Genomic DNA, 57,105 nt, shown 5'->3' with positions numbered 1-57,105 from the left:
TATGACGGTCGGTGCCACAGTTAGGTATAGAGGTGGAGGGCAAACGAGTATCACACGGGTATCACCGCTTGACAGGTTTATGTCAGATTTTTGTCACGGAGCCTCATTTAGGCATGAAAAAACCCGTTCCCCCTAGCTCTGACTAGGTGAAACGGGTTTTTACCTGTGGCGGTGACGGAGGGATTTGAACCCTCGGTACGGGGTTACCGTACACAACATTTCGAGTGTTGCACCTTCGGCCGCTCGGACACGTCACCAAACTCTGGAAATTTTACCCTAGATACCCCGGTCACTCAACTCAACGAGGCTTGCGGGCGGGGTTCTAGCCCTGGATATACCCGTCGATAGTGAGCATGGCGAGCTCGGCTCCCTCTTCGGGGGTGCGTTCTGCGCCGTGGCGGGTTTCATCCATGGAGAGCATAAAAACAGCACCAAAGATAATGAGGGAAACCCCCTCAATGGAACGGTCTGTGCGCACGGTGTAGCGGGTAGCCAGACGGCTAATGAGCTCGCGGATAAAGCGCATAATATCGGCACGGATCAGGTCGGTAGTGGGCGACCAGTCCGCACCGGCCCGCCAGAGTTCAGAGACCCACAGGCGGGCGAAGCCGGGGTGCTCACTCAGATAGATAATGGCGGCGTGCAGGGCACTCCGCAGGGCTTCTCGCGGGTCGTCATGCTTACTGGCGACCGTGGTCATCTCGGCCAGCAGCAGCTTGGCACCGTACTGCAGGAGCTGGTCGATCATGGTCTTCTTCGACCCAAAGTTGTAGTAGACCGTGCCCTTTGAGACTCCGGCGCGTTCAGCAATGTCTTCTACGGTAGTCGCGGTGGGGCCGCCTTCGCTCATGATGTCCATGGCGGCCTCAAAGAGTTTGAGCTGGGTCTTATTTGTGCGCCCGGGGCGGCGTGTGCTCGCCTCAACCACCGGCGTTTGGTGCGCATAGACGACCGCTTCTACCTGTTGCGTGGTCACACCTTCCCCTTACCGTATTTGAAAAAATAATGTTTCTTTTTCAAAGATACATGATTGTGGGGCGGCTGTGCAGTTTTCTGCGGGGCGTTTTAGGGCAGCCCCTCCTCTACTAGCGATGTTTTCTAAAGAAAGTAGTCAGCAGCTCGGCGCATTCGCTCTCAAGCACCCCGGGGTAGACCTCTACCCAGTGGTTGACCTTGCGGTCACGCAGCACGTCGTAGACGCTCCCGGCAGCCCCTGTTTTTTCTTCCCAGGCCCCCATCACCACGGTGGGCAGGCGGGCCAGCAGGATAGCCCCGGCGCACATGAGGCAGGGTTCGAGGGTGACGACCAGGGTGCAGCTCTCTAGCCGCCAGCTCCCCAGGTGTTCGGCGGCCTGCCGAATGGCGATCACTTCGGCGTGGGCGGTGGGGTCGGCATCGGCCTCGCGCCGATTGTAGCCGCGCCCGATGACCTGCCCGCTGGCGTCCACAACCACCGCGCCAATGGGCACATCGTCGCTGGCTAGGGCCAGCTTTGCCTGGTCGATGGCCTGGCGCATGAGGGCTTCGTGCTGTAGGTTGCGCGGACGCGTGGGCAGGGCGGATCGGGGCATGGTTCCTTCGGCGCGTACTTAGTTGGTAAGGGCCAGGGCGTAGGGCAGGACGGCGGTCGCACCGGCTGCCCGCAAGGTACGGGCGGTGACGGTGGTTGACCAGCGAGAGTCAATTCTATCGGTGACGACGAGAACCGGGCCCGGGTTGGTCGCCAGATAGTCGGCCGCCGCCGGTGGTAGGCGGTAGGCGTTCAGCACCCCGGCACAGCGGAAGACGCTGTTACCGCCGAAGTGGGCGGGGGCGTCCGCTAACTCGAAGTCGCCTAGATTGACCAAGCGTCCGGCGGAGGCAATACCGCGAGCCAGCGACGAAGCGAGTTGCGGACGCACCGGCGAGGGTAGACCGATGACGGCAGCCGGGCGCTCTGCCCAGCCCCATTCGGCCAGTACCTGCAGGCTGGCCCTGCCCAGGTCGGTGGGGACGGGGCCGTCCACGGGCTGCCCGTCGGGTCCGGGGGCGAAAATCTCGCGCAGGCGGTTGCCCCAGCCCAGGTCGGTGAGGCGGGCGAGCGCTCTGCCCTCGCTAGCGCGTTCAGCCTCAGCGATCTTGCCGCGCAGGGGTTTGCCGGTGCCCGCGTGCACGGCGTGAGGTACCAACCGGTCGAGGCCCGTGGGCCACATGCCGCGCGGCTCAATGGGTACGCCCACGCGGGCGAGGGCTGAGCCGGCCTGCTCGGTGAGGGCCGGGTTGAAGCCGGTGGGGTACCAGGGGCCGGCGCACACGTCGCAGATGCCGCAGGGGCGGGCTGTGGTGTCGTCTAGTTCGCTGGCGAGGAAGACCATGCGGCAGGTGTTGGTGTGCTGGTAGGCCAGCATGGCGTCCTGTTCGCGCTGGCGGGCCTGGCGTACCCGGGCGTAGCGCGGGGCGTCATAGTGCCAAGGGTTACCGGTGGCTACCCAGCCGCGGGAGCCGCGTTCCACGGCACCTTCTACAGCCAGGACTTTGAGAAGCAAATCCAGCGAAGATCGCTTCACATCTACCCGGGTTTCAAGCGCGGGTACGGTGAGTTCTTGCCCTGCGGCGGTGGCCTCGGCCAGGGCTGCCAGGACAGCCCCGGTGTTCTCTTCGGTGGGCATGGAGGCGGTGGCGAAGTAGTCCCAGATTTCCCTATCTTCACTGCCGGGCAGCAGGAGCACATCGGCCTTGATAGCGCCACGACCGGCTCGGCCCACCTGCTGGTAGTAGGCTACAGCGCTGGAGGGCGCCCCAAGGTGCACCACAAACCCCAGGTCAGGCTTATCGAAGCCCATTCCCAGGGCGCTGGTAGCGACCAGGGCTTTAACCCGGTTTTCTTTCAGGGCGCTTTCGGCCTCGCGCCGTTCATCGGGGTCGGTTTTACCGGTGTAGGCCAGCACCTCGTAGCCAGAGGCCCGTAGGGCTGTGGCGGTGTCTTCGGCCGCCGAAACGGTCAGGGTGTAGACAATGCCAGAGCCCGGCAGGCTGCCAAGGTGGGTGGCTAGCCAGCCCAGGCGGTCGCTGGCGGTAGGTAGGGTAAGGACGCCCAGACGCAGCGAGTCGCGGGACAGCGGGCCCCGCAAAATAAAGACTTCATCAGCGGAGCCCGCACTACCCTGCTGCCGGGTGCCGAGCTGCTCGGCGACGTCCTGCACCACCCGCTCGTTAGCGGTTGCGGTGGTAGCCAGCACGGGGACGCCGGTGGGCAGGGCCGCAATCAGGTCGCGGATGCGGCGGTAGTCGGGGCGGAAGTCGTGGCCCCAGTCGGAGATGCAGTGAGCTTCGTCGATGACCAGCAGGCCACAGGTGCGTACCAGCTCGGGGAGCCAGTCTGAGCGGAAGGTCGGGTTGTTGAGCCGCTCAGGGCCCACCAACAGAACATCGAGCTCACCGGCAGCGAGCTGGGCGCGCACGGCGTCCCACTCGGTCACGTTCGATGAGTTGACCATAGCTGCCCGCACCCCGGCACGGGCAGCGGCCTCTACCTGGTCGCGCATGAGGGCCAGCAGGGGCGAGACGATGAGGGCGGGCCCGCTCCCCCGCCTGCGCAGGAGCAGGGCGGAGAGGAAGTAGACCGCCGACTTACCCCAGCCAGTTCGCTGGATTACCAGGGCCCGGCGGCGCTGCTGCACCAGGGCCTCAATGGCCTCAAACTGGCCGGGATGGAAGGCGGCGGCCGGGTTGCCGGTCAGGCGGGCAAGGAGCTCGGTAGCCTCGGCCCGCAGGCTCCCGGGCGAAAGGACGCCGCCCGCCACCGGGTCTGGCTGTTGGGGCAGGGGCACTAGCGCTGGCCCCGGTCAGCACCCAGGTAGGCCTGCTGCAGCTTCCACTGCTGGTAGGCCTTGATCTGACGCATGTAGGTTGAGACGGGGTTCTTCCAGACGAAGACCAAAAAGACGATAGCGAGAACACCCGCGAGCAGGTCTACCAGCATGGTCCAGTGGAAGATCAGAAGCAGGGTCAGTGCACCCATGAGCAGGTTGAGAATCTGGAAGCTCGCTACGACGGTCAGCACGATACGGGCCCAGTTGTGACCCTTGTTCATCATGATGGTGAAGAAGACGAGCAGGGCTGACCAGATCAGGCCAAAGACCAAGCCCACGATAAGCCCAGCGGTGGCAAAGCCGGTGTCTGCGGTCATTGCAATCTCGGCCTCTGCCGCTGCCAAGTCTTCTTCGCTCATGAGACCGCTGAAGAGGGAGAGGATGCTGTTGCTCGTTGCCTGCTGAATCTCCTGGTAGAAGATAGTGCCCAGAATAGACCCCAGAACGCCCAGTCCAATCATCACGTACATGATGAGGCTGGCAGTTTTGAGGGCCTGCGGGCGTTCGGGAGCGTCCATATGGGCGGGCAAGCCCTGACCGTAGGCCTGGGCGTAGCCCGCGTAGGCTCCCTGCTCGTTGTAGTGGCCGCCCTGCTGGGTTGCCGAATAGGACGGCGGCTGGGTCTGATTAGGGTAGGCAGGGGGCTGCTGGGGCTGGTAGTTGCCGGTGGTCTTGTCGTTGCCGGGGTGCTGGCTCACGGGGTCCTCCTGGTCAGTGGGTGGTAGGTACTTGCTTTAAGCCTACCGACCTATTGCCCGGCTCACCAGGGTTTACGCGATTTCGAAGATACCGCGGGCGCGGTCTTTCTTGACGGCTGAGGCGGGGAAGATACGGCCGCTCATTGAGATGTAGACGCCGGGGTCGAGCAGGTTGAGGGCGGCTATGGCTGCCCCCAGGTTGAAGCTGGCGTCGGACTTCCGCATAGACGCCGGCTGCATGGCCCCGGTGAGCACAACTACCTTGTTGCCGAGGGTGGCGTTGGCTTCGAGGTAGCGGGCGGTTTCGGGCATGGTGTCGGTGCCGTGGGTGATGATGATGCGGTCGTTCTGTACGGCGTTGAGGGCCTCGGTCAGCACGGCGCGGTCGGCATCAACCATGTCGAGGCTGTCGAGCTTGAGCACGCTTTGAACCTCAAAAGCGGTGTCGGTGAGTACGTAGCTGAGCAGCTCGGGTACTGAGGGTTCGCCGATTTCCAGTTCACCGGCGACGGAGTAGACCTTGTCGAAGGTGCCACCGGTGGTCAGGATAGTAACGGTTTCTGCGTTGTTGATGGGCATGGCTTCCTTGAGGGGTTGGGGTACTTGTTTCTAAGTCTAGTGGAGGGGCAAACGGACGCCGGGGGCCAGCTCAGTGGGCGAAACGGTAGCTCAGCACCCCACAACTTTCACCAATAGCGAACAGGGCCCGTGCGAGGGTGCCGCCCAGCCCCAAGCTCCGGTTGCCCGGCTAGTTGCGCCCCGGCGTCCTTGCCTTTGATACGGTAGGACGCCGGGGCGCAGCCTTTCACAGGTAGCTGCCACGTCAGTAGCATGGGAGGGTAACAACACCTCATTGAAAGGCTAATCATGCCCGAAACTTCCGCTCTTCACCTGCGCTTTCCCATCGTGGGAGCCCAGTGGCTCTCAGCTAACATCGCCGCCCCTAACCTGGTGATTCTGGACGCCTCAGTGGGCGAGTTCGCCGGGGCAAGCACGGGCATACCCGGTGCCCGCCGCTTCGATATTGACGGAGAGTTCAGCGCGCCCGAAGGGGTACACACCATGCTGGGTGCTGAGGACTTTGAAGCTCAGGTACGCGCCCTGGGTATCAGCAAGGACGCCGCCATCGTGGTCTACGACCGCCAGGGCATGTTTTCTGCCGCTCGCGGCTGGTTTATGTTTGTGGCCATGGGGCACGACAACGTGGCCGTCCTTGACGGTGGCCTGCCCGCCTGGGAGGCAGCCGGGTTCAGCCAGCTCCCTCTCAACGAGGGGCCCTTCGTGCCCGGCTCCTTTGTGGCTGAGGATCGCGGACTCTTTGTGGACGCCCTGACCACCAAGGCCTTAGCTGAACGCCCGGATGCCGCCGTCATTGACGCCCGCAGCGCCGAACGCTTTGCCGGCACTGCCCCCGAACCCCGCCCGGGTCTGCGGGCTGGCCATATTCCCGGCTCCGTCAACCTGCCCTTCACCTCCCTGCTCGATGAGCAGGGGCGCTTCCGCGCCCCCGAAGAAGTCAAGGCAGCCGTGGATGCGGTGGCAGGGGATGCTGAAACCCTGATTTTCTCCTGCGGCTCCGGCGTGACCGCCTGCATTGACGCCCTCGCAGCCTATGTATCGGGCTATACCGAGCTGGCTGTCTACGACGGCTCCTGGGCTGAATGGGGCGCAGAGGACCCTGCCGGTCTGCGCCCCGTTGAACGCTAACCGCATGGTCAACTGAATCCAACACTGAAAGCTGCCCGGGAGATCCTGTGTCAGGATCTCCCGGGCAGTTTGTGCAGAGGAGAGGGATTTGAGGTTACTGACCGAAGTTTTCAGTCCAGTAGTCGTTGGCGCCGGTGATGTTGCCGTCCTCGTCGTAGAGGTAGAAACCCTTGCGGTCGGCAACGCCACTGAAGCCAGCTTCGAGAGCTTCCTTGAGCTTGGCACCGAACTCGCGCACGGTCTCGTCGTCACTTGCTGAGGCAATATGGGAGGCGACGTTGAAGCCTACAGTGTCGTAGGCGGCGAAGGGACCGGACTTGGTACCGGTGGCGATGGTCCATGCCTTATCAATTTCCTCGGGGGTGCCTACGCCATTGACGTAGAGCTTTGCACCAGCATCGAGCCAGGGAATGAGCAGGGAGTTCAGCAGGTAGCCGGGCTGCTCCTTGCGGACGTGGACGGGAACCATGCCGGTTTCTTCGGCGTAGCGGATGGCGTCCTTGATGTTCTCTTCGTCGGTCTTGGCGGTGCCCATAATCTCTGCGGTGTTGCGGATCCAGACGCGGTTGGCGTAGTGGATAGCCAGGAAGCGGTCGGTGTGGCCGCTGGCGTCTGCAAAGTCAGAGGGCAGCAGGGACGAGGTGTTGGTGGCAAGCAGGGTGCGCTCGTCAGCCAGCTCCCCTACCTTAGCCCAGGTTTCGCGCTTGAGGTCGAGGTTTTCGGGCACAGCCTCGATGACGATATCAACGTCGCCGACCGCTTCTTTGAGGTCACTGGTGGGGACGATGCGGGCGATGGCTTCGTCGAATTTTTCGGGGGTGTAGTCAGGAAGGTCTTGTTCGTAGCCCTGGCGGATCCAGGCCCAGCGGTCGGTTAGTTTTTCGAGGGCTTCGGGGAAGGCGTCGTAGGCAAATACCTTCTTGCCGTGCCAGGCTGCCTGCATGATGATTTGAGACCCCAGGACGCCGGTACCCAGAACAGCTACGGTCTTGAATTCGCGTGACATGGTCATCTTCTCCTTCGAAGTTGCATTTCATTGATGTAATAAATACTACGCCTACTTATTCCGAAAGGGAAGCTTTACAGGGAAAATATTAAGAAGTGTGTCGGGCACTATCGAACACAGATTGCCACCAGCCCCACGGATGAAAAGTTTTCGCTTTGGTTGCCTCCAGAAACCTAAACAAGGATTCACTGCGCATGCTGGTTACTTTGCTAAAACAGTAACCCCGGCGATGTGCAAAGAGCAGGGATCGTTCCGGGGTTTTCACTCTTCAGTGTAATACTAGGAACCATGGGAGACACTTTTCTGCCTATAACCCTGTCAAACGATGGCTTCAGGAAAAAATAAAACCCCGCTAGTTCCTTGTAAACATAGGGAACCAACGGGGCTATACGATGTGCGCCCTGTGGGGCTCGAACCCACGACCCACGGAATGTAAGTTCTGCATTTCACCTAGTGACACCTATTACTCTCTAAAAACATTCTGACAAGGCAAAACAACGAGCCCAGCAACTTTTATTACCATCTGAATACCCTCTATTTACCGTTGAATTTCGAGAGTTTATCGAGACCTGTTAGCCCCACACCCCACACAGGACAGCAGGGAGAGGGACGCCGCCCGTATGCGCTCGCAGGGCACCACAACACCCCCGGGGCGCTGTGTGCTCTTCTGCGGGGCTGGAATAGGCGGGGCGACTCATTCTCCCGTAGGTGCTGTGTTCGGGGCTGTGGGGGTTAATTCTGGCTCATAGGCGGGGGCGCTGGGGCCAGTGCCGGGGTATGGGTAAAGTTGAGACATGGCAGGTGCTACCCTCTGCAACCTTGAAATAACAGGGCGGTCTCACACGAGGAGACCTAGAAGCAGCCGGAGGTGGGGCACCTGCTTTTTTGTTACCGGATTCCTGAAGTGATTGTGAGACACGATTAGAACCGCTGTGGCGTGCTGAGATGGCAACGCGAGACTGTGAGACGCGTTAGAAACCCCTGCGAGGGGAAGTGACTATACCCGAAGGGGGTCACACCCCTATGGGGGGGCACCTCCCCCGGGGTAGGGGTTTAGCGCTGGTGCTGTTGTACTGCTGGCAGGAGATAGAGCAGAACGGGGGCCGGGGCTGTCCTCTGCTAGGAGGTCAGCACAGACCGGGCAAGTATCAAGACGGGCAGCTGCAGGGGCGGCGACCGCGGCGCGGTCACTATCGGTCAGTTGGATAGCAGCAGGGGACTCTAGGACGTCCTAGCCCCTGCCTAACCCCTACCCCTTGGCGCTGTGCGCTCTTCTGCGGGGCTGGAATAGGCCAGGGTGCCCAATCACCACACAGGCCACACGCGGGGCTGTGGGGCACGCTCCCGGGGGCAGAGGGGGCACACCTAGCCCACCCCGGCGGGGTATCAACCGTTTCGATTTCCACCACAGTTGCCCAAAGGGCGCGAGCACGCCGGGACGCCGTCACACGCTGCAGGGTGGGAGGTGCAGGGACAGCAGAGGGGCGGACGCCGTGGGAGGGCGAGCAGGGCGCGGGGCTAGAGATCTAGGTTCATCAGCAGAGGACGCCACGGGGTAGGTAAATCGCTACCCGCTGGTGGTGCATGGGGTTGCCCGCTTTAAGGGTGGTGCATGGGGCTGGTGGGGGCGCTCGCTGGGGGTGGGGTGAACTGCCGGGGTAATCGCGGTGGTTGGTGGTGGGTGTTGGTCAGTTGCCGGGGTGATCCTGGCGGCTGGTGTGGTGGGGTTGGTCGAGGGTTTGGCAGTAGTGGCAGCAGTAGGGGGTGTTGGTGGTGGGGTCGCCGCAGGTTGTGCAGTCTGTGGGGTGGGTGCTGGTGTTCATGGGGTCAGGGTAGCAAGGGGGGCAGGTGGTTTTTTAGACAGGTTGGGTGGGGTGTTGCGGGCCCCGTGCAGCAGGGGCAGCAAAATGGGGGAGTGTAGGAAGTGACGCTAATTCTGAAAAAGAAGCTCCCATAGGGGTTTTAGGGGTGTTTATACCCCTTTTTTTCTTGAGGGGCGGTTTTTTCATTATTAACGTCACTCGCGTCACTTTTGTGTTCTGACTAGGCAAAAGTAGGGTGACGCAATTTCAAAACTGCGTCACCACTGCGTCACTTCCGTCACCTTTTGCCTACTATTTTTAGACATGCACAAAAGAAAGGGGGCTTACTGGGTGACGCAGTGTGACGGACTAGTGACGCAGTTTCAAAAGTGCGTCACCACCTGCGAGCGCATAAAAAAGAGCCGTTAGGCAGCTCTTCACACTACCTAACGGCTCACCCTAGAATAGACAGGCCACACGGCCCCTTATCTGCTCCCCTAGCTCTCGCCCGGGTAGCTCCACTGATGTTCTAGTAGAAGCTCCACCCCCTCATAAATGCGGGTGCTGTTCGTGCGCCCTAAGACGGCCCCGGCGCTCCTCAACCGGCGCGGATACTCCTGCCTGTGCCACCCCACACCAGAAAGCCCACTATTAGCACAAAACACCTCAAACGCCCGCGACACATCAGACGCCCCCGCACTCGCACCAGCCCTAAACACCAACGCACCAGCCATAAACGCCTCAAACGGGTCAGCAGCCAAAAGATAAGCCCTCGTCTCAGCAGCCACCGCCACCGGCGTCACCAAACGCCCAGCGCTCGCATACTTAACCGCCCCCTCAATAGCCCAAGCCAACACAGCACCACCATGCTCCAACAGCTTCTCCTTCAACAAAGGGTCTTGCTCCCCCGGCGGGATCTGCTCAGTAAAAGGCACCACCCGCATACGACGCCACATACTATGCCCACCACCAGAGGGCAAAGCCGGGCGGTGATTACCAGCCATAAACAAGGTGTGCTGCGGCCGCACCACCTGCCCATTACGGTACAAAGAACGAGTATGCAGCCTATCGCCACCGGTGAGCGTCTTGACCATAGCCTCATTAATCCGGTCGTCCATGTTCACCTCAGACATAACCACCAAACGATGATTAGCGAACTTGCCCAACTCTAGGGCCGTCTCACGCTCGTTACGCTTATGCATGATGGTCGCCGCGTCCACGGTCGTCGCATAGTCCCCCAACACCTCAATCAGCACATCAAAGAACACGCTCTTACCGTTCGCCCCCTGCCCGTAGGCAAAGATGAAAATGTGCTCAACCACCCGCCCTAGCAGGGCCACACCGGCCACCTGCTGCATGAACTCCCGCACCTGCTCGTCCGGTAGTATGCGGGTGATAAACCGCTCCCACTGCTCCCGCCCCGTCGTATCGGTGGGGTCTGCTGTAGTGATCTTAGAGTGCATGTGTGCCGGGTCGTGGGGCAGCACAGCGCCGGTGCGTAGGTTCACCATACCGCCGGGGGTGTTCAGCTCGTAGGGGCGGTTATCAAAGTCAGCGTCTGACACAAGCACCTCTGGCATGTGCGCGGCCATCTTCAACACCGCGTCCATGCTGCGAGCGCCCTGCCACTTACGTTTATCTTTCTTCACGTTGTCCTTATCGTTCTCTCTAATGGTCATGGTCTGCATGTAGCGGGCTCGTATGCCCCCAACGGCCCCGTGTACCCACCGGTTGCCCTCCCAGGTGTGCCAGATGTGCTTGTCGTCCTGATGGGTAGCTCTCACAGAATCGATGTGATGGGCGATGAATACGAGGGCCCCGGCCTGGTCTGTGCCGTCTGCGGTGCCCTGCGCTAGGGATAGGCGGGCTAGGTTGGCTTCTATGGCGCGTACGTCCACCTCTAGGGCCTCTCCGGGCTCCTTTGCGCTCGCGGGCCCCTGCCCCGGGTCAGCAAGACCCGGGGCAGGGGCGGTGCCAGGGGTCTGCTGGTGGTTCTCAAGCTTGCCAGGGGTGAAGAAGCTCAGGACGTCCACACCAGCCACCTGCCCGCCCTGCCCGTACCCGTCACGCCTCAGATCCTTAGCTAGGGCGCTCATAGTCGCCGGGGTGTCATTACCGTGCGACAACACCGCAGCAACCTGCGCCGTCGTGTACGACCTACCGGCCTCAAAGTCCGTGGAGGTGGTGAACACATGCAGCACCTGCGCGCCCTGGTCGCTATGTACCGTGGCGCTTCTACCCTCAATCGGTTTACGTCCGGGGCGGGTCAGCTCCACATGCTCACCTGCCCGGGTGCCACGGGTCAAAGACCACCCCGCCCCCAGCAGCAGCTCAATCATGTCAGTTTTGGCCGCGTAATCATCCAGCGGGCTCACCGAACCCTCACCGGCAGGGCCCGTAAGCGCCACAGGGTGCGAGCGCACAGGGGCCACCGACTCAGCTGGTGCCGGAGGTTCGGTACGGTCAGCATAAAGCCCGCACACAGGGCACACCCCGCGCCCTGTTTTATCTAGCACGTGAAAGAGGGTGCAGTGCAGCAGGGCACGGTCTTCGACGGTGAGCACCGGCGGGGCTGAGAGCCGCCCCACCTCCCTCACCCACGGGTTGCCCGTAGGGTGGTGCTCCCCACCAGTGGGAGCCACGATAGTATAGCCCCGCTCCCCTCTGGTCTCAGCAAGCACCTCATTACTCTCGTTGGCCGCTATCCTGGTGTTGCCCGGCACCGGTGCCCCGGTGAGCCGATAGAACCAGTGATACCCACCAGAGGGCGAGCGCTCAACACAGGTCAGGCGCTCCCACAAGCCCGGGGCAGCAGCTTCTAGAGCCTGTTTGATAAGGGGCAGGGAGGGCACAGCCTTACCCTCAATCTCAGTCATTTCTAGCCCGCCTGAGACGGCACCAGAGACGACAGCTAGACCGGTGAACTGCCCCGGTTTGAACCATGCCCCTAGCTTCGCGACGGTAGGTTGCTGCTGCATGTAGTCCTTCCAAGGCACGCTGGGAGCTTTTTCCCCGGTCTTGATGGGGATAACGGATAGCCCTGCGTGGTGGAGCTCAAAGGCGGTGACGAGGGGTGAGGTGCCGCCACCGGTGGGGGCGGGGGTGGTGTTCATAGGCTGGTCTTTCTTCTAGGGGTGTGGTGGTCTCTAGGGTGTTTTTTGTGTCTGACTTCTTGGTGCAGGTGAGCCGGGAACCGGGTTAAGCCCCGGGCGCCTTTTTTGGTGTCTCTCCCCGCCCAACCTGCTGTAGCCGCCAAGCAAGCGCAGGTGGCGGGGTTCTGCCCACACCCACCTGTTTCGGTCGCCAAACTGTTGCAGGTGGGCGGGGTTCTGCCCCACACCCACCTGCTAGATGTTTTAGCGACTCGTGCAGATAGGCGGGGGCACCCCCCAAAAGAGAGAGGGGAAAACTAACAGGGGAGGGCAGCAGGGCTAACCAGCCACACACCCCCATAACAAACTCAAGGACTCATTCCGTAGCACCCTTACCTAGATCAACAGACCCAGAGCCCTCACTGGCAGCGCTCGCACCCATACGAGCCCGGTTAAGAGCCTCCTGCTCTTCCCCGCGCTTCTTTGCAAACCGCTCGAAGTAAGGGGTCAAAAACTCACGGGTAGCGGCCGCAAGGTGCCGCTTCAACGCTAGAGCCAGTTCATCAGTGCTCGTAGAGTCGTCGAGGTTACTGATGGTCAGGTGAACCGTTGGCTTACCTGCGTTCATCACATACCCGTAGGTGGGCGGGTAGGTAGCCCCCCACTGTTCGCCCTTAACAGCCGTCCAGATTGCTTCTGCGTCGATGGTGCCAACTAGCACCGGCGGGAACTCGTTAGGGGTGCTCATTACTTACCTCCTTTGGTGCTGCGGGCAGGGTGAGCAGCTTATTTAGAGCGGCTACCTGGTGCCGCTGGTACGCCTCACGGCAGTTAGGGCAGATATCCCCCGCTGGTTTCACGGGGCCGGTGGGTAGCTCGTTGTTCTCTGGATCCCACCCGCAGAACCTGGCACCGGTGCCGGTCAGGTAGTGGGTGTACTCCCAGGGGTTAAGGCCCTCAATATGGGCGTACCGTTCCCCAGCGTGGACGCGGGTAAGCCAAGCCTGTAGTTCGTCCGCGAGCGCGACAGCTTCTTCTAGGGTGCCGTCGTGGAGGGAGGCGTCAAAGTAGATCTGTTCGTTCTCTTCGCCGGGGGTGTAGGTGAGTTGGGCGTCAAGGTGGGGCCCGCGCCACCGGTTGGCGTAGTAGAGGACGTCGTCGGGTTTGTCGCCGGTGAGCTTGTGCCAGTTCTCGAGGTTGAGGGGTGCCGGGCTCATACCTACGCCCCCTCTATGGTGGGCAGGGTAGCGTGGAGGGTCTGGCACGCGGGGCAGACGGTTGCGCCCTGGCTTGTGGCGGTGGCGTGGTGGGTGTCCCAGCCCTGCGCGGGGGCCCACTCGCCGCAGAGGGCGGGCCCTGTGGGGTTGTGTATCGGGTAGTAGTGCAGCAGGGGCGCGGTGGGGTCAAAATCTAGGGTTTGACCGGGTTCTAGGTGCCCTGGTGCGGGTGGGGTGCTGGTAGAATTGTGTGGTGAGCGAGGATGGCTCATGAGGAAACCTCGTTTTCTTTTTTCTTTGGTACCCGCCCCCTCTTTTCTTGGTGAGAAGAGAAGGGGGCGGGTGCTTTTTTATGCCCCGGTGGTGGGGTGGTCTGTGGGTAGCGGTGCGGCTTTGAGGGCTGCGCGTATGGGTTCTTCTGCGCTGGTGCCGTGTGCTGCGGTGAGGGTGGTTGCGAGCGCGGTGGTGAGGGCTTGGAGGTAGGCGTCTGTGGGGACGTGGGGGTTATCGGCTATGAGCCGGTTGATGTGGTGCTCTACGGCCTGTGTGGTGTGCCAGTTCATGGGGGTTAGCCCGGTGGTGAATCGGCGGGTGAAGTAGGCGGTGTAGAGGGCGGTTGTGGGGTCTGCTCTCATGCGCTTCTTGCTTGCCCTGCGGGGTTAGACTGCTGCGGTTGTGGTCTTGAAAGTTCCCATGCCGTAGACCTCGACCACTTCCAGGTGGTCGAGAACGAGGTACAGCCCTGCGGGGGCGCAGTTGGCTTTGTAGATGGTGACGTGGGGTGTCTTGGCGTCAGGCATTTGAAGTAGCTGGCAGTAGCGCAGGTCATCTTCTAGGCGGTCGCCGTCCTCGTTCGGTTTAGTCAGTCGGGCACTGAAGCAGGTTCCAAGGGGTAGGTCTGCAACTTGGGTGGTCATTGGTTGTTTTCCTTTCGGTAGGGGGTGGTTAGCGGCGCTCGCGGTGGGCTTCTTCCCAGGCTTCTATGTCTGAGAGTTTGTAGCGGATAAAGCCGCCGATTTTGATCGCTACGGGGTCTAGTCCTTTTGATCTCCAGTTGCGGACGGTGCGCCCTGAGACGCCTAGGCGTTTGGCGAGGTCGTCGATGGTGAAGACTTCTTCGTGTTCGCGTTCGGGGCGGGTGCGGGTTTTGGTGGGCATGTTTTCATTCCTTTGGTTCGTAAACCCCTACACAGGGGTGTGTATGGGTTTAGCATATAGTGATATAGAGAGATTTAGCAAGCCCATGTACTCAAATAGCTACAAAAGGGTACTAGGTGCGCTACCGTTAAGAACATGAGCACCAAAGAAAAAGAAAACACCGTAGGCCAAAACATGCAGCGACTACGCGAAGCCCGCGGCTGGTCACAAAACGAGCTTGCCCGCCGTCTTGTCCAGGCAGGGCTAAAAACCTACACCGCCACAGTCGTCGGGCGCACTGAAAAGGGCGGGCGAACCATGCGCCTAGATGAAGCGCTGGAGGTTGCTCATGCGCTAGGCGTTGACATAACCGCCCTAGTCCAAAAAGACTCAACCCAGGCAACAAATGAACTAGTCAGAACAGTATGCAGAGACCTTGAAGTGCAGTTTACAGAAACGGCTGAAAACATCGTGCCCTACCTGGAGAGCTACGAGCACCTATATCAACTAGGGAAAGACTACCGGGGGCAACATGAGGGGAGGGTGAAGGAAGCCCTCACGAATCTAACCCTATGGATGCTTTTATGCGAGAGCGTCCAGCTACTTGCCCTCAATAACCCTGACATTGAACAGGCAATAGAGGAACGCGGCATAGGCCCTGTGACCACCGAAGTCACCGGCCTACGCCCAGACCTCCACCTACCCCCAGAAAAGACAAACTAACCATGCCACGACCCCGCACACCCCTCGGCTCCCACGGCAAAATAAGCACCCGCACACTCCCCAACGGCACCATAGAAGCCAAAACATGGGTACGCGGCTACGACGGCAAAAACAGACCCGTCACCGCCCGCGACACCACCGCCCCCAAAGCCACCACCAAACTCCGCAACAAACTCGCACAAGCCACCCAACACCACACCAGCCACACCACCGGACAACTCACCCCACACAGCCGACTCACCACCCTGGCAGAACACTGGTGGGAAGACTACAAGAACACCGGCAAAGCCCCCAACACCCTCACCCGCTACCGGTACACCATAGACCGGTACATACTCCCCTACTGCGGCGAACTCACCATACAAGAAGCCACCCCCGGCGTCCTCACCGCCCGCCTAGCAGCCATACGCACCACACACGGACACGCGAGCGCAAAACTAGCCCGCTCCGTCCTCTCAGGCATGTTCAAAACAGCCGTAGCCAACGACTGCACCCACAGAAACCCCGTGCGTGACGTGATCCTACCGGCACAACCCAAAAAGCCCGTAGAAGCCCTCACAGCCACACAGGTCACCCAAATACGCGCCGCCCTCACCGGCGAAGTCGCCGCCGTCGTCGACCTACTCCTAGCCACCGGTTGCCGAATCGGCGAAGCGCTCGCCCTACGCTGGGAAGACGTAGACCTGACCCCCGGGCGTGAATCGGTAAACATCAACGGAACCGTTATCACCGTCCCCGGCGGGGCCGTGCGACAGCCACACACCAAAACCCGCGACAGTATGCGCCGGGTCTTTATCCCTGCTGCGCTGGCCCTGCAGCTGGAGCACCGGCGGGCGCACCACCTGCCAGCGCACGCAACGAGCACCGGGTGGGCTCAGGTGCCCGGGGCGCTGGTGTTCCCCTCAGCTACCGGCGGGCCCGTTGATCCCTCAAACTTCCGTAAACGGCTGCGGGAACAGCTTAGGGCTGGCGGGGTAGATTACCCGGTGCCCCCGCATATCTTCCGCAAGACGGTCGCCACCTTGCTAGCCCGCACCTCGAGCTTGGAGGACGCGAGCGCACAGCTAGGGCACTCGTCGACGGATATTACTGCTGCGTACTATATTCAGCGGCTTTCTGAGGCCCCGAATAATGCGGCTGTGTTGGGTGCTTACTTGGTTTGAATTTCGAGAGTTTATCGAGACTTGCCGGGTTTTTCGACCCTAGAACAAAACCCCGCCCCACTAGTTTTACCTAGTGAGGCGGGGTTTTCTTGTGCGCCCTGTGGGGCTCGAACCCACGACCCACGGATTAAAAGTCCGATGCTCTACCAACTGAGCTAAAGGCGCATCCACTGAGTAAACTCAGCGCCTTCCACTATACACCCCGTGACGCAAAGCTCCAAAAACCCGGCCGCAACAGGCGTCCGCACCGCCGCCGTGCTCTAATAGCTGTGTGACCGCCCTACTGAACAGCCCCCTCACCCACTACGCCGCAGCCCTCCTGCTCTTCGTTGGCCTCACCGCGGCCCTGCGCTCGCTGCCCAAAAGATTCAGCTCCGCTGGTAGCCCTATATCGTTATCCTGCGGGCCTGCCTGCAACTCGCCGTCATCGCCCTCCTGCTACAGGGTATTCTGGCCGCCCCCTGGGCTCTGGTGCTCTTCATCGCCCTGATGCTCACCACCGCCACCATCACCTCCGGCAAGCACAGCAAACAGTTCCACCGGGGCCTGGCAGCAACCGCGCTATCCATCACCCTAGGTGCCCTCCTTGCTGTCCTGCTGATCTTCGCCCTGGGCTTGGTGCCCTACTCCACCCAAAACCTGGTAGCGGTTGCTGGCATCATCATTGGCGGAACCATGACCATCACAACCCTCACAGCACGCAACTTCACCACCCTCACAGCTGCCCGCCAGGGGGAGATTGAGGCCTGGTTAGCCCTGGGAGCTACCGCCCCGGTCGCCTTCCGCGACATCACCAAAGCCGCCATCACCGAGGCCCTTACCCCAGGGCTCGACCAGACCCGTGCTACCGGCCTCGTCACCCTGCCCGGAACTTTCGTCGGCGCCCTCATGGGAGGGGCCTCTCCCCTGCTCGCCGCCCAGCTCCAAATCGCCGTCCTGGCAGGCCAAACCCTGGCAGGAACCATTGCGGCCTTGCTCCTGACCAGCATTATCACCCGCACCCGAGTTTTACCTCTCAGCGCATAGCCTTTCGCTGAGTACCTCAGCAGTTCTACACTGGTAGGCATGCCTTCTGACGCCCGCTTCCACCGCCCCGTCCGCCTCTCTACCGAAAAGTTTGAACGCTACCAGGGGGCTGGCAGCCCAGAAGACCTCGCAACTGCCGCCCAGGCGTCCGCCCGCGCCCTACTAGCCCGCGGACGCGCCAACGAAGACCCCTCCGTCACCAAGCGCCTGGTGCGCTACACCGACGAATTCGGTATAGAAGCCGTCGCCGAACTCTGGTCGCGGGCAGCCCCCGTGACCGTTGCCGGCGCCCTCTGGCGCATCTACGCCCTGCGCGGCGTCATTCGCGCTAATTCTCAGCTCATGAGCCACTACTACGAGCGCGGCATGCACTCCAGCTACCTGGCTCAGGCCCTGGCAGGGGTGCCCTCGCCGCCTACCGCCGACGAAATTTGCACCACCGTTGATGCCATCTTGGCCGGCGCCTACACCGGTGACTTCGACGTGGCCCTCAACCGCTTTGCGGCTTTCTGCCGCGTGCTGGCTTTGGGGCAGGACGACGTCGCCCTGGAGCTGAGGCACGGCCAGCGGGTCTCGCCCAGGGGCGGTCACCCCGATGAGGTGGCCGAGTTACACCGCCCCTCAGCCGAGGTGCGCGACGAGGCCGCTGCGCGGGCCGTCCGCCTGCGAACCGCTGCTCGCAGGCTCACCGGAACCGCGCGCGAGCTCGAAGAAGCAGCCCTCAACTGGCGGGCTGGAACCCTCGACTAAAGACCGCGGCAGCACCTCCCCGGCAGGTAAAACAGCCTGGATCGCCACCCGGGGTTGACACCGCTGACGAACAGGAGAATGATGGATACCAAGATGTCAGGCTGCTAATAGGTAGCCCCGGGCTCCAAATCTTTAGCCGCTTCGAGCGGCCTTCCGCCGAGAGGCGCTCCCAGCCTGACATCGCTAAACTTCATACCGCAGTTGCCGGGCTCCGCCTCCCTTTCCACGAGGCAGGCAGCCCGGCTTTTGCGCCCGCCCGCATTACAGGCGAGCGCCATCCCGTTAACCTTGGCGCGGTACCATAAGCTCAGCACCTGCCCACCGCCCACACCCAGGAGAGCTGGCCCATGCTTCAACGTATGTTCCCCCAAGAGAACACCTCGCTGACCGCCCTAGCCACACTCTCAGAGCAGGTTACAGGTGCTGCAGCCCTGCTCTCAGAAATGGTGGGCTCCCCCGAAGACCGCTACCCGGAACTTCTGGAACGCACCCTCACCCACGAGGCCGCAACCCTCGACATGCTGCACACCACCATGACCGCTGTGCGCAGCTCCTTCTCAACCCCTATTCCCCGCGAAGATATCTACACCTTGGCTGTTTCACTCAACAACGTCGTTGAAAAGCTCACCTCAGCAGCCAACATTCTGCATCTCTACCACATCGTGCGTTTCTCCCCTAAGGCAGCGACCCTGCTCGACCTCATCCAGCGCCAGGCAGTGCTCACCACCGAAATCATCCCCAAACTCAGCACCCTGCGCGACCTGGACGACTACTGGATCACCATGCTCCGCATCACCAAGCAGGCCGTGCGCATTGCCGAAGAATACGATGCAGACATCCAGGACCGCTACAAGCAAACCCGCTACCTGCAGACCACCCGCTTCGTGCACAAGCTCATTGAGGCGTCCGAAGCCATGCGCACCGTCGCCACTGAAATCGGCCGCATCATCGTGCAGGAATCCTAGTGACCCTCACCCTCTTTGCCCTCAGCTGCCTGGCCCTGATTGCCTTCACCTTCGTCACGGGCTTTCACGACGCCCCCAACGCCACCGCCATACCCGTCAAAACCAGGGCACTCACCCCTAAAATAGCCCTGCGCACCAGCGCCCTCTTCAACGCTATCGGCATGGCCATCACGGGTATCATGCTGGGCTCCGTCACCACCCACTGGCTGACTGTGCCCCACAACAACACCGGTCTGGGGCTCATTCTTACAGCCCTCATCTCAGCTATTATCTGGGGCATTATTACCTGGTGGTTCCGCATTCCGTCGTCCTCCACCCACGCCCTCATCGGCGGACTAGCCGGAGCAGCATGGGCCGCACGCTCAACCGATCTAGGCAGCTTCAGCCCCTTCTCTGAGCCCCTTGCCACCTTCCTTTTCGTGCCCCTCGTCCTGGCCCCCATCGTCCTCTTCGTCCTCGCATGGGCAGTAGTCTTCCCCTTCTACGGCCTGCTCCAACGCTCCTACCCCTCCACCGTCAACCGCTTCTCCCGCAGCGTCCTCTCCCTCGCCAACTCGCTGATCTCCCTGATTCACGGCATTCAAACCGGGCAGCGAGCCGTCGTCATCTACGCCGTCTTGTTGCTCTCCGCCGGACTCGAAGTACACCCCACCACCTACATCATCTCCGCCCTCTTCCTAGCCATGGTGCTGGGCTTCGGCACCGCCCGAGGTAGCTCCCGCATCGGCTATACTTTCGCACACCAGATGGTCAAGGTCGACCCCTTCCGTGGGGCCGTTGCACAAAGCTCAACCGCGCTGGCCATGGTGCTCCTGCAGTTCTTCCTCAACACCCCGGTCTCATCCTCCCACCTAGCGGCCTCCGCCGTCCTCGGCTCAGGAGTAAACCAGCGTTTTGCCGCCGTGCGCCACAAAATCGTGCTCCGCATTATCCTGACCTGGTTTATCACCATGCCAGTCTGCTTCGTCCTCTCTGCAATCCTCTTCCTAGCGCTCTCCCCCCTGCTGTAGCGCTCCCACCGCAAACAATGCGAGACTAGACTGTATATAAGAAACCACTCGCACCACCTCAAAGCTGCCCACCAGGCATGGGCACTCAGGGCGCTCCCCGTAGCGCGCCCAGGCTTTGTGAAAGGAAACCACTACTATGCCTCGCATCCTAGTGCTCGCAGACCTAGGGCAGTCTGTGTACCACGTTGGCGACGAAGCCATGGGCATCGCTACCGCCGCTGAACTTACCCGCCGCGGCTACGAAGTCTTTATCGCAACCCAAAACATCGACCGGTCCCAGGCCTATATCGGCTCTGCCACCGGCTATATCAAGACCCTTGACTTCCCGGCTCCCCCTGCCGAACGCGAGATTTTCTTGGGTCAGGTCAGACAGCACCTCGCAGGGCACCCTGCCAGCGAAGACATCACCACTTTCGTGCGCCAGGTAGCCGATATGGACGGCATTGTCATTGCCGGTGGCGGTAACATGAATTCAGCTACCGGGCACCTGCTCTACGAACGCGCCGCCTACGCTCTGGTAGCCCAAGCCCACGAGATTCCCCTGGTTATCTCTGGCCAGTCGGTAGGGCCGGTGCTCACCGACGCCGACGCCGAGACCCTGCGCGATATGCTCTCGTCAGCCCAGCTCGTGGGTATGCGGGAGCGCTTCTCGCATGCATGGGCTCATAACGCGGATATCGACTCCCACCTGATTGTGGACGACGCTACCTTCTACCAGCACCAGAAGCGTTCCCTGCCCGGCCGCCCGGTCGTAGACCTCCCCGAACACTATATTTGCGCTACTTTCTCGGGCCTTAACCCGGGGCAGGCCCGGGTCATCGGGCAGCTGCTTGACGATATGCACCGCGAATACGGCCTGCGCACCGTCTTCCTGCCCCACATGGGCGAGCCCCTGACCGACCAGGGCGATGTGGCAGTGCACGCCGAAATCGCTTCACACATGTTCTCCGACCCCGTGCAGCTGCCCATGGTGCACACGGACGACGCCGTGCAGGTTCATCGCGGCGCCTTCATCGCGGTCTCTACCCGCTACCACCCCGGTGTCTTCTCCCTCTCAGCGGGTGTTCCCTTCGTGGCACTGCTGCCCGATGCCTTCACCGACATGCGGGTACGCGGCATGATGGAGCAGTACGGGGCTGAAAACTACGCCATTCCCCTGGCTCTGCTCAATTCTGATGCCCCAGCTGAAGCCCTGCACGAAGTCATTCAGCTCCGCAATGAACTCTCTGAAACCCTGCTGGCGCGAGCCGAGCAGCTGCGCGGTTTCTCCGCCAGCTGGTGGGACGCCGCCTCCCACGTCCTCCTGCACGGGGCAGGGCAGGCTGCCCCGGCCGTCCGCGAACTGGGCAACACCCCCACCATCTTTACCGGCGAGTGGAACATAACCAACCTGCTAGTACGCGACGATATCGCAGACATTTCACTGGCTGCTGCCCGTGCCAGCGCAGAGACCGACAGGGCCCTCTCCTGGGACTACCAGCGTCTACTCCAGCGCGACCGGGCCCAGGCTCGAGCCGACGAGCTGGAGCGTCGTAACGCCGAGTTGGCTGACTCCCTCATCGAAGCCGAAGAGAACGCCACCCTGCGCGGCTGGATGCGCCGCAAGATGCGCGGCGAATAGCCACGCACCGGCAGACAAGATGCACCCCGGTGTAAGCCGGGGTGCCACACTAAAAAAGCCGCCCGACCCCGTCCTTTCCAGCAGCGAAAGGAGTTAGGGGGCCGGGCGGCACACACATTCCCATGGTGTTCCCTCCCCCGCACAGCTACGGGTGAGGGAAGTTTTGTTATGCCCGCTGAGAGCGGGCGATAGCGGGGCGCTAGGCTTAGCCGAAGCGACCTGAGACGTAGTCTTCGGTGGCCTTCTGGCTGGGGTTGTTGAAGATTTCCTGGGTGGGGGCATACTCGATGAGCTTGCCGGGTTTACCGGTGCCCGCGATGTTGAAGAAGGCGGTCTTGTCTGAGACGCGGGCTGCCTGCTGCATATTGTGGGTCACGATGACGACGGTGAAGTTTTCCTTGAGTTCGTTGATGAGGTCTTCAACGGCCAGGGTTGAGATGGGGTCAAGGGCGGAGCAGGGCTCGTCCATGAGGATCACATCGGGCTTGACCGCGATGGAACGGGCGATGCACAGACGCTGCTGCTGACCACCGGAGAGGCCTGAGCCGGGCTTGTCGAGGCGGTCCTTGACCTCGTTCCAGAGATTAGCACCGCGCAGGGAGCTTTCGACCAGCTCGTCCGCGTCGGTCTTGGAGATCTTGCGGTTGTTGAGCTTCACACCCGCTAGCACGTTCTCGCGAATGGACATGGTGGGGAAGGGGTTAGGGCGCTGGAAGACCATACCGATTTGGGAGCGGACGACCACGGGGTCAACGCCCTTGCCGTAGAGGTTTTCGCCGTCGAGCAGTACCTTACCTTCAACACGGGCGCCGGGGATTACCTCGTGCATGCGGTTGAGGGTGCGTAGGAAGGTGGATTTACCGCAGCCTGAGGGGCCGATGAAGGCGGTGACGGTGCGGGGTTCGATTTCCATGGAGATGTCTTCTACCGCGAGGAAGTCGCCGTAGTACACGTTCAGGTTTTCAACGTCGATGCGCTTTGACATGGAGTTTTCCTTTTTCTAAAAGTCTTGTGGGGCCGGTGAGCGCGCTAGGCGGGTGCGCTGCTGGGTTTATCGGCCGGTCTTGGGGGCGAAGATCTTGGCGATGGCTCGGGCGATGAGGTTGAGTACCATCACGATGATGATCAGGATCAGTGCGGCAGCCCAGGCGCGGGTCTCTGAGACCGAGGCGGCGGTGGGGCTGGTGGGCGTCATGATCTGGTAGTAGATGTAGGTGGGCAGGGTTGCCATCCAGCCGCTGAAGGCGCTCCAGTTGATGGAGGTGACGAAGCCTGCGGTCACCAGGATGGGGGCAGTTTCGCCGATGACGCGGGCGATAGCCAGGGTTACGCCCGATGCGATGCCCGAGATAGCGGTGGGGATAACGACCTTCATGATGGTACGCCACTTACGGACGCCCAGGGCGTAGGACGCCTCGCGCAGTTCGTTGGGCACGATACGCAGCATTTCTTCGGCGTTACGCACCACGGTAGGAATCATGAGGACAGACAGGGCCACAGCTGCTACCAGGCCCATACGGTTCATGGGGTTACCTGATACCAGGGCGAAGAAGGAGGCCGCGAAGAGGCCCGCCACAATGGAGGGGATGCCGGTCATGACGTCCACGAAGAAGGTGATGGCTTTGGAGAGCCACTTGCCCTGGCCGTATTCCACCAGGTAGATAGCGGTGAGCAGGCCGATGGGTACCGAGATGACGGTGGCCAGCAGGGTAATTTCGAGGGTACCGATGATGGCGTGATAGATACCGCCGAATACGGGGCCTTCGCCTGCAGCGGCGGCGTTATCGTGTACGCCGGTGACGCCCTTCATGGAGGTGCTCAGGAAGTTACCTGACAGGCCGGGGATACCCTTGGCGAGTACGGTGTAGAGCACCGAGACCAGGGGGATGAGGGCGATGAGGAAGGTGCCGTAGACCAGGTAGCGGGCGAAGGCGTCCTGGCCCTTGCGCTTGCCTTCGAAGGAGGTGACGGCCAGGGGGCCGGCAATCACGAAGATGATGCCTGCAAAGAGGGCGAAGGTTGCGATAGAGAAGCCGGTGAGGGCACTGGCGGCGGCGCCCAGAATCAGGGAGCCTGCGCCGACGGCCAGGGGCAGCCACTTGGGGGCCTGGCGGCTGGCGAAGCGGGATGAGGTGGTAGCTACAGACATTAGTTAGCTCCTGAGAAGTCCTTGTAGCGGGCCACGATCATGCGGGCCAGGATGTTGACGATGAGGGTGATGACGAAGAGCACCAGGCCGGCTGCAATCAGCTCTGACATGCGCAGACCGTAGGCCTCGGGGAAGTTGAGGGCGATCTCTGAGGCGAAGGTCTGGTTCCCGGACTTGATGATGGAGGCGGTCAGCGGGCCGGACGCCAGTACCAGGGTCACTGCCATGGTTTCACCGAGGGCACGCCCCAGGGCCAGCATGACGGAGGAAATGATGCCGGTGCGGGCGAAGGGGAAGACGGTCATGCGAATCATCTCCCAGCGAGTGGCACCCAGACCCAGGGCTGCTTCTTCCTGCAGAGTGGGAGTCTGGATGAAGATTTCGCGGCACATAGAGGTGATGATGGGCAGAATCATGATGCCCAGGACGATGCCCGCGGTCAGGATGGTCTTACCGGTCTGTGAGGCGGGGCCTTCGAAGATAGGGATGAAGCCCAGGTAGGTGGCGAGCCAGTCGTAGAAGGGCACGATTTTGGGGGCCAGTACCGAAGCGCCCCAGGCACCGAAGATAACGGAAGGGATAGCGGCCAGCAGGTCAATCACGTAGCCGATACCCTTAGCCAGCTTGCGAGGGGCGTAGTGGGAGATGAACAGAGCCACGCCGATGCCGATAGGGGTTGCCAGGAGCAGGGCAATGGTCGAGGCAATGAGGGTGCCGATAGTCAGCGGGATGATGTACTGAATGAAGCTGCCGCTGGTGAGGTCTGCTGGGTCTGCGGTGAAAACCGGCAGGGCCTGGGCGACCAGGAAGATAGCGACAGCTGCCAGGACAATAAGAATAAGGACGCCGGCGCCGAGGGAGATACCCGAGAAGATTTTATCTGCCGCCGGGTTTCCTACATCGGGAAGGTCCTTGGTTTTCGCGCGGGCGCTGCTGGTGCCCGGCTGCGGTGCTGCTGTGGTTGACATGGGAATGTGAAACCTTTGTCGTTTTGACGCGGGTCAAGGTGCGACCGGGTCGGAGACCTGGCCGCACCTTGATGAACGCGGTGTTACTGGGTAACGGTGATGGATTCGATAGCCTTCTGGGCGTCAGCGGTCAGTGCGCTGGTCAAGGGCGCTGAGTGGGCCGCGTCAGCGGCGTCCTTCTGGCCCTGCTCGGAGACTACGTAGTTCTCGTAGGCCTTGACCAGGGTGACGTCGTCTTCTGAGGAGTAGCCGGAGCAGACGATGTGGTAGGAGACCAGCACAACGGGGTAGGCGGTGGAGTCCTCGGGGGTGCGGTTGATGTTGATTGCCATGTCGTTCTCGTTCATGCCGCCGACGCGCTCTGAGAGTTCAACGGTCTTGGCAGCGGCATCTGCTGAGAGTTCAACGTAGGAGTCGCCCACCTTGACGTTGACCTTGCCCAGGTTGCCGATGGCTGAGGCGTCCGCGTAGGTGATAGCACCCTCGGTGGATGAGGTGGTGGAGACAACGCCGGAGGTGCCCTTGTTGGATTCACCGGCGTACTGGGAGGGCCAGTTGCCGTCTGCTTCTACGTCCCAGGCACCGTTAGAGGCGGCAGCCAGGTATTCGGTGAAGTTCTGGGTGGTGCCGGAGTCATCTGAGCGGTGGACAACGGTGATCTTGGTGTCGGGCAGGGTAACGCCTTCGTTCTGTGAGGCGATAGCTGCATCGTTCCAGGTGGTGATTTCGCCCTTGAAGATCTTGGCAATGGTTTCGCCGTCCAGGTTCAGGGGTAAGACGCCCGGCAGGTTGAAGGCTACAGCTACGGGGGAGATGTAGACGGGGATGTTGATGGCGCCGCCGTCGCCGCATACCTCCTTGGACTGTTCCCATTCCTCAGCCTTGAGAGCGCGGTCTGAGCCGGCGAACTTAGCGCCACCAGCGAGCAGGGCCTCGCGGCCTGCACCGGAGCCGTCCGGTGAGTACTGTACGGTGCCGCCCAGGTTAGCGAAACCGGTTTCCCAAGCGGTGATTGCTGCCTGCTGGGATGAGGCGCCGACGCCGGTCAGGGGGGTGGAGGGCAGGGAAGCTGCGCTGGAACCTGCGTCTGAGGAGGTGGCAGTGCCGGTTGCGTTGTCTGAACCGCAAGCGGTGAATGCGAGTGCGCCTACAGCTGCAAGTGAGCCCCAACGAGCAAGTGACTTAGCCTTCACAGGTGATTTCCTTTGAGTTTGTGTGCCCTACCCTGTCTCGTGTGAGAACTGTGTGAGACGGTGAGTAGGAAGGGAACGGTGTCTAACGCATCTGACTTTAGGAGCGTTAGGTAGCAGGTGGGCTAGCAGTGGGTGAACGGTGGGTGAACAGGGGGCGCACAGTTAGGGTTAAGGACGCCGGCGGTCGGGTTGAGGCCGCGGGTTTAGAATGGTGGGTATGGGTTTTGGTCAGCAGGTTAAAAGTTTAAAGAAGCGAGCTCAGGATCATAGTCGCCTGGGCTGGCAGCGTATGAAGGACGGCTTTTTCCAGTCTCTTCAGATTGTGGTCTCGGGTATCGGGGCCTATCTTTTTGCGGAGAAGGTGCTGGGGCATACCGAACCGATTTTTGCGGCAACCGCTGCCATTGTTTCTCTGGGTTATATCACCGGCGCTACCCACGCCCGCCGCATCCTTGAGGTGTCGTTTGGTGTGACCCTGGGTATCTTGATGGGTGACATGATGATGCTGGCCCTGGGTCGGGGCATCTGGCAGGCAGGGCTTGTGATGTTCCTGTCTATTATGCTGGCCCGTTTTTTGGATAACGGTATTATTTTCACGATTCAGATGGGTCTGCAGTCCTGCCTGGTGGTCTTGCTCCCGCCGAATGTTGACGGGCCTTTTGCCCGAAGCCTAGACGGTATTGTCGGTGGCCTGTGCGCTTTCTTGCTCATGTTCCTCTTCCCTAAAGACCCGCGTCGCATCCCGCGTGAGAATGCCCGCACGATGATGGGGGCTTTTGCTGCGGTCTTCCGCGATGCCGGTGAGGCGATGGAGCACTACGACGGCAAGGAGGCCTGGCATGCCCTGGCGTCCGCCCGTCGTCTACAGCCTCTCTATAACACCTGTGAGAAGGACATTATTACCTCAAAGGGCATGGCCCAGCTGGCCTGGACTGGCCGGTCTCATATGAAGGAACTCGACCGTTACTCACAGGCTCTGAGCAAGATTGACTACGCTATCCGCAACACCCGGGTGCTTAACCGCCGACTCGCTTCAACCATCAATAACGTGCATATTTCGCAAGAGGCTATCACCTCTATCGCTGAGGCGCTCAAGAGTATTGGTGACGCGGTGGAGGCGCTGGGTGAGGGTATGTCTGCCCCCGATGCGGACGTCCGTACCGAGCGGAAGATGAAGGCCCGCCGTGATCTCTCACATCTGGCTGGTCGCCTGGAGCCGCACATGATGGGTGTGCGCACCATGGAGGCTGAGGCCCTGGTGCTGATGCTCCGCCCTCTGGTGGTCGACCTTTTGGAGGCTTCGGGCCTGACCCACCAGCAGGCGGTCGATATGCTGGTGCCCCTGGGTGATTCCATGACGGAGCACGCCCCCACCACTACGATGCTCCCGGTGCAGGCTGATGCGGACGCCGGTGGTCAGCAGGGTTCCCAACGGCAGCGGGTGGAGCAGAAGCACCGGGACGATACCCGTCAGCTCACCACGGTTCTTCGCGCAAAAGACCGCGCCCCCATTCGGGAGATTCGCGAAGCCTCGGTACGCGACCCCCGCAGTATGCCTGCCGTACCGCCTGCGGGAACCGGGGCGGACGCGTCCGCCCAGATGCTCGACAGCGCCGCTAGGGTTGAGAAGCAGCAGGCCCTGAACACAGCCCAGCTGACCGTAATCGAGCAGAACCTCAAGAAGGAGAAGGGCGACTAGCCCTGGCCGGGGAAGAGCAGGGCCAGAGCCTCCCCCAGTGAGGCGACCTCGCGTACCGACACCCCGGCGGGTACATCACCCACACCGGCCGGTGAGGCAGGCACAATCACGTGGGTAAAGCCCAGCCTCCCGACCTCGGCGATACGCTGGCGGATGCCGGGAACAGCTCGTACCTCACCCGCGAGACCGACTTCGCCAAAGACCGCCAGCTTGCGGGGCAGGGGCTTATCTTGGGCGGCGGAGGCCAGGGCGATGACGCAGGCCAGGTCGGCGGACGGCTCAGAAATCTTAGCCCCGCCCACCGTTGAGATATAGCAGTCTAGCTTGCCCACGTTGAACCCGGCCCGCTTCTGGAGCACAGCCAGCAGCATAGATATACGAGAGCTGTCGAGGCCGCTGGTGGTTCTTCGGGGCTGCGGGGTGGCACTGGTGTCGAGCAGAGCCTGAACCTCGGCGAGCAGGGGGCGGCGGCCCTCCATGGTGACGGTAACGCAGGTGCCCGAGACCGGGTGCGGGGTGCGGGAGACAAAGAGGCCCGAAGGGTCGGTGACGGGGGCGATGCCGTCCTCGTGCATATCGAAACAGCCCACCTCGTCGGTGGGGCCAAAGCGGTTCTTGATAGCCCGCAGCATACGGATAGGGGTGTGTTTATCGCCCTCGAACTGGCAGACCACATCGACCAGGTGCTCCAGCAGGCGGGGGCCAGCGATAGTGCCCTCCTTGGTCACGTGGCCCACTAACAGGGTGCACATATTGCGGCGTTTAGCGGCAGCAATCAGCGAGGCGGCCACCTCTCGCACCTGGGTGACGCCACCGGCGCTCCCCTCGACCTCGGATGAGGCCAGGGTCTGTACCGAGTCCACAATCAGTAGGTCGGGGTTGACCTGTTCGATATGGGCCAGGGCGGTGCCGAGATCGGTTTCGCTGGTCAGGTAGAGGGTATCGGCCAGAGCCCCGATGCGGTCGGCGCGGAGCTTGACCTGGGCGGCTGATTCTTCGCCGGTCACATACAGGACGTTGTGGGGCTTTCCCGTTGACTCGCCGCGGGCAAAGGTAGCGGCTACATCGAGCAGCAGGGTGGATTTGCCGACGCCGGGTTCACCGGCCATAAGAATTACTGCCCCCGGCACCAGACCGCCGCCTAAGACACGGTCGAACTCCGGGTTGCAGGTGCTCATGTACTGGGCCACGGTGGAATCAACCCGCCCAATGGGCTGGGCGGGCGCCTGCACGCTCGATGCCACGGTGGTTTTCGCGGCAACCGGCCCGACAGCTTCTTCTACGGTGCCCCAGGACTGACATTCGCCGCAACGCCCCACCCATTTAGCGGTGGTCCAACCGCATTCGGTGCAGCGGTAGGCGTTAGCGGAGCGTGAGCGGGTTGTTTTACGGGTAGCCATATCAACAGCATAAGGCCGGTGGCTGACACTTTAAGCGCTGCCAGCTAAAGCCTACATAAATCTCTCTAAGAGCGAGCTTTCGGCCATGCGAGAGAGGGATTCTCGAATCACGCGAGCGCGCTGTTCACCGATGCCCTCAACGGCCCGCAGGTCATCGAGGCTGGCAGCCATCAGCGACTGTAGGCCGTCAAAGCGGTCGATCAGGCGGTCAGCGACCGCCCCCGGCATGGACTTGATACCGGCCAGTAGGCGGTGCCCGTGGGGGTGGAGCGGGGCGTCCAGTTCCTCACCCAACCCTGCGGTGCGGGCGATGGTCAGGGGGTCAACGATTTCCTTATCGTCAAGCTGGGCCAGAGCGTCCACAGCAGCCTGGAGGTCTTCGGGGCTGGTGTCTGCGGGCAGGTAATCGCGCAAGACGACCCAGGTGGCGGGCAGGTCGTGGGTGGTCAGTTCTTCAAGCTGCAGAGCAACCAGGCGGCCCACGTTGCCCAGCTCCACCACGTAGTGGCCCGCCTCTACGGTGATTCTGCGAACCATTTCCATGCGCTGTAGGGTGCTGGCTACATCGCGCAGGGTTACGTTGGCTTCGATTTCTAGGGAAGAGAGCTGGTGGAGCACCTGTTCTAGGCGTTCGGTGTAGCTATTGAGGGTACGAATCGCTTGGTTAGCGCGATTCATGAGCGACTGGGTGTCTTCAACCGTGTAACGGATTCCCTCGGTATAGACCGAAATCAGGGACATAGACGCGCTCACCGCGATGACGGGGAAGCCGGTTTGTTTTGCCACACGTTCTGCGGTGCGGTGGCGGGTACCCGACTCATTGGTATCGATGGACGGGTCGGGTAGCAGCTGCACTCCTGCCGCCAGCAGGGTGGAAGCGTCCTTGTCGCAAACAATCGCGCCGTCCATCTTGGCGAGCTCCCGCACGCGGGTGGCAGAGAATTCGGTGTTGATAGCAAACCCGCCCGACGACATCTGCGCTACGGTCTTATCGCTGCCCAGCACGATCAGCGCACCGGTGCGGCCGCGCAAGATTCGTTCCAGGCCCTCGCGGAGTTCGGTACCGGGGGCGATTTGGGCGATTGTTTTCAGCAGAGATTCACTATAAACCGTTAGCACTCCACCAATTTTAGTGCACAGCTTAGCCCGGGAACGGCACCGCCCCGGCATGCGCAGGGCGGGCCGGGGCAGTAGCGGTCTGTGAGGCTAAGGTTCTTAGCCGGTGACGATGATACGGACGGGCTGTGAGGTCACGCCGTTGACGGTTGCGGTTGCCCAGTAGTAGCCGGGCTGGATGGTTGCTGAGGTGTTGCAGCCCAGGACGTTGAGGGAGCGGTTCCAGGTCAGGGCGGTGGTGTTGGTGGCACCTGCGGCAACTTCAGCGTCTTCGACGGGGTTGGCGTAGCACTGGGCGTAGTTGTAGACCTGGGCGGGGCCGGAGGTGATGTTAACGTCTACGTTGTTGGCACCGCCGGTCACGATGCAGGGGTTACCCGAGGTGTTGGTGTAGGTAACGGCCAGGGCAGGGTTCTGGCCCGCTGCGTAGCTGTTGCGGTCGGCAGTCAGGCTTACCTGCAGGTCGGCTGCGGTGCAGGCGGCCGCAACAACCTCGGTGGGTGAGGCGGACTCAGTGGGTTCAGCTGATTCGCTAGGCTCAGCGGACGCGGTGGGCTCGGCTGATTCGGTAGCCTCTGCGCTGGCGGCGGCTGATTCACTTGCGTCGGCTGATACTGATTCGCTGGCGCTTGCGGAGTCGCTGGGCTCAGCGCTTTCTGAGGGGGTCGCTGATTCGGTAGCGCGCTGACTAAAGTCGCTGAAGGCTTCAGCGCTGGTGGAGGTACTTGCGGTGGCGGTTGCGTTGTCGGAGCTGTTACCGCGACCTGCTAACCAGCTGATGAGGCCGATAATGAGGAGCAGGACAAGGACCAGGATGAGGACGGCAACAATGCGGCGGCGGCGGTAGACCTCGGGTGAGACTTCTTCCACCTGTGAATCAACGTTTTCAGACATACATCTAGAGTACCTTTTTCTATGCCACCTGCGGAACTTTTGGGCTGTGTTCGTCCTCCTGGTTACAGGTGTTTTAGAGTGTTGGAGTGTCTTTTACTTTGCCGCTGAGCCAGCTCACTCCCCAGGAACTTGAAAACCTGCACACCGAGATTAACGGGTGGTACCTGGAGCACCGCCGCGATTTGCCCTGGCGTACCGGGAGTAATACGCCCTGGGAGGTGATGGTTAGCGAGTTTATGCTGCAACAGACTCCGGTCAAGCGGGTCTTACCGGTGTGGGAAACCTGGTTGGAGCGCTGGCCTACTCCCGCTGATTTGGCGGCTGAGGATTCCGGTGAAGCTGTGCGTGCCTGGGGACGCCTGGGCTACCCCCGCCGAGCCCTGCGGCTGCATGCTGCGGCCCAGGCTATCGTTCAGAAGCACGGTGGCCAGGTACCCGGCAGCTACGAGGAGCTGCTGGCTTTACCCGGTGTAGGTTCATATACCGCTGCGGCTATATCTGTGTTTGCCTTTGGGGCGCGGGCCACGGTGATTGATACTAATATTCGCCGGGTCCATGCCCGCCTTATCTCGGGCAAGGCGCTGCCGTCTAAGGCACTCACAGCAGCCGAAACCCGTTTAGCTGACGAGCTCATGCCCGCTGACCTGGCGACGTCCTGCCTGTGGAATGTCTCGGTCATGGAGCTGGGAGCGCTCATCTGTACCGCTAAAGCCCCGAGCTGCGAGCGCTGCCCGGTGGTGGATTCCTGTGCCTGGGTTGCGGCAGGATGCCCCGAGGCCGACTATGTGCCTAAGGGCCAGGCTTGGGCCGGTACCGACCGCCAGTTGCGGGGTGCCATGATGGGCGTGCTGCGCGCCGCCCAGGAGCCGGTGCCGGACCAGCTGCTGACCAGTGTGGGGCGGGTAGATATGGTTGTTCCCGAGGGTCTTGTTCCTGCTGTTGCGAAGCTGCGGGCGCTCACTCCCCCGCCGGAGCAGGTTGAGCGCTGTTTCTCGGGGCTCCTGGCGGACGGCCTCGCCCGGCAGGTTGAGGGCGGCAGGGTCAGCCTTTAACCGAAGCTCACGGCCGTTGCGCTACCCCAGAAAATCGCTGCGAAGGGAATAACCACTCCAGCAATGAAGGAGAAGAAGAAGTAGCCTCGCTTGAAGACCCCGTGCTGGCGGGGGTAGCGCACCCCGTTTGCGTATGTGCCTGCGATGAGCAGAATAAGGGACAAGAGTTGAGCAGAGGGAATAAGGAGCACAAAGACCAGCACCGGGTACCAGGGCTGGGCGAAGAAGCCCGGCCGGTAGTTGAGGTAGACCTGACGGCCGGTGGTGTCGTAGTGGGTGTCTGTTCTCTTTAGCATGTCAGCCTCGCTTCTGCGGTACCCTCGCTGTCAATGAAGAAGTTCACGCAACGGGTGTAGCCATAGCTGTTGAGGCTGGTGCGGTTGAACTCCCGTACCACCGATACCCGGGCTGTCGAACCCTTTTCTTCCCATACCTCAGGCTCCCTGTCGTAGACCGAGTTATCGCCAAGCAGGGAAAAGCTAGATGAGGTGTAGGTGAGGTTGCTCAGATAGGTGATGGCAGAGCCGTCGGTACACCAGCCCAGTGAGAAAACCGTGGTGGTCAGGTCAGAACCCAGCAGGTTTTCTTCTGTCACCGGGGTACTCGCCTGCCAGCACTGATGGTCTGCATAAAGGGCCGCTTCTTTTTCGGTGATCTTATCGCGGGTTGATCCCGTCACCAGGTTGCTAACGCTCCAGGAGTTCACCGATACAAGTAGCGCACCGTCATTATTCCGCATGTGGTCCCAGTTCTTCATTTGCTGGCTAGAAACAAGCCAGCCCAGCAAGAGGGGCAGAATAACCAGCACAGCGGTACATACCCGCCCTAGCACGATGGTGTGATGCCTCGTTTTCACGGTTCTCCTCGCTTTCTCGATGGGGCTAGGGACGCCCGTCCGTCACACTCACCCCGGTTGCCAGGGTAAGCACCAGGTGTACCACGGGCAGGAGGGCCACAAGCACTACCGAAAGATAGAAGTAGACCGGGTAGAAGACCTCATAGACCCTGGGGTAGCGCACCCCGTGGGCATAAACACCAGCGGCTAGCACCAGCCACAGGGCTAGGGGCTGGTTCACCAGCAAAAGCAGAATCAGAGCAAGCGGATAAACCCAGGTCGCAAAGAGGCCGGGTACTGTCTGCAAAAAGACCGGGCGACCGTTCTCAGCCAGAACCGTACCGGGTACCTGATCAAGGTCTAGTTGGGAACGCACGAGAGCTCTCCTTCCGCTGTACCCTCAGCGTCGAGGGTAAAGGCCACACACCGTTCAAAACCGTAGCTCGGCAGGCCACTACTGTTATTCACCATGCGGCCAATAACCGTGCGGTATGACTCAAGGGAATCCAGCTCATAGGCCAGTGAATAGTCGGGGTTAGCAGGCGGGTCTGAGCGCATGTTAGGGCCCTCGTAGTCAACCGTGGTGGCGTCCTGCTGGTAGACGATGCCGCCGTCCTTCGCGCACCAGATAACGGAGAACTTATGGGCCAGAAGCTCCTTGCCCAGAATATTCGTTTCGGCCACGCGGGTGAAAGCCTGCCAGCACTGGGCGTCGGAATAGCCGGGTACTGCTGCCTTACGGGTCACCGTAATGTGTTCAATAGGCTCACTGCTCGGTGAGCGCCCTAAAGTTGAAGTTCCCGCCAGGAAAAACGAGGCAGCAACGGCGAGCAAAAGGCTCAAGCCGAGTGCGGCGCCGGCAACGATGCCGGGTCGCTTTTTCTGACGGTATGTTCCTTGCAAATCCTGATGATTCATGGTTCACACCTTTCAGAAGTTGTGAACTAGATTACCTTAAAAGCCGGGCATATTCCAGACCTGCAGAAGGAAAACCTCCAGCCCAGCCCCCTAGATTTCCAGAATCATCCGGGTATTTCCCAGCGTATTGGGCTTCACCCGGGCAAGGTCAAGAAACTCAGCCACACCCTCATCGTGCGACCGCAGCAGCTCCATAAAAGTCTCAGGGTCAATCTGATCCTGGTTCTCCATCACCCTAAACCCCTGGCGCTTGAAGAAATCCACCTCAAAGGTCAGGCAAAAAACACTGGCTACGCCCAGCCGCCGGGCCCGCTCCACCAGAGCGGCCACCAGGGCGTGCCCCACTCCCCGACCGCGCGCAGCAGGAGCTGCCGCCAGCGTCCTAATTTCAGCGATATTCTGCCACATCACGTGCAGGGCCCCGCAGCCGAGAACCTGCCCGGCGGCGTCCTCAACGACGAGGAACTCCTGGATAGCCTCATAGTAGGCCACTGCCTCTTTATCAAGCAGGATTCCTTCAAGGGCCAGGGGGCGCACCAGGCCCTGAATAGCGGGCACATCGTGCACGGTGGCGGGGCGGACGGTCACATCAGTCATTCCTCAAGGCTACTGCCCGGCCTGCTCGGGGCCAAAGCCGCGTGAGACGCAGAGGCCCTTAAACAATAAATCAGCCCCCGACCGCTAAGCGGTGCGAGAGCTGATTTACATCATTACACACACATACACACAAGAGTCTTCTTGTCCTAAAGTAGCCCCACACACCGGGGCTTTGAGTCTTCAGGGGCTCTGTCGAACCGTATGACTCAAGTATGGCAAGCCAGCCTTGAGCGCAAGCCTTAAAGAGCTGGGCACAAGCTGAAAACTTGGTCAAGCTTTGGTTACATTTATCAAGAGCCATCACAGAAGCATCACGAACCTACCAGCGCAACACAAAGCCGCCTGCGGCGTCCTTGGTATCAGGACGCCACAGGCGGCTTACGCTTGCGCAGGCGGCTTAGCGCTCGTCGGCTTCGCGGGCCTCTTCAGCCTCGAAACGCTGCTCGGCAGTCTCGTTAGCTACCTCAGCTTCGGGGATTGCGGGCAGATCCTTCTCATCCTCACCAAAGGCCTTATCAAAAGCCTCGGCGTCCAACTCACCCAGGGGAGCTGACGAGAAGGTGAACTTGGCCAGGTCGCCCTCGCCCTCAACGTCCACGGTGATCTTCTCACCGGACTTGATCTCACCGAAGAGAATCTTCTCAGAGAGCGGGTCTTCCAGGTTGCGCTGCATCTCGCGGCGCAGCGGACGGGCACCCATGGAGGGGTCGTAACCCTTAGCTGCCATGAGAGCCTTAGCCTTATCGGTCAGCTCGATGGACATATCCTGCTCGGCCAGGCGCTTAGCCAGGCGGGCAACGAAGAGGTCAACGATCTGCAGGATCTCAGACTCGGAGAGCTGGGGGAAGACAATGATGTCGTCCACGCGGTTGAGGAACTCAGGGCGGAAGTGCTCCTTGAGGGATTCCATCACGCGACCCTGCATACGCTCGTAGGAGCCCTGGTCATCGCCTACCTGCTGGAAGCCAACGGGTACACGGCGGGCCATCTCACGGGAGCCAAGGTTGGTGGTCATGATGATCACGGTGTTCTTGAAGTCCACAACACGACCCTGGGAGTCGGTCAGTCGGCCGTCTTCCAGAATCTGTAGCAGGGAGTTGAAGAGGTCGGCGTGAGCCTTTTCAACCTCGTCAAAGAGCACAACGGAGAAGGGCTTGCGGCGGACCTTCTCGGTCAGCTGGCCACCCTCTTCGTAGCCGACGTAGCCGGGAGGGGCACCGAAGAGGCGGGAAACGGTATGCTTCTCCTGGTACTCCGACATATCCAAGGTGATGAGGGCGTCCTCATCCCCAAAGAGGAACTCAGCCAGGGCCTTAGCCAGCTCGGTCTTACCGACGCCGGTGGGGCCGGCGAAGATGAAGGAGCCGCCGGGGCGCTTGGGGTCCTTGAGGCCAGCACGGGTACGGCGAATTGAACGGGAGAGAGCCTTGATGGCGTTCTCCTGGCCGATGACGCGCTTGTGCAGCTCCTCTTCCATCTTGAGCAGACGGCCGGATTCTTCCTCGGTGATCTTGTAGACCGGAACACCGGTGGAGAAGGCCAGGACGTCGGCGATAACCTCGGGGGTCACCTCGCCGAAGGCGTCACCAGCGTTGCGCCACTGCTGCTCAGCCTCTTCCTTCTCAGCAACCAGCTTCTGCTCCTTATCGCGCAGGTCAGCTGCCTTCTCGAACTCGTTAGCCGCAATGGCCTCTTCCTTCTCGCCCTTGAGCTTGGCAATGCGCTCTTCAAGCACCTTGATTTCGGGCGGAGCGGTCATGCGCTTGATACGCAGGCGGGCACCGGCCTCGTCAATCAGGTCAACAGCCTTATCGGGCAGGAAGCGGTCAGAGATGTAGCGGTGAGCCAGGTTAACGGCGGTCTCCAGAGCCTCATCTGAGATGGTCACGCGGTGGTGAGCTTCGTACTTATCGCGCAGACCCTTGAGAATCTCAACAGCCAGCTCGGGGCTGGGCTCATCGACCTGGATGGGCTGGAAACGGCGCTCCAGGGCGGGGTCCTTCTCGATGTGCTTACGGTACTCATCGAGGGTGGTTGCACCGATAGTCTGCAGCTCGCCACGGGCCAGCATGGGCTTCAGAATTGAGGCAGCGTCAATCGCGCCCTCAGCGGCACCTGCACCGACCAGGGTGTGAATCTCATCGATGAAGAGAATGATGTCGCCGCGGTTGCGGATCTCCTTCAGCACCTTCTTCATGCGCTCTTCGAAGTCACCGCGGTAGCGGGAACCCGCCACCATAGAACCCAGATCCAGGGTGTAAAGGTGCTTGTCCTTCAAGGTTTCAGGTACATCACCGTGCACAATCGCCTGAGCCAGGCCCTCAGCAACGGCGGTCTTACCCACACCGGGCTCACCAATCAGCACGGGGTTGTTCTTAGTACGGCGAGAGAGCACCTGCATAACGCGCTCCATCTCCTTATGGCGACCAATCACAGGGTCAAGCTTGCCCTCGCGCGCCGCAGCCGTGAGGTTGCGTCCGAACTGGTCAAGAATGGCAGACCCAGCCGGGGTGCCCTCGCGGGAGTTACCCGCACCCACACCGGCGGTCTCCTTACCACCCTCACCGTTGTTGTTACCTGGGTAGCCAGAAATCAGGTCCATCACGGTCTGACGAACCTTAGCGGGCTCAGCACCCAGCTTGGTCAGAATCTGGTTACCCACACCCTCATTAGCGCGCACCATACCCAGCAGGATGTGCTCAGTACCAATGTAGCCGTGGTTCAGCTGGATAGCCTCGCGCATCGACAGCTCAAGAACCTTCTTAGCGCGCGGGGTAAAGGGAATATGACCGCTGGACGCCTGCGGGCCAGAACCGATGATGTCCTGCACCTGGTCACGCACGGCAGTGAGATTAATACCGAGCGACTCAAGAGCGCGAGCCGCAATACCCTCACCCTCGTGAATCAGACCGAGCAGAATGTGTTCGGTACCGATGTAGTTGTGGTTCAGCATGCGTGCTTCTTCTTGGGCAAGCACGATGACGCGACGGGCGCGGTCGGTAAACCGTTCAAACATTGAACACTCCTTGGAAACTTACTATTACCCAAAAGATTACGCGCGTTTTCACCCCCGCGGGGCGCTGTTCGCCACGGAATGAATGGGGCTTATTTATCAGGGTTCCGCATGCTCACGCTGGATGAAGCCCAGCAGATTCCGAGCGCGCGAGGAAATTAATCTGCGGGCGGAATAGGCGTAAGCCTGACCCTCACGCCCCGCCTGACGGCGGATTCCGTTCGCTCTTGTGTGCTCGCGCGCTCGCACTCGCTCACTTCATCGAGCCAGCAGCTTCGCTGTGAGCATGCTTCACCCGCACTTATTGAATAAGCTTCATTTACTCGATAAGACCTGCCGAAACATCACCCAATTTTTCTTCTACACGCATGTTTTATAGGCCGCTTATAAATAATTGAGGCGGAACCCGCTCAGCGGGTTCCGCCTCATAGAGACAAGAAGAAGATTATTTACTTGCTTTCTTTGCCCATAGCCTTGTAGTAGGCGTCCTGAATGTTCTGGTGAATACGGCCACGGCTAGAAACCTCGTAGCCGTTTTCCTGGGCCCACTTACGAATTTCAGCGATTTCGGGGTTGCGCTTAGCGGTGGTGCGTGAACCTGCGGGACGGCCGGGGGTGCGCTGGGCACCCTGAACGCGGCGGGCCTTAGCAGCGAAAGGACGGATGGCGTCACGCAGACGGGCAGCATTAGCGCTAGAAAGATCGATTTCGAACTGGCCGCCGTCGAGACCGAAACGTACGGTTTCTTCTGCGGGGCCGCCGTCGAGATCGTCTTCAAGAATAATCTTGACCTTCTGAGCCATTATTTTCTCCTTGGATGAATCTGTTGAGGGAATATGAACTCAATCGCGTTTTGGGTAGGGAAGCACATATAAGAGGATATTCCGCCTCTACCCTTTTCTGTGGGGCACGCAATCGAGTTAGTCACCCTTGATGACTAAAATAAATAGTACATATTCTTTTCTCAAAAAGGAAATAAAGTCACGCTTCAGAGAACAAAAAGACTTTTATTTAGTTTCTGATGTTCCAAAAGGATCCCGTGTTCCTTCTGCGTTTTTTACAGAGCGGTACCAGGCTTCGGCGTCCTTTTCGATATCCCGGCGGGCAGCACGCTCGGTGCGGTCAGCACGATTCATCCAGCGCAAAATAAAATAAAGCACCAGGCCCGCGCCTATGGAGGGAACCAGGCCAATCAGGAATTCCATCTCTTCTCTACCTTTCTCGGGTTTACAAGACTTGTCGAAACAATGGCTGTAGCAGGCTCGCAGCGAGCGCGAGCCTGCGAAGCCCTTTGAACACATCAGATACACTTCCTCCAATCTACCCCAGGTAACTGGCAAACAGGACATGAAAAAGCCCGCCCGGCAGGCTGCCAGGCGGGCACAAGAGCGTTAGGACGTTTTACTCAGCTTCGGGCTTCATCAGCGGGAAGAGAATGGTCTCGCGGATACCTACGCCGGTGAAGAGCATAATCAGGCGGTCGATGCCCAAGCCCAGGCCGCCCATGGGGGGCGCACCGTATTCCAGGGCTCGCAGGAAGTCGTCGTCGAGCTGCATGGCTTCGTCATCGCCACCGGCAGCCAGCTTGGACTGCTCTGTGAGGCGCTCCCGCTGAATCACGGGGTCGATGAGCTCGGAGAAGGCGGTGCCTCGCTCCATACCGCCGATAATCAGGTCCCAGGCCTCAATCAGGTTGGCCTCGGAGCGGTGCTGACGGGCCAACGGCTGGGCTGAGGGCGGGTAGTCGTAGACGAAGGTGGGGTTAATCAGGGTGGGCTCCACGATTTCGCCGAAGAGCTCAACGACTAGCTTCTCGGCGTCCCACTTGGGGTCAACGGGGACCTCGTGCTTCTCGGCGATAGCGCGCAGTTCTTCTGCGGTGGTGGCGGGGGTAATCTCAACGCCCACGGCCTCGGACAGGCCGGGGTAGACGCCCAGCCACTTCCATTCGCCGGTCAGATCGATGGTGCCGGCTTCGGTTTCGATCTGGTGTACGCCCACAGCGTCGGCGCAGGCCATGATGATTTCCTGCATGCGCTTGGCCATGACGAACTGGTCGGCGTAGGCCTCGTAGCATTCCAGGGTGGTGAATTCGGGGCTGTGGGTGGAGTCTACGCCCTCGTTGCGGAAGACACGGCCGATTTCGTAGACGCGTTCCAGGCCGCCTACCTCAGCGCGCTTGAGGAAGAGCTCGGTGGCGATGCGCAGGGTCATGGGCTGGTCAAAAGCGTTCAGGTGGGTTTCGAAGGGGCGGGCTGCCGCACCACCGTGAATGAGCTGCAGGATGGGGGTTTCTAGCTCGATGTAGCCGTGGTCGTTCAGCACGTTACGCACGGTCTGGGTGATCTTGGCGCGCTTGATGACCAGGTCGCGGGCTTCGTCGCGCACCATCAGGTCGAGGTAGCGCTGGCGGACGCGGGTCTCTTCGTTTAGGTCGGAGTGCAGGTTGGGCATGGGGCGCAGGGCCTTGGATGCCATCTGCCATTCGTCCGCCATGATGGAGAGCTCGCCGCGGCGGGATGAGATGACCTCGCCCTTGACGAAGACGTGGTCACCCAGGTCAACCAGGGCCTTCCAGTCAGCCAGGGATTCTTCGCCCACGCTGGCCAGGGAGATCATGGCCTGGATGCGGGTGCCGTTGCCCTGCTGCAGGGAGGCGAAGCAGAGCTTACCGGTGTTGCGGACGAAGACGACGCGTCCGGCCACACCAACGATGTCGCCGGTGGTCTGGTCTGCTTCGAGCTTGCCGTCGTACTTCTCACGGATTTCGGTGATGGTGTGGGTGACGGGGACGCCCACGGGGTAGGCTTCACGGCCAGATTCGAGCAGCTTGGCGCGCTTTTCGAGGCGAATCTGCATCTGCTCTGAGACGCCGTGGTCGAAGGCGGTGGTTTCGGCGGGGGTGTTGCCCTGTTCAGTCAATGATGTACCTGTTCTTAGGTTGGGTATAGAGGTCTTAGTTGATTTCCATGTTATCGATGAGGCGGGTGGAGCCCACGTAGGCTGCCACGAGCGCTAGCACACGTGCCTGTTCGCTCTGGGGGGCCTCAAAGGTGTCGGTGTCGACGACTTCGAGGTAGTCCAGGTGCACTCCGTCGGTGCTGTCGATAGTGGCGCGGGCCTGGGCGACATCCTCAGCGGTGAAGCTACCGGTAATGTACTTTTCGCGCAGGGTGGCCAGGGTTCGGGACAGAACCAGGGCTGCTTCGCGTTCTTCAGCGCTCAGGTACTGGTTGCGCGAGGAGAGGGCAAGGCCGTCGTCCGCACGTACCACGGGCACAGGCTTGATGGTGACATCGTGGTTGAAGTCCTTGACCATGCGCTGAATGAGGGCCAGCTGCTGGGCGTCCTTCTGCCCGAAGTAGGCGTTGAGGTTAGCCTCCCCGACCAGGGGCTTGAGGATATTGAAGAACTTATTGACTACGGTCAGCACCCCGTCGAAGTGGCCCGGGCGGGTCTTGCCCTCAAAGAGGGTACCCAGTTTGCCGGAGACCACGGTGATTTTGGGGTCGCCACCGGGGTACATGTCTTCAACGGTGGGGGCGAAAATGACGTCGACACCAGCTTCAGCTGCCAGGGCGGCGTCCGCTTCAAGAGTGCGGGGGTAGCGGTCGTAGTCTTCGTTGGGCCCGAACTGGAGGGGGTTCACGAAGATAGAGAGCACCACAACATCGTTCTGTTCGCGGGCACGGCGAATCAGGGTGGCGTGACCGTCGTGCAGGGCGCCCATGGTGGCTACATAGCCTACGGTGAGGGGCTTCTCTGCGGCGGGGGTTTCACCGGTGTCTCGGCGGCGGCTGGCGGTGGTGAGGGCCAGGAGCATTTCGTTGCCAAGATCGGTGATGGTGTGTGCGATAGGGGCTTGACTCGTCACGGTGGTGAGGGGTCCTTTCGTGTTTTGCGCCCTCCCAGTTTACCCGGCGAGCGCTTGAAGCACAGCATGGTAGCTCTCATCGGTGAGGGCTCCGCGGCTGTGGGCGCGTTCGGCGGTGGCGCGGGCGAGGGCCAGGTAGGCGGCCTTGATGTCGTCTGCGTTTTCTTCGAGGGCGTAGCTGGCGAGGGTTTGGGCGTGGGCGGCTACGGTGTGGGCGTCTCCGCGGGCGACGGGGCCGGTGAGGGCGCTATCGCCGTTGGCGAGGGCGTTGTCGAGGGATGCTCTGAGCAGGGGCTCTATGTAGCGGGCTGGGTTTTCGATGCCGATGGAGGCCAGGATTTGGAGGGCCTGGCCGGTGATGGTAACCAGGTGGTTGGATCCGTGGGCAAGGGCGGCGTGGTAGAGGGGGCGGTCGCCTTCAGCAATGAGGACAGGCTCTCCCCCCATCTCAACGACCAGGGCCTGAGCGATGGGAGTGAAGGGGGCTGGGCCGGTGACGCCGAAGCTGGTGTTGGCCAGGCGGGGCAGGTCGAGGGAGAGGCCGGTGAAGGTCATGGCCGGGTGGATGGCTAGGCCGATAGCTCCCTGGGCCGTGGCGGGGGCAAGGACGGAGGTGCCGTGCCGCCCTGAGGTATGGATGAGGATTTGCCCGGGGCGCCAGCCATCGGTTTCGGCTATGCCTTTGACCAGGTCAGGCAGGGCATCGTCGGGTACGGCAAGGAGCACCACTTCACTGGTGGTAATGATCTCTGGGATGGTGGACGCCGGGACGCCGGGGAGCAGGGCTTCGGCTCGGGTGTGGGAGGCTTCTGAGACGGCATGGACGCCGGTAATCAGGTGCCCAGCGGCACGGAGGGCTGCGCCGAGCACGGCCCCCACCTTGCCTGCTGAGATTACGCCGATGCCCAGGCGGGCGGGCTTAAGATGGTTGCTGGTTTGCACGGGGCACCTTTCTGTCTGCGTCCTGCCTGCTTAGTTTACCGGGAGCAGTCTCTTACCGGGTACGGCCTTTACTGTAGTGCTGCCCAAGACGCCACAGACAGAAGGCTAGGGGAATAAGTAGCCCTTGAATAGTGCCACTAAAAACGGCCAGCGCAACCACCCCAATCTGAAAAGCAACGGTACTCGCAGCTACCAGAGGCTGAACCGGAACCACTAATCCCGACGGCAGGGCAACGACAAGGCTGTAGTCGTATTCCTGTAGAGGGTCAGCCTCTCCTAGCGCCACGGCAATCCCGAAAAAGAGAGCAGCGCCCGTAATAATGCCCGGAAGCTGAAAGATGATGGTCATTGCCACGGCATAGATTACCGTAGCAACGCCAGCGCCCACGATAAACCCCAACAAGGTTGAAAAATAAGGAGCTGTAAGCCACTGCCGAAGAGGCAGCTGGGCTGACCATTCCCGAGGTAGCCAACGGTAGAAGAAGGCAATCAACCAGACACCTACAATCGTTACGATACCGATGCCAGACGCTCCGAACCCGACCCCCACAAAGATCCCCAGGGGGATGCTCAGTAAGGTAATAAGAACGAGCGGGGCCAGGCTATCAGCTAAAGCAGCCAGCGATAGAAGGTAAGAACGGGAGTTCACAAGTTTTCTGCGGAAGGTACCTCTCTGCCCACCATAGTAGCGGTAACCCTGTGCTCCGCTGAGATTACGGACGGCGTATAGAAGCAGCGTACTTCTCCCAAACCCCTGAGTAGCAGCAACCCGTTCCAGAGGACTATTCTGAGCTGAAATAACGAGCACAAGCGTTCCAAGTATTCCGAGGAACAGAACAAGCGCTCCAAGACAGTAGATTAAAGCAACGTTTGCGCTTATGACTGAATCGGTGGTCGTAGCGATGAGCAATAGAAGACCCGTAACCGCTGCCAGACCTGCCCAAGCCAAAAGAAACTTTAGCCGTCTCAGTAGCTGCGCCGCAGCCATACCGTGCAGCATAAGCACCCCAAACGCGACAGCGCCCAGTGTCGTTCCCACCAACCAAGTCACCGAGAGCGGCGCAAAAATAGTCGCTAGCATTACGGAGAGCAGGGCCCATATGCCTAAAGCAACCCGTATAGCCCGAAAATGCCAGGGATTACGGCTGGGATATGAAAGTCCAGAGTAACGCCAAAAGAGTTCAGCCGGCGAGTAAGCCAACGGTCCCAACTGATAAAAGAGCCAGACTAGCCCAGCTCCTGCAATCAGCAGACCGCCCATAAAGAAACCGGGCGCTTGGAAATCTTCTAATGTGAAATATAGGTAGGATCCTCGAACCTGACGCAGGGAGACGCTGAATGACCCTGCAAGTGCAAGCCAGAAAACCAGGTAGAAAAATACCTTATAGACCGCACCGAGCCGATACCCTAACGTCCTGAGCGCTACCATGCGTTCTCGGCCGCCAGACCCAGCCCATCAGTCTCCAACGGAAACACCAAATTTTTAGTTCCTGGCAACGCGTTAAGCTCCGGGTCATGTGTGGCTATACAAACCGCTGCCCCAGCAGAGACTGTGGACTCCGCCCACTGAGCAATCCACTCCACTCCAGCAGTATCAAGACGCTTTTCTGGCTCGTCCAAAAAGTAGTAACGGGCAGGACGGAGCAACAAGGACGCAAGGCGGGAGCGTTGCTCCTGGCCAGAGCTCAGGGTGTGTGGTTCTCTGTCATAAGCCTGGGGTACTCCAAGTTCTTCTAGCGCCTGACGCACGCTCATACGCTGAGAAGAAGCCATTCCCAGCTTTTGAGCGATCTTAGGGCCTTCATCGGCCAGTATTTCAAGATGCTGCCCTACGGTTAGGCCAGGAAGCCACCCCAGCGCGTCGTTGAGCCCAAAAACCTGTAAACGGAAGGCCTCAGACGCAGAGGTCACCGGTACTCCATCGATGAGCACCTGCCCTTCGGATAAATCCTGATGCAGAAGAAGACAACTCATGAGGGTCGACTTACCGGAACCGTTAGGGCCAGTCAAAGTGTAATACACTCCTGGCTCCAGCGTGACAGAAGCACCAGAGAAAATAACATTCTCGTCAAAGGCTTTGGCCCCCTGATTTAGTTGAAGCGCAGGAACCTTTGTAGGTAAACCCATCAGTTTCCTATCTCAGTATCGGGCAGAGGTAGGAGCTCGTAGGGCGGGAGCTGCGAAGATGTACCGGAGCCTTTCCCGGCGTCCGCAGATGTCGGCACCGGTGCAGGCGCAACCCCCATCTGGGCCAGGCGGACGGTCAGGGCGCGGGCGACCTCGGCGTCCGCGTTATGCACCGCGGTAGACAGGGTTCCCCCGGCAACCCGCAGCGACAGATGAGCCAGCCCAGCCCGCTTCTGTAGGGGCCCCTGGCTCAGTTCAAGGCTCTGCACCTTGCTGTGCGGAACGAAGGAGAGGCGGCGCACCCAACGACCCGAGCGGACCAAAAGAAGCAGAGGGGTCACCGCAAAACCGTTGCGGCGGTAGGTGAACGGGTCAAACCAGCGGGCAGACGCCGGGGACACCGTAAAGCCCTGATCGGTGCCGCTTCCCGCCAGGCCGGCTAAGAGCTGGTCAGGTGACACGCCACCGTCCTGCTGGGCAGGGAGCACCAGGGGTAGCACCCGCATCACGTCATCGAGCGTGCCCACCGGCAGCAGCTCCCCGGCGAATTCACCCTGGTCGCTGCCCTTACCGAGCAAGGTGACCTTGATTCGGTACCAGCCGGTCATGCGCCACAGCAGGGGCTGCTCCACCGAAATACGCTGGATACGGCCCTCGGGCAGGGTCTGGGTGGTGGTATCAGTAAAGCCAAAGCGGGTTTTCAGGCCGTCCGGGCTGGTGGAAAGCGAAAAGTTGAAGCCGGTGTTAAAGCGCTTCCAGGCGCTCGAAACGATAGTCAGGATAACCGCCACGTTCGAAGCGAAAATAGCGCCCAGGGACATCTCTGCCCAGAACATCAGCCCGCCCATGCCCAAGAGGAACAGCAGGCCCACAGCCCAGCCCAGGCTCAGCACCATCGACCCCAGCAGCCGCGCAACCGGCACCTTGACGATGAGCTGCTCACCGGCGTCCTTAATACCCAGAAAATTCTCGGTGAGGTGGTCGCTCAGGCGGTCTGCCATGTCGCGGTGGGCGGGCTGGTCGGCAGGAGCGGACGCCGGCGCCGGGGAGTCTGCCGCGTCGGCTTTGAGGGTGCGCACCTGAGCCAGTAGCTGCTCACGCAGGGAGCGGGCCTCGGAGTACTTGAGGAATTGCACGCGCAGGGCTGAGGAATCACCATCTGCCACATCGAATTTGAGCTCAGCTAAGCCCAGTAAGCGGGCCATGAACGGACGGTTCACGTCGATGGACTGCACCCGATCCAGCCGGGCTTTGCGCTCGGTTTTGAAGAGCATGCCGCTCTTGATGTAGACATTGCGGTCATCGACGGCAAAACGGTAGAAGAACCAGGTTGAGAGGAAGGGCAGTAACAAGAGGAGGAAGAAGACGGCCAGCACGCCCAGGAACCAGAAGCCCCCGAAGATGCTCGTCCAAGAGAGAAAGACTGTATCTGGCGGGCCGCTCTGCCCAAGTTCGCGCAGGTCAAGGGGTTCTTCGCCGGTGAAGAGGTCGTCAACCAGGTTATTAGCGATGGTGTAGATGAAAACGACGATAATCAGCCAGGCCCGCACCAGGGGCGAGAGCGGGTGGGCACGACGCCAGGTGAGGGCGGCTTCTTCGCGGGCGGTGATATCGGTGGAAACAGCCGGGGATTCTGAAGTGGGTACCTGTTCGCTCATTTAGAGGCCCGCCATTCTGGCGTCCGACAGGTCGGTGAGAACCTCGCGCAGCTGGTCAGCATCGCTCTTGGCCAGGCCCGGAATGGTGATGCTGTTGGCCGCGGTTTTTACCTCGACGCTGGCCAGTGAGAGCGCATTTTCGAGCGGCCCAGAGGACACATCGACGTACTGAATACGCCCGTAGGGTACGGCGGTGACTGAATGGAAGAGCAGGCCGGAGCGTTTGAGTAGGTGGTCAGCGCGTTCACTGTAGCCGATAGCCTGCACCCGACGCTTGACCAGTATCAGCGCCCACAGCCGCCAGATGAGCACCAGGGCAGGTAGGCCCCAGTAGGCCCAGGGTGCCCAGTTCCAGCTCTCCACCACAAGCGTCATGATAAGCGGTAGAGACGCCACTCCCAGCAGAATAAGAGACCAGATGAGAGAGGTGATGAGCTTAACCCGAACGTACTTGGGCGAAACCCGCTTCCAACTGACCTCGGGTAGATCTATGGTCTGCTTGCCCAGGCCATCAAGGTCGAGCGGGGGCAGGGTAGGTGTAAATTGCGGCTCGTTCATGGTGCTCTCTCGTTACGTATACATGTCAGGGTGTGGTCTACACCATTATGGCACGGAGATGAGAAAGCTAAACCAAAGGTTACCTTATGACGAGGCGTCCGGCTTATTACGAGCCAAGGGGCCGGTCTGCGGGCGGGCCCCGCCGACCCCACCACCGGCGTCCTCATCCCCCGGAGGTACCTTGCACCAGTTCTCGGCGACGATACCGGCAACCAGCATCACCAGGCCGCCGGCGAGGGCAAGCAGGCTCTCGATGAGAGGTTGGGCGGTGGCCCGGGCGGACGCCAGCCCCACCTGGTAGACCACAATCGCTACCTGCCAGCCGCCGACCAGGGCGCCAGTGAGGGCCAGGGCCTGGGCGAAGACAGCAACCCGGGCGGCCATGAGGGGGTTCATGGAACCGGCGTTCTTACGGGTCTCCACCCGGCTATACCGGTAGACCTGCCGGGCGAAGTAGAGGGCCAGACCTGCCAGGATGAGGGCAGCGAGCAGAGTGAGGGCGGGCAGGGACAGCTCGGGGCCGCCTGACTGAATACTCAGGAGATTGAGGACCGCCCCGCTTGCAACGCCTACACCCGCTAAGAGTGCAAGGGCCCGGCTTCGCAGTTTCACGCGCAGACCACCGGGGCAGGGTGGAACTCGCGGATGCCACCGGCATCCGCTGCGTCATCTGCCAGCTGGCGTACTGATGAGCCGAGGAGCAGGGCTGAGGGGTCCATGCGGGCCCAGGGCTCCAGAACAAAGGCGCGTTCAGCGGCGCGCGGGTGGGGCAGGGTGAGGTCGGGGTCGTCCATCTCAAGTGAGGCGATATCGATGATGTCGATGTCGAGGGTGCGCGGGCCCCAGCGGACGTCGCGGGTGCGGTGGTGCTTCTGCTCAATCTGCTGGGTGTATTCCAGTAGCAGGAAGGGGCGCAGGCTGGTCTCAATCTCGACCACCATGTTGGCGTAATCGGGCTGGCCAGCCGGGCCGCCCACGGGAGCTGTAATAGCGATAGGGGAAATCTTGGTTACCGCGATTTTCTCGTGGGAGCAGATATCACCAATCGCCTTGATGAGGGTGTCTTCGCTATCGCCCAGGTTAGAGCCCAGGGCAAGGATCGCTTTAACCGGCATGCTTCTCCCTAAAAATCGTCACCGACACATCAGCGAAGGTCACCTCGATAGGGGCCTTGGGCTTGTGCACGGTTAGTTCAACCGCGAGCAGGGGGAACTTCTCGAGCACAGCGGCAGCGATACGCTCGGCCAGGGTTTCGATAAGGTCGAGGGATTCACCGGTCACGATTTCGCGGATTACCTCTGCTACTTCGGCATAGTTGACGGTGTGCGCGACGTTGTCGGTGGCGGCAGCCTGGGTGAAGTCCGTGAACATGGTGATATCGACGAAGAAGGGCTGCCCGGTCTGCTTCTCAGAGTCGAGTACGCCGTGGTAGCCCACGCTACCCACGCCAGTGAGCGTAATGCGGTCGGTACGGGAGTAATCTCGTTGGCCCGACGATGAGCTGTGATCGTGCATGGTCACCTTTCACCGAGTCTGGTTCACCGGTGGTAGTTCAGGGTTGAAGCGCCGGTGCTTTGTAGCCATTATCCACGCCCCGGGGGCACTGCTCAGTGACCGCTGCGTGTGCCCTTAGACATACCTAAAGACAGCCTCACTCGGGTATTTGCTGGGAAAAGCGGTAGTTAAGCGGGCCTAAAGTACGACCTCTAAAGCGCTTAAAGTCACAAAGACATTTTCATTTATGACGCTTCTGTGTCGCACCCGGCTACAGCCCAGCTGCCCCTAGCGGGCGGACGCCCGCCGCCAGGCTGCGCGCACGGCAAGGGCATCGGCGGTCGCCTGCACATTATGGACGCGCACGGCCCAGGCTCCTACCTCAGCAGCCATCACCGAAAGGGCTGCACTGGCAACATCCCGTTCAGTAGCCGGGCGCTCAGTAACCTGCTCTGCCGGCAGACCGGAGGCTGCGGCGTCCTGCTCCTGCAAAAGCCGGGCGATAAAGCGTTTGCGGGAACCAGCCACCAGCACCCGGTGCCCCTCGTCGGCCAGGGTCTGCAGACCCGCTAAAATCTGCCAGTTTTGCTCCCCCTGCTTAGCAAAGCCGGGGCCGGGGTCAAGAATAATTTGTTCGGGTGCCACTCCCCCGGCAAGCAGTCGCTCGCGCAGGGTAAAGAGCTCGCTGAAGACCTCACCGGCAACATCGGTGTAGACGGCCTGGGAGTCCATGGTGATGGAGGTGCCGCGCGAGTGCATGAGAATGTAGGGCACGCCCAGCTCGGCGACAGTCTCAATCATGTCTTCGCGCAGGTTCATGCCGGCAACGTCGTTGATGATGTGGGCGCCAGCTGCCACGGCGGCGCGGGCGGTTTCGGGGTTGAGGGTATCAACCGACATGACGATATTTTCAGTAGCTAAAGCTTCTATGACGGGCAGGACGCGGCGCTGTTCCTCAGCCAGGTCAACGCGGGTAGCCCCGGGGCGGGTTGATTCGCCGCCCACATCAATAATGTCTGCCCCCTGGGCAACCAGGGTCTTGGCGTGTGCAACTGCCGTGGCGGCGTCCGCGTGCAAGCCACCGTCGAAGAAGGAGTCGGGGGTGACGTTGAGAATACCCATAATCAGGGTGCGGTCAGTGGGTAGGTTGTCGTAGGAGCCGTGCGCGTGGGGAAGAGTCATGCACCCAGGCTAACACCCGCTTACCTGCCCGCCTAAGCCATGGGGACCGCAAAACCTAAAAAGGATCGCATATTATGCGGTCCTTTTTTGAAAATCAGGTCCCCTTGGGAGAAATCAGGAGGCGTTGATCAGACTCATCGCCTCGGCACGGGTAGCGGGATCGCGCAGGGCCCCGCGGACGGCACTCGTCACCGTCTTGGTTCCCGGCTTCCGCACCCCGCGCATGGACATGCACATATGTTCAGCCTGCATCACCACAATCGCACCGGTGGGCTGCAAATGCTCTTCGAGAGCCTCAATCACCTGGGTAGTCAGACGCTCCTGTACCTGGGGGCGCTTAGCGTAGACATCCACCAGGCGGGCCAGCTTCGACAGACCCGTTACCTTGCCGTCGCCACCGGGGATATAACCGATGTGGGCGTGCCCGAAGAAGGGCACCAGGTGGTGCTCGCAGGTCGAGTAGAAGGGAATGTCCTTGACCAAAACCAGCTCGGAGTGGTCAATGTCGAAAGTGGTACCCAGAATATCGCCGGCGCTCTGGTGCAGACCGGCAAACATCTCATCGTAGGCACGGGCTACGCGGGCCGGGGTATCGAGTAGGCCGTCACGATCGGGGTCCTCGCCGATAGCCAGCAGAATCTCGCGAATAGCGGCCTCGATACGGGGCTGGTCAACTGCCATTATCGGGGCCCTCCCAGGGGGTCAACATCGGGGTTACCCGCGGGGCCTGCGGCACCGGGGTGGGGGTTACCGGGATCCATGGGGTCAACGGTGGGCTGCTGAACGATCGGCTCTTCAGCGGCAGGGGCTTCATCGGCTTCTGCCTTAGCTACCTTAACCGGGGGAAGAGCAGAGGGCTCGCGGTTGGACTTGGAGTACCAGTGGTCGCGTTCGGGGCGTTTGCGCACGCCCGCGAAGATTTCCGCCAGGTCGTTCTCGAGCAGGGTTTCCTTCTCAAGCAGGGCCAGGGAGAGGGCATCGAGTACATCGCGGTTATCGCGCAGAATCTCGTAGGCCTCATCGTGGGCCTGCTCCAGCAAGGCGGCGACTTCCTGGTCCACCAGGTAGGCCATCTCGTCGGAGAAGTTGTTGCCGCCACCAGCGCCACCGCCCAGGAAGGGGTCAGATTCCTTAGCTGCAAGTCGAACTGAGCCGACCTTAGCGCTCATGCCGTACTCGGTCACCATCTTGCGGGCGGTATCGGTTGCCTTCTGAATATCGTTGGATGCACCGGTGGAGGGATCATGGAAGATCAGCTCTTCGGCTGCGCGGCCGCCCATGGCGTAGGCCATCTGGTCCAGCAGTTCGTGGCGGGTGGTGGAGTACTTGTCGTCCTGAGGCATGACCATGGTGTAGCCAAGGGCACGGCCACGCGGCAGAATCGTAATCTTGGTGACGGGTGCTGAGTTGCGCAGGGCAGCTGCAACCAGGGCGTGACCGCCTTCGTGGTAGGCGGTGACGGTGCGCTCGTGCTCGCTCATGATGCGGGAGGAACGCTGGGGGCCTGCCATGACGCGGTCGATTGCCTCGTCGATAGCGCGTTCGTCGATGACGTTACCGCCGTCGCGGGCAGTCAGCAGAGCCGCTTCGTTCATGACGTTGGCCAGGTCAGCACCGGTAAAGCCGGGGGTGCGCTTGGCGACGGAGGCTAGGTCAACACGACGGTCGATGGGTTTGCCGGTTGCGTGTACCTCGAGGATGCGCTGGCGGCCCTTGAGGTCGGGAGCGTCCACACCGACCTGGCGGTCGAAGCGGCCAGGACGCAGCAGGGCCGGGTCAAGCACGTCGGGGCGGTTGGTTGCCGCGATAACGATGATGTTAGAGGTGCCGTCGAAGCCGTCCATCTCAACCAGCAGCTGGTTGAGGGTCTGCTCGCGCTCGTCGTTACCGCCGCCCATGCCGACGCCACGCTGACGACCGACGGCGTCAATTTCGTCGACGAAAATGATAGCGGCCTTGTTGGACTTGGCCTCCTTGAAGAGGTCGCGCACGCGGGAGGCACCCACGCCCACGAACATTTCAACGAAGTCGGAGCCGGAGATGGAGTAGAAAGGGACGCCCGCTTCACCGGCTACAGCCTTAGCCAGCAGGGTCTTACCGGTACCGGGAGGGCCGTAGAGCAGTACGCCCTTAGGAATCTTGGCGCCCAGGCGGGTGAACTTCTCGGGTTCAGCCAGGAATTCGCGGACTTCTTCGAGTTCAGCTAAGGCCTCATCAACACCGGCGACATCAGCAAAACGTACGGTGGGGTTGTCTTTGTTGAACTTCTTGGCGCGGGACTTGGAGAAGTTCATGATCTGGTTGCTGCCGCCGCCCATGCGTGACATGAGGAACCAGAAGAGGGCCACCAGGATCACAAAGGGCAGGATGAAGGACAGCATGGAGGTGAACCAGTTGGTCTGCACCGGCTGATCGGTGTAGGACTCAAGGTTGGCGTCATCCATGGCCGCAACAACGTCAGTGGCGCGGGGCTGAACGTAGTAGAAACTTACATTCTTGCCCTGGTTCTCACCGGCAGGGTTCACGTAGTCTTCTTTAAGTTCCAGGTCTACGCGCTGGTCACCGTCGAAGATTTTGGCGCTGACGACCTTCTCGTCGTTCAGCAGACCGATACCCACGTTGGTATCAACGCGGGTTGAGGCTGCCAGAGAGTTTGCGAAGATCATGGGCACAGCAATGAGAACTGCCAGCAGTACCCAGAACCAGGGCCCTGAGATGAGCTTGCTGAAGAACCCCTTTTTCTTGGGGTCAGAGGTGTTATCCGTATTCTGCACAGCCGCGCCTTCCACAAAAATAACGGGGCGGGGCGCGGTGTGCGCCCCGCACAAAGGTAGCCCCAGCACCCGGCAGTGGGTGCAGGTGGGCCTAGACCTATCTAATGTACCTAAAGTTGCTGGGTACTTGCTTGATGCCTCAAGGTTTTCACCTCAGGGCTAAAGCACCGGCGGAGGGGAGTCTACCAGGGCTCTCTGACACGTGCTCGCTGTTTAGGAGTAGACGTGGGGGGCCAGAGTGACGATGCAGTCCAGGTTACGGTAGCGCTCGGCGAAGTCCAGGCCGTAGCCCACTACGAATTCGGGTTCGATGTCCCAGCCGACGTACTTGACCTCAACGTCGGTCTTGACGCTCTTGGGCTTGCGCAGCAGGGTGCAGATTTCTACAGAGGCAGCCCCGCGGGATACCAGGTTCTGCTGGAGCCACTTGAGGGTCAGGCCGGAGTCGATGATGTCTTCGACGATGAGCACGTCGCGGCCGGTCAGGTCGGTGTCGAGGTCCTTGAGGATGCGGACGACGCCGGAGGACTTGGTGCCTGAACCGTAGGAGGAAACTGCCATCCAGTCCATGGTGTAGTGGGCCTTGAGGGCGCGGGAGAGGTCGGCGACGACCATGATGGCGCCCTTGAGTACGCCGACCAGCAGTACGTCGCGGCCTTCGTAGTCCTTGTCGATTTGGGCGGCAAGTTCCTTAATCTTGGCGTCGATTTCTTCCTTGCTGAAGAGAACGTGCTTGATGTCGTTCTGTACGTCGAGTGCGTCCACGGTTGATCGCTTTCTGCTGGTTCAAAGGTTCTGCGCCCTGCCCCGGAGGTGGTGCAAAGCGCGTGTTCACCTTTAAGTATGGTTTATGGGGTGGTCTTGAGTAAAACGATGAGGCCGGTTTTCTTGAGGTTATAGCTCTGACCTGCTCGGGTGATGGTGGCGCCGGGGCGGCGGCGGTAGGCCGAAATGTGCCCGGGCAGTTGCAGGGGACCTGCCACGGAGTGTTCGGCAGCAAAGGCGTCCAGGGCGGCGAGGCGCTCAAAGCCCGGGGCGATACCCCCGGCTGCTTCGAGGGCAAGGGCGAGGACGCGGGTGCGCAGGGCCGGGTGCAGGGCGGCGAGCGCAGCGCGGTTGAGCAGAACCATGTCCCTGCTGGGCTCCACCCCGAGCAGGCCCGCAATATCGGTGTTTGCGGGGGTGAGGGCGTCCGCGTCCACCAGTATGTCATTCAGGGCCTGGCGGGCGGCGGACGCCAGGTAGTCGGCGTCCGCACCGGCAATGGTCGCGGTGCGGGCCAGGGATACAGCTACGCCGCCGCCCAGGTGTTCTTCAAGGTAGGGCAGGACGCTGTGGCGCACCCGGGCGCGCATGAAGGACTGGTCGGTGTTGGTGGGGTCATGCCAGGGGTTCAGACCCGCGTCAGCGCAGATGTCTTCGATCTCAGAGCGGCGCAGGGTGAGCAGAGGGCGGATGACCCGTACAGGGCCGGCGGGGTGGTCTTCGGTGCGGTCCACGGGCATACCCGCCAGGGAACGGGTGCCAGAGCCCCGAGCCAGGCCCAGCAGTACGGTTTCGGCCTGGTCGTCGAGGGTGTGGCCCAGGGCAACGGCGTCCGCCCCGGTTGCGGCCAGCGCCCGGGCGAAAGCACCGTATCGGGCGGTACGGGCCGCCATTTCGGGCCCCTCCTTACCCTCTTCAACGGTCACGGTTTCTACCAGCACCGGGCTAAGACCCAGCTCCCGCAGAATCTGGGCGGTGCGCTCAGCCACCTGGGCTGAGCCGTCCTGAAGCTGGTGGTCAACCACAACCGCACCCACGCGCACGTCCTGCCGCCGGTTAAAGTGGGCCAACAGAACCGCTAAGGCCAAGGAGTCGGGCCCACCCGATACGGCAGCCAGCACCAGGGGAACCTTCCCTGCTTCTGGGCCTGCGCCCAGGCGTCCTGACGAACCGGTGGGAGCAACCGTACCTGCCCCAAATACCTGCTCCAGCACACCGGCGACCTCGCGGCGGGCAGCTCCCACCAGGGGGTTCAGACGGGTTTTACGCTGCTGCACTAGTTCTTCTCTTCCTCTAGATCTGCGCCCAGTACCCGCTCAATCCAGCGAGCGGGGGCATGAATTTCTGTCACGGTGGGCAGGTTCTCGGGGGCCTGCCAAATACGGTTGAACCGCTCCATACCCACCTCGTCGATCACGGCCTGCACAAACTTTTGGCCGTTCTTGTACTGGGCCATCTTGGCGTCCATACCCAGCAGCTTGCTCATAAAGCGGGGGAAGAAGCCCTGGGTCTGGCTGCGACGCTCAAAACGGCGGCGGATGGTCTTAACGGAAGGGACGATGGACGAATCAACGGCGTCCATTACTACGTTGGCATGGCCCTCCAGCAGGCTCATGACGCCGGTGATACGGTCCAGCAGTTCCTTGCCCTCGTCGCTGAGCAGCAGGGTAGCGCCGCTAGTGGCTGCCTCGGGGCTAGCCCCGGGCGCTTCCTGCTTCTTCATGCCCCGCACCGCCCCGGTAGCGGCAGCGGCAATACGTTCAGGCAGGTTCTCGGTGGTCTCCCCCAGCTCGCGGCCCAGGCGATGCATGAGATCCAGCAGGTAGTCACGCAGCCAGGGGGCAGCGGCAAACTGCACCCGGTGGGTCTGCTCGTGCAGGGCAACCCAGAGACGAAAGTCAGCCGGGTCAAGGTTCAGCTCTTCTTCCAGCTTCATCAGGTTGGGAGCCACAATCATCAGGCGGCCGCCGGGTGCCCCGTGGCCGGCGAGCGCCGCATAGGGGTCGTACTGGCCCAGGACGCGGGTAGACAGGAAAGCCAGCACTCCCCCAATTTCCGCCGCCCCGCCAATCTCGGTCACAGCGTGCTCGGCATCGGAGAGCTGAGCCAGGCGCTGACCCAGTACCTCTTGGGCGATAGGGCCTAGCATCACATCAAATGACTGGGTATTGGCCTTCACCCAGGTAGACCTATCAACAACCAACAGCTCAGAGTCGTGCAGGTTCTCAGCCGCAGCCAGCTGCGTAATAGCGTGCACATGGTCAACAGCAGCGGTTGCCGCATAGCGCATCTCTTCAACAGCCCGCCGCTTAGCCGCGGCCTCAGCGCGAGGGCCAGCCGGAGCCAGCACACCGGCAATCTTATGGGCTAAAGAAAAATTCAGAGGCAAGGAAGATGAGCTCATGCCACCCCACTCTACCGGCTCCTAGCCGCCCCAGCCTACCCCAGCCAACCACCGGCGTCCACGCCTTTAAAGGGGCGGAGGCTGGGCCCCGTGCAGGGCCCAGCCTCCTATCCCGATGGGGGCACTAGTTAGCTTTCGCTACCCCACCAAGTCTTTAGTTCTCGTCTGCTTCAGCTTCAGCAGCGGACTCATAGTGCGACTTCTCAAAACGCTCCTGGGCCTCAGCTACCAGCTTCTCAGCGAAAGCGCGGTCTTCCCAGCCCTCGCCCTTAACCCACTTACCGGGCTCCAGATCCTTGTAGCGCTCGAAGAAGTGCTTGATTTCTTCCTTGAGCTGGTCAGCAACATCGCCGATTTCCTGGATGTGGTCGTAGCGCTTGTCTGCGGGAACGCACAGAACCTTGTCGTCGCCGCCAGCTTCGTCGGTCATACGGAAAACACCGATGGGGCGGGCTTCAACCAGCACACCGGGAACAACGTCAACATCGAGAATAACCATGGCGTCGAGCGGGTCACCGTCTTCACCCAGGGTGTCCTCAAAGTAGCCGTAGGCGGTGGGGTACTGCATGGAGGTGAACAGTACGCGGTCCAGACGCAGGCGACCGGTTTCGTGGTCAATTTCGTACTTAACGCGTGAGCCGCGGTTAATTTCAATCGTGACGTCGAGTTCCAAGGGGAACCTCCTGGTTGAGTGGTGTATTTGACCCGCGCTACGCGCGAGTGGTTCGGCATATTAGTCTAACCGAGAACCGGCAGGCTGGAGCCTTTTTACAGGGCAGGCGCGCCAGTGTCACCCGTATTACATGCCCCTGCTTCAAAGGTTAGGCATATACCCTAGAGAGAAAGACACCTTTGCCCAAGAGCTAACCTGTGGAGGTTTCATGGCCACTTCTCACCGACGCCCCCTGACCGCCTGGGTGGTTACTGCCCTGCTCGCAGCCGGGTGCGCAGCAGCAGGAGCCTGGGCTGTACCGGCCTGGCAGGAGGCCCAAGACCTTCGCGAAGCCTCAGTAGCCCCCGATATCACGGCCTCTCCGGTTGCGGTGACAGAAGCAGGCACCGGTGCTGCCCCCGATTCAGCTGCCCTGAGCACAGAGCTCGATAGCGTCCTTGACGGTTTAGGCCAGGGGGTTTTCTCTGCCCAGGTTCTTGATGCAGAAACCGGCCAGAGCATCTACTCCCGTGAGGCTCAGACGAGCCGAACCCCGGCGTCCAACATGAAGCTGCTCGTGGACTACGCCCTACTGACCACTGCACCGCAAGCCCGCTTCACCACGTCCGTCGACCTCAACGACGACTCAACCCTTACCCTGGTTGCCGGCGGCGACACCCTACTGGTGCCAGGGCACTCCGACCCCACAGCGGTCATGGGCCACGCTGGCATTGAGACCCTGGCTGAGCGCACCATCGCGGCACTCACCGAACAGGGTGTGAGCAGCAAGACTCTCGCTCTGAATCTCGACACCACTATTTTTTCGGGTAGCTCTCTCAACCCCGAGTGGGCCCAGGAAGATATCGACTCCGGCTTTATCAGTGCTGTTACCCCCCTCGCCTTTTACTCCCACTACTCCCCCACCAGCGACGGAACCGCATCAAGCGGCAGCCGCCCCAGCAACGCCCCGGCAGAAGTGCAGCAGGTGCTGGTAGAGGCTCTCAATAGGTTAGGAACGGACGCCGGGCTCACCTTCACCGCGGGCGAGCAGGTTACTGCCCCCAGCAGCGGAC

The 57,105-nt window shown here is 61.0% G+C and carries 55 protein-coding genes and 2 tRNA genes (1 of these 57 running past the window's edge); 11 read left to right on the top strand and 46 right to left on the bottom strand.

Annotated elements, in window-relative coordinates; all coding sequences use genetic code 11:
- Positions 1-166: 166 nt before the first annotated feature.
- The 6 genes from L7A20_RS01630 to L7A20_RS01605 all read right to left on the bottom strand — a co-directional run bounded on the left by L7A20_RS01630 (position 167) and on the right by L7A20_RS01605 (position 5,128).
- Positions 167-257 (bottom strand) — tRNA-Ser (locus L7A20_RS01630).
- Between the two features lie 65 nt (positions 258-322).
- Positions 323-976, bottom strand: a complete 654-nt coding sequence (locus tag L7A20_RS01625) for a TetR/AcrR family transcriptional regulator (protein WP_237200000.1) — start codon at positions 974-976, stop codon at positions 323-325.
- Positions 977-1,085: 109 nt separating this feature from the next.
- Positions 1,086-1,571: a tRNA adenosine(34) deaminase TadA gene (gene tadA, locus L7A20_RS01620; RefSeq protein ID WP_237185205.1), complete on the bottom strand. Its 486-nt coding sequence runs from the start codon at positions 1,569-1,571 to the stop codon at positions 1,086-1,088.
- Positions 1,572-1,589: 18 nt separating this feature from the next.
- A complete protein-coding gene (locus tag L7A20_RS01615; protein ID WP_237222164.1) occupies positions 1,590-3,809 on the bottom strand; it encodes a RecQ family ATP-dependent DNA helicase in 2,220 nt (739 codons plus the stop codon).
- Entirely contained in the window at positions 3,809-4,549 is a 741-nt protein-coding gene (locus tag L7A20_RS01610) for a hypothetical protein (RefSeq protein WP_237222163.1), read from the bottom strand. Before L7A20_RS01610 ends, L7A20_RS01615 begins: the two co-directional genes overlap by 1 nt.
- Before the next feature lie 72 nt (positions 4,550-4,621).
- Complete coding sequence (locus L7A20_RS01605) at positions 4,622-5,128, bottom strand: asparaginase domain-containing protein (RefSeq protein ID WP_237222162.1); 507 nt, start codon at positions 5,126-5,128, stop codon at positions 4,622-4,624.
- 288 nt (positions 5,129-5,416) lie between these two features.
- Between L7A20_RS01605 and L7A20_RS01600 the strand changes: the two genes are divergently transcribed.
- On the top strand, positions 5,417-6,256 hold the full coding sequence (locus L7A20_RS01600) for a sulfurtransferase (RefSeq protein ID WP_237222161.1): 840 nt from the start codon (positions 5,417-5,419) through the stop codon (positions 6,254-6,256).
- Positions 6,257-6,350: 94 nt separating this feature from the next.
- Here L7A20_RS01600 and L7A20_RS01595 read toward each other — a convergent pair whose 3' ends face one another.
- The 7 genes from L7A20_RS01595 to L7A20_RS01565 all read right to left on the bottom strand — a co-directional run bounded on the left by L7A20_RS01595 (position 6,351) and on the right by L7A20_RS01565 (position 14,531).
- On the bottom strand, positions 6,351-7,262 hold the full coding sequence (locus tag L7A20_RS01595; RefSeq protein ID WP_237222160.1) for a 3-hydroxyacyl-CoA dehydrogenase: 912 nt from the start codon (positions 7,260-7,262) through the stop codon (positions 6,351-6,353).
- 2,299 nt (positions 7,263-9,561) lie between these two features.
- Positions 9,562-12,177, bottom strand: coding sequence for a phage/plasmid primase, P4 family (locus tag L7A20_RS01590; RefSeq protein ID WP_237222159.1), 2,616 nt, complete (start codon positions 12,175-12,177; stop codon positions 9,562-9,564).
- A 355-nt stretch (positions 12,178-12,532) separates the two neighbouring features.
- Entirely contained in the window at positions 12,533-12,904 is a 372-nt protein-coding gene (locus L7A20_RS01585) for a hypothetical protein (protein WP_237222158.1), read from the bottom strand.
- On the bottom strand, positions 12,891-13,373 hold the full coding sequence (locus L7A20_RS01580; protein WP_237222157.1) for a hypothetical protein: 483 nt from the start codon (positions 13,371-13,373) through the stop codon (positions 12,891-12,893). Before L7A20_RS01580 ends, L7A20_RS01585 begins: the two co-directional genes overlap by 14 nt.
- A gap of 350 nt (positions 13,374-13,723) precedes the next feature.
- Positions 13,724-14,008 carry a hypothetical protein gene (locus L7A20_RS01575; protein ID WP_237222156.1) on the bottom strand — a complete coding sequence of 95 codons (285 nt, stop codon included), beginning with the start codon at positions 14,006-14,008 and terminating at the stop codon, positions 13,724-13,726.
- Between the two features lie 24 nt (positions 14,009-14,032).
- Positions 14,033-14,290 (bottom strand): hypothetical protein, encoded by a 258-nt coding sequence (locus L7A20_RS01570; RefSeq protein WP_237222155.1) that lies wholly within the window; start codon positions 14,288-14,290, stop codon positions 14,033-14,035.
- 28 nt (positions 14,291-14,318) lie between these two features.
- The gene (locus tag L7A20_RS01565; RefSeq protein ID WP_237222154.1) at positions 14,319-14,531 is read right to left on the bottom strand and encodes a helix-turn-helix transcriptional regulator; all 213 of its coding nucleotides are present in this window, start codon (positions 14,529-14,531) and stop codon (positions 14,319-14,321) included.
- Between the two features lie 135 nt (positions 14,532-14,666).
- Between L7A20_RS01565 and L7A20_RS01560 the strand changes: the two genes are divergently transcribed.
- Together L7A20_RS01560 and L7A20_RS01555 are read left to right on the top strand one after the other, a co-directional pair.
- Positions 14,667-15,233: a helix-turn-helix domain-containing protein gene (locus L7A20_RS01560; RefSeq protein ID WP_237222153.1), complete on the top strand. Its 567-nt coding sequence runs from the start codon at positions 14,667-14,669 to the stop codon at positions 15,231-15,233.
- Positions 15,234-15,235: 2 nt separating this feature from the next.
- Positions 15,236-16,396 (top strand): tyrosine-type recombinase/integrase, encoded by a 1,161-nt coding sequence (locus L7A20_RS01555; RefSeq protein WP_237222152.1) that lies wholly within the window; start codon positions 15,236-15,238, stop codon positions 16,394-16,396.
- A gap of 92 nt (positions 16,397-16,488) precedes the next feature.
- On the opposite strand, the gene L7A20_RS01550 is transcribed toward L7A20_RS01555, so the two are convergent.
- Positions 16,489-16,561: transfer RNA gene (locus L7A20_RS01550), tRNA-Lys, on the bottom strand.
- A 225-nt stretch (positions 16,562-16,786) separates the two neighbouring features.
- On the opposite strand from L7A20_RS01550, the gene L7A20_RS01545 reads away from it, so the two are divergent.
- The 5 genes from L7A20_RS01545 (at position 16,787) to L7A20_RS01525 (ending at position 21,768) form a co-directional block, all read left to right on the top strand.
- Complete coding sequence (locus L7A20_RS01545) at positions 16,787-17,422, top strand: ABC transporter permease (protein ID WP_336603561.1); 636 nt, start codon at positions 16,787-16,789, stop codon at positions 17,420-17,422.
- 39 nt (positions 17,423-17,461) lie between these two features.
- Entirely contained in the window at positions 17,462-18,172 is a 711-nt protein-coding gene (locus L7A20_RS01540; protein WP_237222151.1) for a hypothetical protein, read from the top strand.
- Between the two features lie 347 nt (positions 18,173-18,519).
- Positions 18,520-19,137, top strand: a complete 618-nt coding sequence (locus L7A20_RS01535; RefSeq protein ID WP_237222150.1) for a DUF47 domain-containing protein — start codon at positions 18,520-18,522, stop codon at positions 19,135-19,137.
- On the top strand, positions 19,137-20,147 hold the full coding sequence (locus tag L7A20_RS01530) for an inorganic phosphate transporter (protein WP_237222149.1): 1,011 nt from the start codon (positions 19,137-19,139) through the stop codon (positions 20,145-20,147). Before L7A20_RS01535 ends, L7A20_RS01530 begins: the two co-directional genes overlap by 1 nt.
- A 136-nt stretch (positions 20,148-20,283) precedes the next feature.
- A complete protein-coding gene (locus L7A20_RS01525; protein ID WP_237222148.1) occupies positions 20,284-21,768 on the top strand; it encodes a polysaccharide pyruvyl transferase family protein in 1,485 nt (494 codons plus the stop codon).
- Positions 21,769-21,973: 205 nt separating this feature from the next.
- Here L7A20_RS01525 and pstB read toward each other — a convergent pair whose 3' ends face one another.
- The 4 genes from pstB to L7A20_RS01505 all read right to left on the bottom strand — a co-directional run bounded on the left by pstB (position 21,974) and on the right by L7A20_RS01505 (position 26,078).
- A complete protein-coding gene (gene pstB / locus L7A20_RS01520; RefSeq protein ID WP_135011575.1) occupies positions 21,974-22,753 on the bottom strand; it encodes a phosphate ABC transporter ATP-binding protein PstB in 780 nt (259 codons plus the stop codon).
- Positions 22,754-22,819: 66 nt separating this feature from the next.
- Positions 22,820-23,917, bottom strand: coding sequence for a phosphate ABC transporter permease PstA (gene pstA / locus L7A20_RS01515; protein WP_237207302.1), 1,098 nt, complete (start codon positions 23,915-23,917; stop codon positions 22,820-22,822).
- Entirely contained in the window at positions 23,917-24,885 is a 969-nt protein-coding gene (gene pstC, locus L7A20_RS01510; RefSeq protein ID WP_237205616.1) for a phosphate ABC transporter permease subunit PstC, read from the bottom strand. Before pstC ends, pstA begins: the two co-directional genes overlap by 1 nt.
- An 83-nt stretch (positions 24,886-24,968) precedes the next feature.
- Entirely contained in the window at positions 24,969-26,078 is a 1,110-nt protein-coding gene (locus L7A20_RS01505; RefSeq protein ID WP_237222147.1) for a phosphate ABC transporter substrate-binding protein PstS, read from the bottom strand.
- A 217-nt stretch (positions 26,079-26,295) separates the two neighbouring features.
- Here L7A20_RS01505 and L7A20_RS01500 point away from each other — a divergent pair, with 217 nt between their 5' ends.
- Positions 26,296-27,777, top strand: a complete 1,482-nt coding sequence (locus L7A20_RS01500) for an FUSC family protein (RefSeq protein ID WP_237205614.1) — start codon at positions 26,296-26,298, stop codon at positions 27,775-27,777.
- Here L7A20_RS01500 and radA read toward each other — a convergent pair.
- From radA to L7A20_RS01485, 3 genes are all read right to left on the bottom strand, one after another.
- A complete protein-coding gene (gene radA, locus L7A20_RS01495; protein ID WP_237196379.1) occupies positions 27,774-29,177 on the bottom strand; it encodes a DNA repair protein RadA in 1,404 nt (467 codons plus the stop codon). The genes L7A20_RS01500 and radA overlap by 4 nt on opposite strands.
- 51 nt (positions 29,178-29,228) lie before the next feature.
- Positions 29,229-30,296, bottom strand: a complete 1,068-nt coding sequence (gene disA, locus L7A20_RS01490) for a DNA integrity scanning diadenylate cyclase DisA (RefSeq protein WP_237205613.1) — start codon at positions 30,294-30,296, stop codon at positions 29,229-29,231.
- Between the two features lie 96 nt (positions 30,297-30,392).
- The gene (locus tag L7A20_RS01485; RefSeq protein ID WP_237205612.1) at positions 30,393-31,187 is read right to left on the bottom strand and encodes a hypothetical protein; all 795 of its coding nucleotides are present in this window, start codon (positions 31,185-31,187) and stop codon (positions 30,393-30,395) included.
- An 86-nt stretch (positions 31,188-31,273) separates the two neighbouring features.
- On the opposite strand from L7A20_RS01485, the gene L7A20_RS01480 reads away from it, so the two are divergent.
- Entirely contained in the window at positions 31,274-32,239 is a 966-nt protein-coding gene (locus L7A20_RS01480) for an A/G-specific adenine glycosylase (RefSeq protein WP_237205611.1), read from the top strand.
- On the opposite strand, the gene L7A20_RS01475 is transcribed toward L7A20_RS01480, so the two are convergent.
- The 25 genes from L7A20_RS01475 to L7A20_RS01355 form a co-directional block, all read right to left on the bottom strand.
- Positions 32,236-32,535 (bottom strand): hypothetical protein, encoded by a 300-nt coding sequence (locus tag L7A20_RS01475; RefSeq protein ID WP_237205610.1) that lies wholly within the window; start codon positions 32,533-32,535, stop codon positions 32,236-32,238. The two genes, L7A20_RS01480 and L7A20_RS01475, sit on opposite strands and share 4 nt — an antisense overlap.
- A complete protein-coding gene (locus L7A20_RS01470; protein WP_237205609.1) occupies positions 32,529-33,095 on the bottom strand; it encodes a hypothetical protein in 567 nt (188 codons plus the stop codon). The genes L7A20_RS01475 and L7A20_RS01470 overlap by 7 nt, the downstream gene beginning before the upstream one ends.
- A 25-nt stretch (positions 33,096-33,120) precedes the next feature.
- A complete protein-coding gene (locus L7A20_RS01465; protein WP_237205608.1) occupies positions 33,121-33,450 on the bottom strand; it encodes a hypothetical protein in 330 nt (109 codons plus the stop codon).
- Positions 33,435-33,992, bottom strand: a complete 558-nt coding sequence (locus L7A20_RS01460; RefSeq protein ID WP_237205607.1) for a hypothetical protein — start codon at positions 33,990-33,992, stop codon at positions 33,435-33,437. The genes L7A20_RS01465 and L7A20_RS01460 overlap by 16 nt, the downstream gene beginning before the upstream one ends.
- Positions 33,993-34,082: 90 nt before the next feature.
- On the bottom strand, positions 34,083-34,589 hold the full coding sequence (locus L7A20_RS01455; RefSeq protein ID WP_237222146.1) for an amino-acid N-acetyltransferase: 507 nt from the start codon (positions 34,587-34,589) through the stop codon (positions 34,083-34,085).
- A gap of 397 nt (positions 34,590-34,986) precedes the next feature.
- Positions 34,987-37,605: an ATP-dependent Clp protease ATP-binding subunit gene (locus L7A20_RS01450; RefSeq protein ID WP_237222145.1), complete on the bottom strand. Its 2,619-nt coding sequence runs from the start codon at positions 37,603-37,605 to the stop codon at positions 34,987-34,989.
- A 446-nt stretch (positions 37,606-38,051) separates the two neighbouring features.
- Complete coding sequence (locus L7A20_RS01445; RefSeq protein ID WP_185174003.1) at positions 38,052-38,405, bottom strand: histone-like nucleoid-structuring protein Lsr2; 354 nt, start codon at positions 38,403-38,405, stop codon at positions 38,052-38,054.
- 204 nt (positions 38,406-38,609) lie between these two features.
- A complete protein-coding gene (locus L7A20_RS01440; RefSeq protein WP_237196360.1) occupies positions 38,610-38,807 on the bottom strand; it encodes a hypothetical protein in 198 nt (65 codons plus the stop codon).
- Positions 38,808-39,003: 196 nt separating this feature from the next.
- On the bottom strand, positions 39,004-40,461 hold the full coding sequence (gene lysS / locus L7A20_RS01435) for a lysine--tRNA ligase (RefSeq protein WP_185174710.1): 1,458 nt from the start codon (positions 40,459-40,461) through the stop codon (positions 39,004-39,006).
- 97 nt (positions 40,462-40,558) lie between these two features.
- Positions 40,559-41,425 (bottom strand): pantoate--beta-alanine ligase, encoded by an 867-nt coding sequence (gene panC, locus L7A20_RS01430; RefSeq protein ID WP_423817415.1) that lies wholly within the window; start codon positions 41,423-41,425, stop codon positions 40,559-40,561.
- Positions 41,426-41,515: 90 nt separating this feature from the next.
- On the bottom strand, positions 41,516-42,418 hold the full coding sequence (locus L7A20_RS01425) for a Rossmann-like and DUF2520 domain-containing protein (protein WP_237222143.1): 903 nt from the start codon (positions 42,416-42,418) through the stop codon (positions 41,516-41,518).
- A gap of 52 nt (positions 42,419-42,470) precedes the next feature.
- Positions 42,471-43,847, bottom strand: a complete 1,377-nt coding sequence (locus L7A20_RS01420) for a hypothetical protein (protein ID WP_237222142.1) — start codon at positions 43,845-43,847, stop codon at positions 42,471-42,473.
- Entirely contained in the window at positions 43,841-44,545 is a 705-nt protein-coding gene (locus L7A20_RS01415; RefSeq protein WP_237222141.1) for an ABC transporter ATP-binding protein, read from the bottom strand. The genes L7A20_RS01420 and L7A20_RS01415 overlap by 7 nt, the downstream gene beginning before the upstream one ends.
- Complete coding sequence (locus L7A20_RS01410; RefSeq protein ID WP_237222140.1) at positions 44,545-46,203, bottom strand: PH domain-containing protein; 1,659 nt, start codon at positions 46,201-46,203, stop codon at positions 44,545-44,547. Before L7A20_RS01410 ends, L7A20_RS01415 begins: the two co-directional genes overlap by 1 nt.
- Positions 46,204-46,761, bottom strand: coding sequence for a PH domain-containing protein (locus L7A20_RS01405; RefSeq protein WP_237222139.1), 558 nt, complete (start codon positions 46,759-46,761; stop codon positions 46,204-46,206).
- Positions 46,762-46,845: 84 nt separating this feature from the next.
- A complete protein-coding gene (locus tag L7A20_RS01400) occupies positions 46,846-47,373 on the bottom strand; it encodes a DUF3180 domain-containing protein (protein ID WP_237222138.1) in 528 nt (175 codons plus the stop codon).
- Positions 47,370-47,876 carry a 2-amino-4-hydroxy-6-hydroxymethyldihydropteridine diphosphokinase gene (gene folK / locus L7A20_RS01395; protein WP_237185239.1) on the bottom strand — a complete coding sequence of 169 codons (507 nt, stop codon included), beginning with the start codon at positions 47,874-47,876 and terminating at the stop codon, positions 47,370-47,372. The genes L7A20_RS01400 and folK overlap by 4 nt, the downstream gene beginning before the upstream one ends.
- Positions 47,866-48,276, bottom strand: a complete 411-nt coding sequence (gene folB / locus L7A20_RS01390) for a dihydroneopterin aldolase (RefSeq protein WP_237207311.1) — start codon at positions 48,274-48,276, stop codon at positions 47,866-47,868. The genes folK and folB overlap by 11 nt, the downstream gene beginning before the upstream one ends.
- A 267-nt stretch (positions 48,277-48,543) precedes the next feature.
- Positions 48,544-49,437 carry a dihydropteroate synthase gene (folP, locus tag L7A20_RS01385; protein WP_237222137.1) on the bottom strand — a complete coding sequence of 298 codons (894 nt, stop codon included), beginning with the start codon at positions 49,435-49,437 and terminating at the stop codon, positions 48,544-48,546.
- Positions 49,438-49,551: 114 nt separating this feature from the next.
- Positions 49,552-50,118 carry a GTP cyclohydrolase I FolE gene (folE, locus tag L7A20_RS01380; RefSeq protein ID WP_237205595.1) on the bottom strand — a complete coding sequence of 189 codons (567 nt, stop codon included), beginning with the start codon at positions 50,116-50,118 and terminating at the stop codon, positions 49,552-49,554.
- Positions 50,118-52,211, bottom strand: a complete 2,094-nt coding sequence (gene ftsH / locus L7A20_RS01375) for an ATP-dependent zinc metalloprotease FtsH (RefSeq protein WP_272879199.1) — start codon at positions 52,209-52,211, stop codon at positions 50,118-50,120. Before ftsH ends, folE begins: the two co-directional genes overlap by 1 nt.
- Positions 52,212-52,424: 213 nt before the next feature.
- The gene (gene hpt, locus L7A20_RS01370; protein ID WP_237222136.1) at positions 52,425-52,976 is read right to left on the bottom strand and encodes a hypoxanthine phosphoribosyltransferase; all 552 of its coding nucleotides are present in this window, start codon (positions 52,974-52,976) and stop codon (positions 52,425-52,427) included.
- Between the two features lie 83 nt (positions 52,977-53,059).
- Positions 53,060-54,253, bottom strand: a complete 1,194-nt coding sequence (tilS, locus tag L7A20_RS01365) for a tRNA lysidine(34) synthetase TilS (RefSeq protein ID WP_237222135.1) — start codon at positions 54,251-54,253, stop codon at positions 53,060-53,062.
- Entirely contained in the window at positions 54,253-55,380 is a 1,128-nt protein-coding gene (locus L7A20_RS01360; RefSeq protein ID WP_237222134.1) for a zinc-dependent metalloprotease, read from the bottom strand. The genes tilS and L7A20_RS01360 overlap by 1 nt, the downstream gene beginning before the upstream one ends.
- A 154-nt stretch (positions 55,381-55,534) precedes the next feature.
- A complete protein-coding gene (locus L7A20_RS01355) occupies positions 55,535-56,053 on the bottom strand; it encodes an inorganic diphosphatase (RefSeq protein WP_237207315.1) in 519 nt (172 codons plus the stop codon).
- A 208-nt stretch (positions 56,054-56,261) separates the two neighbouring features.
- Between L7A20_RS01355 and dacB the strand changes: the two genes are divergently transcribed.
- Positions 56,262-57,105 carry the 5' portion of a D-alanyl-D-alanine carboxypeptidase/D-alanyl-D-alanine endopeptidase gene (gene dacB / locus L7A20_RS01350; RefSeq protein WP_237222133.1) on the top strand. 557 nt of this gene lie beyond the right edge of the window, so only the first 844 of its 1,401 coding nucleotides appear in the window; its start codon is at positions 56,262-56,264; its stop codon lies beyond the right edge, outside the window.

This window comes from Rothia nasimurium, assembly GCF_928381415.1.
GTDB classification, from domain to species: Bacteria; Actinomycetota; Actinomycetes; order Actinomycetales; family Micrococcaceae; genus Rothia; species Rothia nasimurium_H.
This window is presented reverse-complemented; position numbering and strand designations above follow the sequence as displayed.

Coding starts and splice junctions, on each gene's coding strand:
- tadA (WP_237185205.1), bottom strand. CDS start 1,571: ATGCCCCGATCCGCCCTGCCCACGCGTCCGCGCAACCTACAGCACGAA.
- L7A20_RS01605 (WP_237222162.1), bottom strand. CDS start 5,128: ATGCCCATCAACAACGCAGAAACCGTTACTATCCTGACCACCGGTGGC.
- L7A20_RS01600 (WP_237222161.1), top strand. CDS start 5,417: ATGCCCGAAACTTCCGCTCTTCACCTGCGCTTTCCCATCGTGGGAGCC.
- L7A20_RS01595 (WP_237222160.1), bottom strand. CDS start 7,262: ATGTCACGCGAATTCAAGACCGTAGCTGTTCTGGGTACCGGCGTCCTG.
- L7A20_RS01590 (WP_237222159.1), bottom strand. CDS start 12,177: ATGAACACCACCCCCGCCCCCACCGGTGGCGGCACCTCACCCCTCGTC.
- L7A20_RS01585 (WP_237222158.1), bottom strand. CDS start 12,904: ATGAGCACCCCTAACGAGTTCCCGCCGGTGCTAGTTGGCACCATCGAC.
- L7A20_RS01580 (WP_237222157.1), bottom strand. CDS start 13,373: ATGAGCCCGGCACCCCTCAACCTCGAGAACTGGCACAAGCTCACCGGC.
- L7A20_RS01575 (WP_237222156.1), bottom strand. CDS start 14,008: ATGAGAGCAGACCCCACAACCGCCCTCTACACCGCCTACTTCACCCGC.
- L7A20_RS01570 (WP_237222155.1), bottom strand. CDS start 14,290: ATGACCACCCAAGTTGCAGACCTACCCCTTGGAACCTGCTTCAGTGCC.
- L7A20_RS01565 (WP_237222154.1), bottom strand. CDS start 14,531: ATGCCCACCAAAACCCGCACCCGCCCCGAACGCGAACACGAAGAAGTC.
- L7A20_RS01560 (WP_237222153.1), top strand. CDS start 14,667: ATGAGCACCAAAGAAAAAGAAAACACCGTAGGCCAAAACATGCAGCGA.
- L7A20_RS01555 (WP_237222152.1), top strand. CDS start 15,236: ATGCCACGACCCCGCACACCCCTCGGCTCCCACGGCAAAATAAGCACC.
- L7A20_RS01540 (WP_237222151.1), top strand. CDS start 17,462: ATGCCTTCTGACGCCCGCTTCCACCGCCCCGTCCGCCTCTCTACCGAA.
- L7A20_RS01535 (WP_237222150.1), top strand. CDS start 18,520: ATGCTTCAACGTATGTTCCCCCAAGAGAACACCTCGCTGACCGCCCTA.
- L7A20_RS01525 (WP_237222148.1), top strand. CDS start 20,284: ATGCCTCGCATCCTAGTGCTCGCAGACCTAGGGCAGTCTGTGTACCAC.
- pstB (WP_135011575.1), bottom strand. CDS start 22,753: ATGTCAAAGCGCATCGACGTTGAAAACCTGAACGTGTACTACGGCGAC.
- pstA (WP_237207302.1), bottom strand. CDS start 23,917: ATGTCTGTAGCTACCACCTCATCCCGCTTCGCCAGCCGCCAGGCCCCC.
- pstC (WP_237205616.1), bottom strand. CDS start 24,885: ATGTCAACCACAGCAGCACCGCAGCCGGGCACCAGCAGCGCCCGCGCG.
- L7A20_RS01500 (WP_237205614.1), top strand. CDS start 26,296: ATGGGTTTTGGTCAGCAGGTTAAAAGTTTAAAGAAGCGAGCTCAGGAT.
- radA (WP_237196379.1), bottom strand. CDS start 29,177: ATGGCTACCCGTAAAACAACCCGCTCACGCTCCGCTAACGCCTACCGC.
- L7A20_RS01485 (WP_237205612.1), bottom strand. CDS start 31,187: ATGTCTGAAAACGTTGATTCACAGGTGGAAGAAGTCTCACCCGAGGTC.
- L7A20_RS01475 (WP_237205610.1), bottom strand. CDS start 32,535: ATGCTAAAGAGAACAGACACCCACTACGACACCACCGGCCGTCAGGTC.
- L7A20_RS01460 (WP_237205607.1), bottom strand. CDS start 33,992: ATGAATCATCAGGATTTGCAAGGAACATACCGTCAGAAAAAGCGACCC.
- L7A20_RS01455 (WP_237222146.1), bottom strand. CDS start 34,589: ATGACTGATGTGACCGTCCGCCCCGCCACCGTGCACGATGTGCCCGCT.
- L7A20_RS01450 (WP_237222145.1), bottom strand. CDS start 37,605: ATGTTTGAACGGTTTACCGACCGCGCCCGTCGCGTCATCGTGCTTGCC.
- L7A20_RS01445 (WP_185174003.1), bottom strand. CDS start 38,405: ATGGCTCAGAAGGTCAAGATTATTCTTGAAGACGATCTCGACGGCGGC.
- L7A20_RS01440 (WP_237196360.1), bottom strand. CDS start 38,807: ATGGAATTCCTGATTGGCCTGGTTCCCTCCATAGGCGCGGGCCTGGTG.
- lysS (WP_185174710.1), bottom strand. CDS start 40,461: ATGCAGATTCGCCTCGAAAAGCGCGCCAAGCTGCTCGAATCTGGCCGT.
- panC (WP_423817415.1), bottom strand. CDS start 41,425: ATGCTCCTGGCCCTCACCACCGCCAGCCGCCGCCGAGACACCGGTGAA.
- L7A20_RS01420 (WP_237222142.1), bottom strand. CDS start 43,847: ATGGTAGCGCTCAGGACGTTAGGGTATCGGCTCGGTGCGGTCTATAAG.
- L7A20_RS01415 (WP_237222141.1), bottom strand. CDS start 44,545: ATGGGTTTACCTACAAAGGTTCCTGCGCTTCAACTAAATCAGGGGGCC.
- L7A20_RS01410 (WP_237222140.1), bottom strand. CDS start 46,203: ATGAGCGAACAGGTACCCACTTCAGAATCCCCGGCTGTTTCCACCGAT.
- L7A20_RS01405 (WP_237222139.1), bottom strand. CDS start 46,761: ATGAACGAGCCGCAATTTACACCTACCCTGCCCCCGCTCGACCTTGAT.
- folK (WP_237185239.1), bottom strand. CDS start 47,876: ATGCCGGTTAAAGCGATCCTTGCCCTGGGCTCTAACCTGGGCGATAGC.
- folB (WP_237207311.1), bottom strand. CDS start 48,276: ATGCACGATCACAGCTCATCGTCGGGCCAACGAGATTACTCCCGTACC.
- folP (WP_237222137.1), bottom strand. CDS start 49,437: ATGACTCTTCCCCACGCGCACGGCTCCTACGACAACCTACCCACTGAC.
- folE (WP_237205595.1), bottom strand. CDS start 50,118: ATGGCAGTTGACCAGCCCCGTATCGAGGCCGCTATTCGCGAGATTCTG.
- L7A20_RS01360 (WP_237222134.1), bottom strand. CDS start 55,380: ATGAGCTCATCTTCCTTGCCTCTGAATTTTTCTTTAGCCCATAAGATT.